We start from the raw sequence: 57,671 nt of genomic DNA on the forward strand, positions 1-57,671 counted from the left end.
CATCTTTCCTTCGTCTATTCCCTTCTGGCTGCAATCAATCGCTCCTTTTTCGAAGAGGTCCACAACACCGTCAGCGATCATTTCAGAATGAATACCGAGATGCTTCTTTTCTCCCAATTGAGCCAGCACTGCATCAGGTATAGCTCCAATACCAAGCTGCAGTGTATCTCCATCGTTTATCAATGAAGCACAATTTTTACCTATTGCCTCTTCTACAGGACCAATAACTGCAGGTTTGCTCTCAGGAAGCGGCCTGTTATATTCAACAAAAGCATCTATTTCATTTACATGTATGTAAGTATTGCCGAATACTGTAGGAACTTGATCGTTTACTTCAACAAGAACTACTCTTGCCGATTTCACAGCCTGCATAGTATAGTCTGATGATACACCTACATTACAGTATCCATGTTCATCTGGCGGAGTTACCGTAACCATAGCTACGTCAACGTGTAATCTATCATTTCTGATAAGGCTTGGAATCTCATGGAAGAATACAGGTACGAAATCACCATGTCCTTCTGAAATGGAGCCTCTTACAGAAGGAGATGTAAACCATCCTTCATATCTGAACGTATCGCTGTTTTCTTTTTTGGCATATTCACCTTTTCCCAGCGTTACCATGTGAGATACCGTTATATCCTTGTATAAGTTCTTATTGGCAACCATAGCATCAACAAGAGCAACAGGTTCTGCAACAGCATGCGCCAGAACTACAGTATCGCCTGACTTTATCAGCTTCACGGCTTCATCGGCACTCATTTTTTTGCTTTCATAAGTTTTTTTCCAATCCATACGTTATCACTCCTCCATTTTCGCGCTTAATCTTTGTTAAGCTCTTTTTTTAAATCGTCTATTTGACTGTAATCCCAAAGCTTATATATCTTACCCTTTACGTCAAAATGATCATATGAAGCGCAACAGTTGGCACATCCTCCGATCACCAACAGTCTATCATATGTTTCACCTTCAACAGCATGAGTAAAATCCATATTATTCACATCACGTTCTATTTCTCTTAATGCTTTGCCTCGATCAAATCGGGGGTTGCATCCCCCGCAAAATCTAACTCCGCATTTCATATTTGTCCTCATATCTATGGCCTTAAAGTCTTAATAAATTTTAAAAAGAGACCGCTCTGGGCTACAAAGCGGCCTCAAATTTTTTAGTACTTATTAACTGTTAAATGCGAGACTTAACTATTTAATTCCTACGATAGCCTTAGCTAATTCTTTCTTTCCTTCGAGGTTTCCCTGTCTTGAGATCATAATTCTCTGAGCCTGAGGTGAACCTGCTCCATGCAGTGATTCTGTTCTGTATCCTACAGCGGATGAGCCTAAACAGATATTTTCAATAAATCTCAATATTCTCATTCTTTCCTCTGTAGTGCATGAAGGTGCAGCCGCAAAGTACTTATTGCAGATATCTCCAATAGTTTCACCGTTTCTGCCTACCTTTAAATCAGACTTGAAGTCTTTTTCCGACGGCATTGTAACCATAAGTCCGCCTGCGATATCTTCAGCTAATCTTGTAATATCGTAAGGGAATCTCGTTACATTCTGCTTACAAACGTTAGCGAGAAGCAAGTCGATTTCATAGTTTCCTGCCAGTGTAGGATGACCTTCGGATGAACATGCAATTCCGCAGCAGTACAGTGTTTCATTCAGATGAATCATCTCAATGAGCTTATCTTTAATATGAGAAGCTTTCTGGGCACCGTTATATTCAGCAGCTAAAGCAGCAGCGCCGATAAGAACGTCACCAACACCTACTTTACATCCGCCATATGACTGTCTGTGATATCCTGCGAATCTTTCTACCATCATTCCTGCAAAGTCATATTCTCCTGCTAAGAATATGTATTCATTAGGAATAAATACATTATCAAATACTACTAATGCTTCCTGACCGCCAAACTGCTTATTACCAAGATCAACATCAGCACCTTCCTCTAATTTTCTTGTATCGCATGACTGTCTTCCGTAGATCATGTACATACCTTCAGCATCTGAAGGACATGCGAACGATACTGCGTAATCCTTGTCAGCTTCTTTCATTGCCTGTGTAGGCATAACTATATGCCAGTGTGAGTTAATAGTACCTGTCTGGTGAGCCTTAGCTCCTCTTACTACGATACCGTCTTCTCTTCTTTCAACGATATGCATAAACAGATCAGGATCTCTCTGAGCGCTTGGAGCGAGTCCTCTGTCACCCTTAGGGTCAGTCATGGCACCGTCAACTACATAGTCTTTCTCCTGAACCATCTTAAGAAAGTTCTTGAAGTTTTCATGATAGTTAGTACCATACTTCTTATCAGTTTCATATGTCGTGGAGAATACAGCATTAAAAGCATCCATACCTACGCATCTCTGGAAGCATGAAGCTGTCTTCTGTCCGCAAAGTCTCTGCATTTTTACTTTTTTCTTTAAGTCTTCAGTACTCTGGTGAAGGTGTGAAAATCTGTTTACTGTTTCACCAGTAAGATTTGACTTCGCAGTCATGAGGTCAGCATACTCAGGATCATGAGCAAGATCATAAGTAATTGCTACGCAGTTGATTGAAGGTCTAATAATAGGATGATCTACCCAATCTTTAACCTCTTCTCCAAACATGTAGACTCTCGTCTTCATTTTTCTCAAGCTTTCAATATACTGTGCTCCTGTCATTAACATATTAAAATCACTCCTTTATTATATTTATTTCTTATAACGCTTGATTGCGAAATAAGAAATTATAAACAAGTTTTAATGTAACAGAAATAACTAATTGTTTTCCTTTCTCAATATCTTTCTTGCCATATCGAGAAGATCTTCGCTTACAGAAGTATCCAAGACCACATCTTTGATCCCATCTATATTCTCCATCAATATGCTCTTGACCACATCCTCAATCGTTGACTGAGCCGATGGGCAGGAAGCACATGACCCGGTAAGTCTCACCACTGCCACACCATCTTCATATTTGGTGAGAACAGCCCCTCCGTAATGGGCAGCAAGTACAGGATCAACCTTATCTTTTAATACTTTCTTGATTTGCTCTTCCATAGCTTCACCTCATTATTTTCTGTACAACGTTATTATATATCTTGCTTTAAGGTTTTTCAAGAGGTTATAATTATCAATAATCATAAAAACAGGAGGTAATTTTTGAAAATGAGCAGAGCTGTTATTATCACTTCATATATAGAAAATGAAATAAATATAAAAGAATATCTTCACCCGGAAGATTACGTAATATGTACCGACGGAGGATATGATATCGCATCATCACAGAATATTTCACCGGATATTCTTCTTGGTGATTTTGATTCAATAAAATGTGAATTGCCTGAAAACATTGAAATTAAAAGCTTTCAGCCTGAAAAAGATTATACAGATCTTGATCTGGCAATGAGAACAGCTGTTGAATCAGGGTTTTCAGAATTGGAAATTTTTGGAGGAATTGGCGGCCGCTTAGATCATACTGTTGCAAATCTGCAACTGATTTATCACTACAATGATTTTTTTGAAAAGCTTATTATGCTTGATGGGATGAATAAATGTTTCATACTGGACTCAAAAAAACTCAGCAACTTTGTAATTCCCAGAGAAAAAAATAGTTACCTTTCTGTTTTCTCTCTTTCGGAAGAATCTGTAGGTGTATCAATAAGCGGAGCAAAATACCCGCTTCAGAATCATACTCTTACAAGAAACTTTCCTCTTGGTGTAAGCAATGAATTTAAGCAAAAAAATACTGTCATTTCTATAAAAGACGGTATACTGCTTATCGTTATATCTAAAATGTAGCCTTGAGTCTCTGAAACACATTTTTTACCTGAGGAATGCTCAGCAGTATTACAGATACTACCCCCTCCACCGCCAAATATGTAAAATTATACCAAACAGACCACGTTATGGCATTAAACCCTTCCGGTGCATATTCTCCAAAGAAAATCACTCCTGAAAGCACCGCGCAGATATATCTGCAGAAAACACCAAAAATGTAGCCTTTAACAAGGCCATTTTTCTTTTGTGTAAAAATACCTCCGAATGCAAGAGAACCAAATGCCAACGGATAATCAAGAAGTAACTGTACAGGATGTATTACATAGGGATTGAATATAAGTGATATTAGTCCTACACACATTCCAGCCAGGAGCCCTCTTCTGACACCGAAAAAATAAGCGCACAACACTATCGGCACCATGGAAAACGCCGTTATACTTCCGCCCTGTGGCATTCTGAAAATAACAATTTGATTGAGTATAATAGAAAGAGCTACAAATACTGCAGAAACTGCAAGTGCCTTCATATCTGTGGCTTTTCCTTTTCCAGAATACATTATAGCTGCAAACAGAAGCAGAATTACCACTACTACTGTCGCCTGACCTCCTGTAGAGTCAAAAAAATCCTGTAAATTCATAAAACTATTATTCCGCCCATTCCAATGTACGCTTTACAGCTTTGTGCCATCCTTCTATGAGCTCTTTTCTCCTTTCTTCATCCATACCAGGTTCAAATGCACGGTCTATCTGCCAATTGGAGATAATATCATCAGTATTCTCCCAATAACCTGTAGCAAGACCTGCAAGATACGCTGCTCCAAGAGATGTGGTTTCTATACATTTCGGTCTGCATAAGGACATACCAATTATATCTGACTGAAATTCAAGAAGAAAGTCATTTGCACATGCACCACCGTCAACTTTAAATGTTCTTATAGCATCTCCTATATCCTCTGCCATTGAATTCATCAAATCATAAGTCTGATATGCCATAGATTCAAGAGCAGCTCTCACTATATGATTTTTATTTACTCCCCGCGTAAGACCCATAATGGCTCCTCTGGCATAAGGATCCCAATAAGGCGCTCCAAGTCCTGCGAATGCGGGGACTATATAAGCTCCGGCTGTATCAGGAACAGCTCTTGCCATTTTCTCTGACTGCGCCGCATCATCAAGAAGTCGTAACTCATCCCGAAGCCATTGTATCGTTGCTCCTGAAACGAAGACAGAACCCTCAAGAGCATAATACACGTCTTCTCCTAATCCCCACGCTATTGTGGTAAGCAGTCCATGTTTTGACTCCACAAGCTTCTGACCTGTATTAACCAACATAAAACCACCTGTCCCGTAAGTGTTTTTAGCTTCACCTTCAGAAAAGCATGTTTGTCCAAATAAAGCTGCCTGCTGATCTCCTGCCGCACCTGAGATAACTATCGGTCCTCCGAATATTCTTGAATGACTCTCGCCAAAGATCATACTTGAGGGGCACGGCTTGGGAAGCATACATTTTGGTATATCCAAGATATCCAATATCTCACTGTCCCATTGAAGGTTTCTAATATTGAACATCATGGTCCTTGATGCATTGGAATAATCAGTAATATGCACCTTTCCATCTGTGAGTTTCCATATCAGCCATGTTTCTATAGTGCCAAAAAGAAGATCTCCTGCTGCAGCGCTTTCATATGCTCCTTCTACATTCTCCAATATCCATTTAAGCTTTGTAGCCGAAAAATAGGGATCTATCAAAAGCCCTGTCTTCTCCCGGAAAAGAGACTCCAACCCCTTTTCCTTAAGCTCGCCGCAGAAATCCGCAGTCCTTCTGCACTGCCACACTATAGCGTTATATACCGGTTCACCCGTATGCCTATTCCAAACAACAGTGGTTTCTCTCTGATTCGTTATTCCTATGGAATCAATATCATTATATGTAGCATTTATTTTCAGCATAGCTTCCTGAGCCACCCCGATCTGAGTAGACCATATATCCATGGGATCATGTTCTACCCAGCCTTCTTTGGGATATATCTGTCTAAACTCCTTCTGGGCTACACTGATCTGCCTTCCTCTCCTGTCGTATAATATACATCTGGCGCTACTGGTTCCCTGATCTAATGCCATTACGTATTTTCTTTTCATCAAATAAACTCCATCATTATCTTGTTTGAAATATCCATGCCTCTTTCCGAAAGATAAAGTCTGTCTCCGTCAAAAATAAGCATTCCTTTATATTTATTCAATATAGTATTATCATAAACAGAAAAAAAATCCTCTTTAAAGATCTTTCTGAAATCACTGAGATTTATTCCATCAGTCTTTCTGAGACCTGTGAAAACAAAAATTCCCATCTCCTCCCGCTCCGTATAGCTCTCGACACTGCCAGCATCTATAGGTGCGGTATTCTCCTTTATTGCACTGATATAGTCATACATTTTTTCACAATTTTTAAACCTGCTGCCATCTACAAAAGAACTGGCTCCAAGTCCCATTCCGATATATTCCTCATAAGACCAGTATTTTATATTATGCCGGCTCCTGTAACCGGGCAGAGCCCCGTTGGATATCTCATAATGTTCATATCCTGCATGTTTCATCATTTTAAGTGCCGCATGATACATCTCCCGGTCTGCTGCCTCCGGGATTGGTTCCAACTGTCCATCTTCATATATCATTTTATAAAATTCAGTTCCTTCTTCTATCTGCAAACTGTAAAGAGATATATGAGAAGGCCTCAAAAATATGCATTGCCTTACAGTGTCTTTCCACATCTTCATGGTCTGTCCGGGTATACCAAACATTATATCAAGATTTATATTTTCAAACCCTGCTTTCTTTGCTCTCTGAAGAGAGTAGAAAGCATCATTTTTATTATGTATTCGTCCCAAAATGCCAAGCATATTATTGTCAAAAGACTGTATCCCTATACTGAGTCTGTTAATACCCTTTCTGAGATACCGTTCCATTTTTTCATCACTCAATGTAGCCGGATTAGCTTCTATGGTTATCTCTGCATCTTCTGTAATATTAAAATTATCCTTAAGACAATCTACAATCTTTCCTATATCCCATTCCGATAGAAGCGACGGTGTTCCCCCTCCTATATACACACTGTCCACTTCACGATAATGCCAGTTTTCGGATTTTATCCTGATTTCCTGCATCAGTGCATTAGCATATTCCGAAAAAATCTTATTGTCATTACAACTAAAAGAGAGGAAATCACAGTATCTGCATTTCCTCGTACAAAACGGTATGTGAAGATATAACCCCAGTTTATTTGTTATCGTCATACTTGAGTACCGCAGTAAACGCTTCTTGCGGTACTTCTACAGTACCGAACTGCCGCATTCGCTTTTTTCCTTCCTTTTGCTTTTCCAACAGCTTTTTCTTTCTTGAAATATCACCGCCATAGCACTTGGCTATAACATCCTTCCTATATGCCCTCACAGTCTCTCTGGCAATGACCTTCTGACCTATCGATGCCTGAATCGGAACCTCAAACTGATGCATAGGAATGATTTCTTTAAGCTTGGAACAAACAAATCTGCCTCTTGAATAAGCTTTCGATTCATGCACTATCATTGAGAAAGCATCCACAAGATCTTTGTTGAGCAATATATCAAGTTTTACTACCTTCGAAGGCTCATATCTTGAGAATTCGTAATCCAGAGAACCATAGCCTCTTGTCTTTGACTTAAGCGCATCGAAAAAATCATATATGACTTCATTCAAAGGCATATCATAGTGAAGATTCACTCTATTTTCAGTGATATACTCCATATGGAGAAGCTTTCCTCTGCGATCTTGACATATCTCCATTATATTTCCCACATATTCTTTCGGAACCATAATGTCAGCTTTTACCATAGGCTCTTCTATATGATCTATCAGCGCGGGATCAGGAAGATTTGACGGATTCTGCACCATCTGCACACTGCCGTCAGTCATAACTACTTTATATATAACACTCGGAGATGTTGTCACCACTCCAAGATCAAATTCACGCTCAAGCCTTTCCACTATGATTTCCATATGAAGAAGTCCCAGAAATCCGCATCTGAATCCAAATCCCAGTGCCGTTGATGTTTCAGGTTCAAAATGAAATGCCGCATCGTTTACCTGCAACTTTTCAAGAGCGTCTTTCACGTTTTCATACTTTTCTCCTTCCGCAGGATAAATGCCACAGTAAACCATAGGCTGCACTTTTTTATATCCCGGAAGCGGCTGTTCAGTAGGCTCATCAGCCAGTGTTATAGTATCTCCCACTCTGGCATCTGCTACCTGCTTTATACTGGCACAAATATATCCTACCTCTCCGGCTTTGAGGGCCTTGCATTCCACAGGTCCCGGAGAATACACTCCCACCTCCGTAACCTCATATTCTTTGCCGGCATTCATCAAAAGTATAGTATCACCCTCTTTGACAGTACCGTCAAAGACCCTTGTATATATCACTACACCTTTATAATTGTCATAATATGAGTCAAATATCAGCGCTTTCAGCTTTCCGTGTTCATCTCCTTGAGGAGCCGGTATATCCGTAACTATCTTTTCAAGAAGTTCTTCTATTCCTATTCCTTCTTTGGCCGAAACAAGGGGAGCGTTTTCCGCATCAACGCCTATAACATCTTCTATTTCCTGTTTTATCTCATCAGGCCTTGCTGAAGGCAAGTCTATCTTGTTAAGGATCGGCATAATCTCCAGATCCTCATCCATTGCAAGATATACGTTTGCAAGAGTCTGAGCTTCTACACCCTGTGTGGCGTCAACTACAAGAACCGCGCCTTCACATGCTGCCAAGCTTCTTGAAACTTCATAAGTAAAATCCACATGTCCCGGAGTATCTATAAGATTAAACACATATTCATTGCCATCTTTTGAATTGAATATGAGACGTGTTGTCTGAAGCTTAATAGTAATCCCACGTTCTCGTTCAAGCTCCATATTATCAAGGAACTGTTCTCTCATTTCTCTCTCTGAAACCAGTCCGGTCTTCTCGATTATTCTGTCTGCCAATGTAGATTTGCCATGATCTATATGAGCTATTATGCTAAAGTTTCTGATATATTTTTGATAATCTTTCATTTCTGCCTCTCAAACTAAAATTCTATACTTCGTATTTTACTGGAAAAAGCTTTAATTATCAACATCCAAAACTAATTTTCCTCCCTGTCCTGTCGTTTCCAGGCAGATATTGTCAAGACTTATTATGCTGACGGTTCCGATGAAAAACACTATAGACACTATAATCATCTTTATGATTGTTTTTTTCATTTGTTTCTCCTCACATTATTGTTCCTCTTTTATAATCTCTGCTAAAACTTCTGCGAAATAGACGGCGCATAATCTCGTTTCTTCTATAGTATTCTTGTTGTTTCCTATTTCAAGAAGAAGAGCCCTGTCACTTACGAATTCATTATATTTATAATTCTGTTCTATAATAGCTCCTCCATACCCTTTATAAAGCTTCTCGGATTTTTCACTTATTTTCTTTGCGAAAGCATATAGCTCAGTATAGTTATCATTTTGCTTTCCTACCACCATACTGAATTTTGCTACACGTTTTCCGTCTATTTCTATGTATTTTCCTTCTGTCGCAGAGGCTGCCGCTGCATCCCTGTGAAGATCTATAACGTACTTGGCTGTAGGATATTTTTTGGTCAGTGTCTGAATAGTCTCTAATGATCTATTGTAAGATTCGTTATATGAAGGTCTATCATGAAGTGTCTTATCATGTATAACGTTTATCCCTTTTTTCTTAAGTTCTTTTTCAAGTACATTTCCTACATCTCTTACTGTCCCCTCTTCTTCTTCTCTATGATAGTTACTCTCATCATAAGGCATATATGATTCTGTACTGTGAGTATGATATATTATAACCTGAGGATCTCCTGTAACCGTAACTTCTTCCTCTTTGTTTTCCTCTTTTGATTCTTTCTTCTCCGCTTCTTCTTTCACCTTATTATCAGATGACTTTTCTTTATCCCCGTTTTCGTCTGTTTCAGCTGTTTCATTATCAGAGGCGATCTCGGTAATACGAGTCACCTGACCTATACATATCTCTCCCAAACCTTTCTCATCTATCCATGCAGATGAAAGGGCTGAAGCCGGGTTGGCTTTAAGAAAGAATAAGGTCGAACATATAAACATCAGAGCAGCGGCAATAAGAAGTACTTTACTTTTCTTTTCCATAGTTGTCCTCCAAAAGTTTCTTTTACGAATATATGCCGGGATGCAGAGTTTTATTTATACCATTTGCTATTATATCGGAAAAATCTTTTATAAGCATATCTATATCTGTTGAAGTCACTATCATTTGACGATCATATTCTTCTATATATTTTTCTACTTTTTCAATACTTTCTATATTTTCTATAAGTGCATCTCTTATTATGGTCGTAGCATCTATCACAGTAGGCACACCGATAGCTATAACCTTTATTCCCATAGTTTCCTCATTTATTCCGGTTCTGTTATTTCCCATTCCGGCACCTGGTGAAATTCCCGTATCAGTTATCTGTATAGTAGTGCTTACACGTTCAATATTTCTTGCAGCCAGAGAATCAATTACTATTATAACTTCAGGTTTTACAAGTTCTGAGGTTTTTTTTATTATTTCCGCAGTCTCCATGCCTGTCGTTGCGGTTACACCTGGCATTATACAGCTTACTCGCGACATTTCATCGTCTCCATCGGCTCTAAAAAGTTCAAACAAATGATTAGTAACTTTTATCTTGGAAGCTGTCGAAGGTCCCAGAGCATCAGGAGTAACCATAGGATTTCCAAGGCCTGCTACTAGGACATTAAGATAATAATGAAACTTTATTAATTCTTTCAATTCTTGAGCCACAACTTTTTCAACTTTATCTTTTATGCCATCTGCTTCTTCCAGTATTCCTTCTGCTTCTATAGTTATATAGTTACCCATAGGTTTTTCCATCTTGACTTCGCCTATGGGATCTGTTATTTCTATTCTGGTAACCGTTATATCATCTCCATAATCAATCTTCTTCATAATAATACCTTCTGTAAGATTCGGCATTTTGCCGTCTTCATCAAGCATTTCTTTTCTCTCTATGGCCAAATCAGTCCTATAATTCATTTTGCAGGCTCCTTTTATCATTTTCTATGATTTTTCCCTTGCAAATTGTGTTTTATTCATTTATACTTTTAATTGCGAATTTTTAGCTATATTTAATAAAGAAAGTGGGGTAATTTAAAATGGCAAATATTAAATCCGCAAAGAAAAGAATCCGTGTTATTGATAAAAAAACGGCAAGAAACAGACGTGTCAAAGGACATCTCAAAGCAGTTTTAAAAGCATTTGACGCAGCTATTGAAGCCGGAGATATGGAAACAGCTAAAGAAAAACTTGCTTTAGCAGAAAAAAAGCTCATGCAGGCTGCTGCTAAGCATACCATTCATAAAAATGCTGCTTCGAGAAAAGTATCAAGATTAACCAAAAGATTCAATAAGGCTAACGCCTAAGTCTCACCCGTCCCCACCAGTGCATAAGTTAAATGCACAGAAATGAGCAATTTAAAGAAAAAGATGGAATGTGTCTCCCATCTTTTTTTATATTCCTCCTAAAGCCAAAAAAGCAGCTCATATTCCCAGCTCTTCCATATATCCTTTATTATAAACACTATCAATATGAAAAGTGAGGTAGATATATGCAGAGAACTTTCAGCCCTGAGCCCTTAAGTCCCGGAGATAAAGTAGCTGTAATCGCTCCTTCCTCTCCTGTCAATGACGCTGATCTTCAAAAGATAACAGATTCCATAAAATTACTCGATCTTAAACCTGTAATAATGGACAGCTGTAAAATGAGACACGGGTATCTTTCGGGCAGTGATGTTCAGCGAGCAGAGGATTTTAACGAGGCTTTTGCTTCGAAGGAAATTAAAGGGGTTTTTTCCATGAGAGGCGGTTACGGCGCCATGAGGATTCTTCCCATGATAGATTTTGATACTATAAAAAAACATCCTAAGATTTTTGTCGGCTACAGTGATATAACAGTTCTTCACACAGCCTTGAACCAGCGGTGTGGATTTATAACTTTTCACGGTCCTATGGCGGCTGAAGATTACACAAGGCTTGACAGATTTACGTTATCATCTTTAAAGAAATGTATTTTCCATCAAAATATACCAAGACAACTAAATAATCCTAAAGGCGAAGTACTTAAAACTATTTATCCGGGCACAGCCACCGGCCCTCTTACAGGCGGCAACCTTACAGTTTTGGCCGCAACTTTGGGAACTCCTTATGAAATAGACACAGAAAACAAAATACTCTTTATTGAAGACGTCTGCGAGCCGATGTACAGACTGGACAGGGCCCTTACATCCCTGGCTCTTGCCGGTAAATTTAAAAACTGTAACGGCATAATACTCGGAACATTCAAAGACTGTAATGAGTCCTCTGATTCATTGACTCTCGAAACTATAATCAACGAAATCATATTACCCTATAAAAAGCCCTCCATTCTCAATTTGAGAGCTGGACACGTCTATCCTCAGATTACCCTTCCTATGGGATCTGACATCATAATAAAAGTCAGCAAAGAAATGTCTTCTAATATATTTGTTTTATAAAATCGATAAATATGGTATACTAATTTTAATAAACAAAACCGATAATTAAAGGAGAACATCCATATGAGCACACATATAAACGCTGCAAGTAAAAACGATATTGCTCCGTCAATACTTCTGCCGGGTGATCCTCTCAGAGCAAAATTCATAGCAGAGAATTTCCTTAATAATCCAAAATGCTATAATGAAATTCGAGGGATGTTAGGCTATACCGGAACGTATAAAGGCGTTCCGGTTTCAGTACAGGGGACAGGTATGGGAATGCCGTCTATGGGAATATATTCATGGGAGCTTATAACTGAATATCGTGTCGAGAATCTCATCAGAATAGGAACTGCCGGCTCTTTTCATGAAAATGTGAAAATAAAAGACATAGTTGTAGGTATGGCTGCATCTACTGATTCAAATTATATTCACGCTTTTGATGTACCGGGATCATATTCACCGTGCGCCAGTTTTGAACTTTTATCCAAACTCAGCCAATCATCAGAAAATCTGAAAATTCCTTTCAAAGCCGGTAATATCGTATCCTGTGACGTATTTTATGAATTAAAAGAAAACTGGTGGAAAAAATGGGCCTCAATGGGCATTATGGCAGTTGAAATGGAAGCTGCTGCATTATATATGAATGCAGCTTACAATAATGTAAATGCTCTGGCTATAATGACCATAAGCGATCATTTTGTTACAGGTGAAAAAGCAACAGCGAAAGAAAGAGAAACATCCTTTACCGATATGATGAAACTCGCTCTTGAAACCGCTATAAAATAGGAGGAAAAAGTGAAAATATTAGAATCCGCAGAAAATTATCTCGAATCTATACTTATTATAAAAAACGAAAAAGGAACCGTAAGAGCTATTGATATTGTCAATTACCTGGGGTTCTCAAAACCAAGTGTGAGCATAGCTCTCAAGCAGTTAGAGACTAATGGATTCATTACAAGAGATAAAGATAATCATATATTTCTTACTGAATCCGGTAAAGAAATCGCAGACTGTATATATGAACGTCACCAACTACTGAGCAAACTGTTCATAAAAATAGGAGTAAGCGAAAACACAGCAAGAGAAGACGCATGCAAAGTTGAACATCACATCAGTCAAGAAACCTTTGAATGCATAAAAAAATATTTTGAAGAAATGTAGCTCAATATTCAGTAAAAAAACAGCACGGTTGCCCCGTGCTGTTTTTATTCATCTCTTTTCAGTGCAAATATTAAAGACATCACCGCAACAAATATCAGCACCGAAACAAAAGTCAATACAGCTCTGCTTATCACACTGTCTATTCCCGCAGCTAATTCAGCAATAACTACCATTACAATATCCCCTTTTTCATAACAACATAATCACACTTTGATCTTATCTTTTATTTTTTCAAAACTCTTATCTCCTATCCCCGATACATCTTTCAGATCATCTATAGAAGCAAATCGGCCGTTTTCTTCTCTGTAATCTATTATCTTTTCCGCAGTAGCCGGCCCGACTCCATTCAGCTCCTGAAGTTCCTGGGAATCAGCTGTATTAATGTTTATCTTCCCATCCGAATATACAGGTGTTTCTCTGCTCTCGGAAATGCCATTTTCTTCTGTAGATATCAATGCAGGAACAAAAATCTTTTCTCCGTCTTCAACAAAAGCCGCTCGATTTATCTCACTTATATCCGCTTTTTCCGTCAGCCCTCCCGCAGCTTCTATAACATCACCCACTCTGCTCCCCGCTTTAAGCTCAGCAACCATAGGAGTATTCACCTCACCTCCTATATCCACAAAGATAATTTCACCGGCAGAATCATCAGCCTCAGCCGCAGTTACGCTGTCCTTTACCACTATCTGATCCTCCTTATCCGCCTTAGATGCAAAAACAAAAAAGGCAACGACAACTACAGCTGCAACTGCCGCGACCTTTATCAGCATATCTTTGTTATCTTCGATAAACTCAATAAGTTTTCGGTTATTTTTGATATACTCCATCAATTTCCTCATGACAAAAACCTCCTTTCTTTACATAATATTACATTTTATGGAAGTAATTGTCAATACAATATGTTAATTATTGGAAATAAATTTTTTCCCGTGTTATTTCTATCTCACCTCTGTCAATATCAAGACTCAAGTGTTTCTGTAATGTCTTTATCAAAAGCTCCGGACTCAGATTTGAAATGCTGCCAGAGTCTAAAACAGCTTCCACTATAAGTTCGTGGTCTTGATTAATTATCTCAAGCTCTCTTATCATCGGTTTTATATCTATTTCCACAGGCTCTTTTTTCTTTTTCTGACGTTTTAGTGCTGTTATATGATTCTGGTTCATATAAGAATTCTTTATTTCCTCCCCTGAAATGCCTATAGTATCGGAAATAGGTATATATATCTTATATGCAGCTGCAACAGTCTGTGCAGCAAGTGTTTTTTTACTTGCTCCGTTCTTTTTTTCACACTTCAATATATCAATTCCTTTGGGCATCAGCTCGGTCAGCTTGTCCTTAATATCTTCAGGTTCATATTCTTCTTCAGTCTCAAGCTCCATCAATTCATTAAGCCCACTGTAACCTAAGGATAAAGGCTGAGCAAATCCCATTTTAGGATGTGGATTAAACCCTTGTGAATAAGACAATCGTATTCCTGCTCTTTTTATAACTCTATTAAACATCCTCATAATATCCAAATGAGATGTATAACAAATTATCCCTGTCTTCGAAAAGGTAAGGACATATTTAAACATCAGACACCTCCTTGAATTCAGCATCCTTAAAACATTCGGCAACTCGATTAATACCGCAACCGACACATCCCAGTCTACAATCAGGAGTTACCTGAGCATTTTTAGCCTTTTCATTTTCTCTTATCAGAAATTCTTTTGTTATAAAAGAATCTATTATATCCCACGGAAGTATTTCATCATAATTTCTCTCACGATAACTGTAAAATGCCGGGTCTATACCTGTCTCCTCAAAAGCCTTGTCCCAAAGTTCAGGCTTAAAATGTTCTGTCCATCCGTCAAACTTACATCCGAGCCTATGAGCAGCTTCCAACACTGCGCCCACTCTTCTGTCCCCCCTTGCAAATACAGCTTCAAGATTGCTCGTACCGGTTTCATGATAATTAAATGTGACTCCTTTTATGCGAAGTCTTTTAGTAAGAAAATTATGTTTATCTATGAACATATCAGGAGTATCCTGAGCAGCCCACTGAAAAGGAGTATGAGGTTTTGGCACAAAGTTAGAAACACTGATAGTAACTCTGAACCTGCCTCCTTTTTTCCCTTTTATTCTAAAATTTATTTCCATTATTTTCTCAGCAATCTCTCTTATGCCATCAAGATCCTCATATGTTTCGCCCGGAAGCCCTGCCATAAAATACAGCTTTATATGTCCCCATCCTAATTCTATAGCTTTTTCAACAGCACCGAAAATATTATCCTCAGTAATATTTTTGTTTATGACATCTCTGAGACGCTGGCTCCCCGCTTCAGGCGCAAAAGTCAGTCCGGATTTCCTGTACTCTTGTATTTCCTGCAATACTTTAAAAGAAAATGAATCCAGCCTGAGAGACGGAAGAGACAGAGACACATTCTGTCCGGCACACATTTCCATAAGCTCTATGGCCAGCTCCTCAAATCTTGAATAATCACTTGTGGAAAGAGACAAAAGTGACAGCTCGTCGTGGCCTGTATTGGCCAGCTGTTTTTCTGCAAGATTTTTTATAGTATCTTTCTTTCTCTCTCTCACTGGCCTATATATCATACCAGCCTGGCAAAATCTGCATCCTCTTGTACAGCCTCTAAAAGTTTCAACCACAGAGCGATCATGGACAGTCTCTATAAACGGTACTATATTTTCTACAGGAAATTCCGCTTTGTCCAAATCTTGTATAAGTGCTCGTTTTACTCTGTCAGGAGCATCATCATACAATTTCGATACTCTTTTTATAGTCCCATCTTCATTATATTCCGGCTCATAAAAAGCCGGGACATATACGCCATCCAATTTACAGATTTTTTTAAGAAATTCCTCTTTTGAAGAACAGTCTTTTTTCATGATACAGACTTGCTCAAGAAGTTCCTCTCCATCACCTATCAAAAATGCATCTATAAAATATGCCAGCGGCTCAGGGTTATACGCACATGGCCCTCCCGCTATTATTATGGGATACTCTTCGCCCCGTTCAGTACGCCTTGCAGGTATCCCGCTAAGCTCCAAAATATTTAATATATTAGTATATGAAAGCTCATACTGAAGCGTAAAACCCAACATATCCAAATCTTTTACAGGAGTAAACGTTTCCAGTGTAAAAAGCTTTCTTCCACTTTTCCTCATAAGATTTTCCATATCTTCTGCCGGAGCAAATATTCTTTCACAGTAAATATCTGCGTTCTTATTCAGAATGTTATATAATATCTGCATTCCCATATATGACATCCCTATTTCATAAGTATCGGGAAATGCAAAACCAAACCTTATAGATACACTATCAGGAGCCTTACTTACAGAGTTTACCTCTCCTCCTATATACCTCGCAGGCTTTTCAACACGGTTCAGAAGCTTCTGCAGTTCTTTGTCTATATTCATATAATTATTTCTCCCACGCTTATTCTTCCTCACTATCTGCCATAAGGCGATCAATAGAAACTCCTATTACTTCTTCTATTTCATCCATAAACCGTTTTGTATCTTTTTTCTTTTCCAATATCACAGTTTTGGCTTCAGGATGTCCGTTCTTCGCCGCTTTATTTATGATATACTCTATTCTGGCATCAAGTCCCACATACTTGTCCTCTTTAACCAGACGATCTCCCAGACATACCATATCAGTTTCCGTCACCTCGTTTATATGGGAAAAAGGTGAATAATTCATATGCACCCTTATTATCCGGCTCTCTTGCTCATAACCCAGCTTCACCATTAAATCAGCGCCTACTTCCCAATGCCTGTCCTCTACTCTGGCTATATCATGAAGCAATCCTGCAGCCTGTATTAACCCGATATCAAGATTATAGCCCTTTTCATTTAAAGCTTTTGATATTGTAAGAGCTGTACGAGCTACTGCCCTGCAATGACCTCTTACATGCTCTGGAGTTTTATATTCACTTAAAAGTCGTTCACATTCTTCCCTTGTTGGATGTTTCATCTAAAATGCCCTCCTAACTTTTTAAGTATACCACATATCATTCAAATTCCCTAAACGAATAATAAAATTCCTTATCTTCTGATTTTTCATACACTCCTATGATATCTCCTTTTTTAACACGCCCCGGCACTGTTACATTTACAGATTTAAGATTGCCATATAAACTTTCCCCTGAATCTCCATGAGTTATCTTTATATACTTACCAATTTCTTCATTTTCTCCCACAGCAGTCACTTCCCCTCCGCCAACAGCATATACGGAAGTCTGCTTTCCTGTAAATTCCTCATCTATAGCCTGACCATATGAAGGCTTACCTGCTATTACTCCTACTGATTCATTTACTTTTGAAGTTACCGAAACAGCCATATCTTTACTTTTTTTTGCCATAGTCTTTACATCACTGGCTGTATAATTTACCTCCATATAATTCAAGACTGCAGCAGCTCCATTCTCCAGTATACCGATGTGCGAGTTTTTAGATATCAGCAGAGCCAATACGATAAGAGCCATAGCAGTAGATTGTTTTAACATTTTGTTTATCATCGACTTACCTCCTCTTATAATCTATATTGCGACAGTATAAAAAAAAGAAGGCGTTTTGATACTTTTACGCCTTCAAAAGAATTTTTTTATTTTCCAATGTTATCAAATATAATCCTCATCAAAATATTCAAATTCAAAATCCTGTATTTTTATAATATCACCGTCTTCAATACCCATTTCCTTCATTTTGTCTATAGCTCCACTCTTTTCTATATACTTATATAGATACCTCATGGATCCTGCATCGGTAAAATTAGTAGAATTAAATATTTTATTAAGCTGTTTTCCTCTGAGAACATAATCTCTTCCGTTAAATTCAACGGTAACCGTTCTGTAATCAGGATCATTATCCTCAGCCTCAAAATCAAACAACTGATATTCGTTCTCCTCCTGAGGCTCTAAAAGTAATTTCTGTAAACACTCTGCCGCCTCAGCCAAAACCTCTTTAACACCTATATTTATAGGCGCTGACATAGGAAATACTTTATATCCTTTCGATTCTACATATTTTTTAAAATCCAAAAATTTAGGATCATCCTCGCTTATAATATCTATTTTATTAGCCGCTACTATCTGAGGTTTTTTTATAAGCGCAGGGCTGTACTGCTCTAATTCCCTGTTTATTTTATCAAAATCCTCTATAGGGTCTCTTCCCTCACTTCCGGAAACGTCTACAACATGAATAAGCACCTTAGTTCTCTCTATATGTTTCAAGAACTTATGTCCCAAACCTGCACCCTCATGAGCCCCTTCTATAATGCCTGCTATATCAGCCATGACAAAACTGGTATCAAAAATCTTAACAACTCCTAAATTAGGAGCTATAGTAGTAAAATGGTAATTAGCTATCTTAGGCTTAGCACTGGTAGACATGGACAAAAGTGTTGATTTTCCTACATTAGGAAAACCTACAAGCCCCACATCAGCAATAAGCTTCATTTCAAGAATAACGTTTCTTTCCTTTGCAAATCCCCCTGCTTCTGCAAAATTAGGAGCCTGACGTGTTGACGTGGTGTACTTCACATTACCTTTTCCGCCTTTACCTCCTTTTGCAGCAACGAATGACTGGCCGTTTTCAGTAAGATCCTGCATTATAAGGCCTGATTCCTCATCTATTACAACAGTTCCTACAGGAACTTTTATTACTAAATCCTGTCCATTTTTGCCATATCGTTTTTTCTTCATCCCGTTCTGGCCGTTTTCAGCTTCATATTTCCTTTTATATCGAAAATCCATAAGAGTTCTCAGATTTTCGTCAGCCTGAAAAATAACATCTCCGCCCTTTCCGCCGTCTCCGCCATCAGGACCACCTTCCGGCACAAATGGTTCTCTCCTGAAAGAAACTGCACCATCTCCCCCTTTTCCTGATTTAATAAAAATTTTGGCTCGATCTACAAACATGAGTCCTCCTTAAATCAAATATACCAAAAAGTAAAGCCCCTATAAAATAGGGGCTCAAAAAACATTTCGCTTACGCTTCTTTCGGATATACGCTTACTTGCTTTCTCGTCTTGTCGTATCTCTCAAACTTAACAGCTCCGTCAATCTTTGCAAATAAAGTATCATCTCCGCCGATTCCCACATTGTTACCAGGATGGAACTTAGTTCCTCTCTGCCTAACTAAAATGCTTCCGGCACTTACAAACTGACCGTCTCCTGTCTTTACGCCTAAACGTTTCGACTCACTGTCACGACCGTTCTTTGAACTACCTACACCTTTTTTACTTGCCATCGACCAGACACCTCCTCGCTATATCAATTAAAATTACAGTTTCTTTTTACAAACAACAATTACTTTAATGCAGCTTCGATAGTTTCAATCATTACTGCATTTGTAGCTTTTTCATCAATTTCGATGTTATTTTCCTTCGCAAATTCTATAAGTTCTGCTTTTCTCATAGATTTTAAGGATGGCTTTTTAGCAGCCTTTGCTTCTTCCCCGGCAGATTCTTCTTTAACAGCTACTGTGCCGTCGCCGTCAATGGAAGTGATCTCTACCAAAGTATAAGGCTGTCTGTGTCCCTGCTTCTTTCTGTAGTCTTTCTTTGCTTTGTACTTGAAGATAATTACTTTCTTACCTTTGCCTGTCTCAACAGCTTTTCCTTCAACAACAGAACCTTCAACATAAGGAGCTCCCACTTTAGTATCGGCACCTTCACCTACAACTAAAACCTTGTCAAATACTACCTTTTCTCCATCTGCTACGTTAAGCTTCTCAACAGCAATCTGATCGCCGTTCTGAACTCTGTACTGCTTTCCGCCTGTTTCAATAATCGCATACATTTAAATCTTTACCTCCTCTATCCAGTCTCGCCTAACCAAGGTACCGGCTTGTTTTATCCAAAGATTGTTATCAACTCTGAAGCCGGATTTATGAACCCATTTCGAGCGGCTTACATTTATATATGGTACTACATTCAGGAGGTATTGTAAAGGAAAAACTTAATTAAAATTTAATCTATTACATTACAGCCCGCTTCAATCGCTTTCATACATGTCATTGACGCAACATCGCTTGTGCAATTAAATTGTATCCTCGGTTTTAATTTTGTTTGCCATCAGAAACTAACTAAGCATCCCTAAATACGGTTCCTGTAAACTTCACTTCGCCTTTATTTGAAAGAAGCATATAATTACTCCACTTTATTTCCCTGTCATTTCATTTATTTTCATCTGAGCATCTTTTACCGAAGATTCATCAGGGATAACCACATAGAGCTGTCTGCTTCCCATGCTGTACGTGGAAGCGTTGGTGCCGGTGCCTTTTATTGCCGTAGTTTCTATGCTCCAGCCACCTATATCCTCAAGCTGCATTTTAACCAGCGAACCTATGTCACTTTGGCTCATATTCGTCTGAATTTGATCTCCCACAGTATCAAGTATCTTTGTGTACCCTGTCAAAATTGCAGTACTTCCGGTAATTTTGTTAAGAATACCTTTTAAAACTCGTTGTTGATTCTTTATTCGTTCCTGATCTCCTTCCTCAAAAGATTTTCTTTCCCTTGCAAAGAACAGGGCCGCTTCTCCGTCAAGGTGATTTATACCTTCACTGTAGCTGTACTTGGATACCGATGATTTAAACGCATATGGCGACTCCACATCAACGCCGCCGATGGCATCAACAATATCCTCAAGAGATGTGAAATTCACTCGTATATAATAATTGATATCAATACCCAGCCAGTCCTCTACTGTCTCTACTGTTTCTCCCACACCATATATTCCCGAATGGGTAAGCTTATCCTTTGCTTTGTATGAATGCAAATCAACATACATATCTCTCGGGATAGATGTAAGCAAAATCTTCTTATCAACAGGATCAACAGTCATTATCATATTGACATCGCTTCTGGATACCTTGCTTATACCTCCAAAGGTATCGATGCCGCTTATATATATATTAAACGGCTCTTGAGTAATGCCTACACGCTTGGCTATATCCTTGTTTTCAATTTCCACTGAAACGGTATGAACAATTCTTGTTCTTTTTTCAAAATCTTCTACGTCTTCACATATCATCTCATAATTATTGCCGCTTATAAATATGAGTTCGTCGTGTTCTTTGTTTTTCTCGTCTATCAATACAGATTTAAGCTGCATATATCCGCCGGCTTCTTTATATTTTACATCAGCTTCTTCTTTCAACTTTTCCTGAGCTTTGTCATAAGTCGCTGAAGTGCTGACATTGGTAAATATAGTTTTGCCGTCTATGTCCTTTACATTTTTGTAACTGCCGTCTTTTAACGCCACCACATGAAAATCCTCGTACTGCTTGTCCTCATCACTCATTTTGCTAAAGGCCGAATATGTATTAAATAAATAGAAACAGCCTATACCAAGCAATACAATCATCAGTGCGGAAATAATAACGCCGACCTTTCGTTGTTTTGTCACTTCTTTTCTGCATGCCAGAAGCTTAAAAACAAGTACCGCCAGAGCTATTAAAACAATCAGAATTATGATGTTGTAAAGCGTTGGCAGGATATTTAGGATTGTGAGCATGGACATGAATGTCACTTCAATTAATAAAAATGCTACAAGCAATACAGTCAATCCCGGTGTGCCCGGGAGTATTTTTATTTTTGATTTCGTTTTACCGGCTTTCGCCGGAATATTATTTTTCTGGTAATTATCGCTTCTCATTGTATTTTCCTTTCACATATTATAAACTTAAAATTTATCTAAAAAGAATAACACCATTCTGCAAATCTTCTAATTATAGTAAATATTTTTTGTTATCAATTTGGTATGATAAATTATTTCATCTATAATTAAATTGATTCATCCATAACAGATGGCTCAGTTGACTCATCTGTAGCTGGTGGTTCTGTAGGATCATCTGTAGCTGGTGGCTCTGTAGGATCATTTGTCTCCGGTGGTTCCTGAGACGGGTTATCCTCCGATGAATTGGTACCTTCTGTTGTATCGTTTGAACTATTCTGAGATGAAGATCCTCCTGAAAATCCATTTCCGCTGACGCCGTTCCCTGTTGTACTATTGTTTGTTCTACTAATAGTACTCCCGTCATCTGCCACAACTGATACGGTTACTATACCTGTCTGTTCATCAACATTAATGAAATGACCGCTCATGTTGCTAGGCTTCTCGTTTACAATTACCTTTATATCCTTTTTCTGCTCATTACCATTCTCATCTTTTGCCGTTGCTTTTAATGTATATTCCCCCTCTGTATTTATATTTACGGACGAAGCATCAATATCTATTTCAACTTTTGCCAAATCCTCAGCCTTAATATAATCACCCCATGTAATTTCTACACCTTCAATTGAATGAAATTCATTTATGTTATTAAACTTTGGTTTAGTTGTGTCCTTTACAGTAACTTTAACTTTAGCAACTTCATCCTTATAAGACAACTTGACCGTATATTTCCCTACCTTATCGTATTTCTTACCTTTTACGGGATTTCTTGTATATGTAACCTTTGTTTTATTTATTATTTTTTTATCCACGCTTTTTTTCAAATAATCAGATGCATCCTTTGATATAAGTTCGCCGTATTCCACATCCAGTTTCTTTGTTTTCAGTTCAAGCTGCTTGTTATGGTTTGTCCAGAATACAGCTGCGATACCGCATACTACCAGTATGTCTAGCAGCGCTACAAATATAATTATTTTTTTTGCCTTGCTCATATTACTTCTCCCCTGCTTGAAAATAACTATAAAATCGTTCTCCTCCATCCCTTATATCGTAAATGAGTATTGCCTCAAAAACTACTGGATTATGACGTTCTTCTATAATTTCTATATTGCCATTTGTTCTAATGTTTTTGTCTAATCTTACTATTTTAGAATTTTAAATTCACATATTGACTCGTTTTCTTACAACTTAACATAAATTACAAAATACTTTCCACTGATTCTATATCTAAAGTCTTCCTCCTTTTAGCCCTTTCATAAGCCAAATCAATAAGTTTATTAATAAGCATTGTTGATTCAATACCTTTTTTCTGAAATGACAGTGGAACTATACTATGGCTTGTAAATGCTGGTATTGTATTTATTTCATTGAAATATACCTCATTATTATTATCTAAAAATAAATCTATCCTGGCCCAAATCTCACAACCTATTGATTTATATATTGTTTTTGCCATTTCTTTTATATTTTTCAACGTGATCTCATCTATATCTGCAGGAATTTTCATTTGAGCGATAGGATTTATATATTTTGTTTCGTAACTAAATGGTTTTTTTTCAGGAGTAATTATCTCACAAATTTCCCCGAACTCCAGTTCATCATTACCTACTATAGCAATACTCAATTCTCTTCCTTGTACTCCTTCTTCAATAATAATTTTATTGTCAAAATCAAATGCAGTCATAATAGCTTCATGCAGTGTTGCCTCATTCTCCACTTTTGTAATTCCTACAGAACTTCCTCCATTTGCTGGTTTCACAAAAATAGGATAACTAAATTCAATATTTAATTTCTTTCCATACTTATAATCTTCTTTTAATAAATCTATACTTTTAGGTCGCTTTACATTTGTACTATCAACAAAAACTTTAGTTATTTGCTTATCCATACCCGACGCTGAAGCTAATACCCCGCATCCAACATAAGGAATATTTGCAACTTCTAAAACACCTTGTATGCTACCATCTTCTCCTCTATATCCATGAGTAATTAAAAAAACACAATCTATTTTTATTTTATCAAAACTACTTTCATTAAAAATTATAATCTCCCCTGAATTTCTTGTTAAATCCACCACACATGCCTTGTTGTTACATTCAACCCATTTTTTTCCGTCTTCAATTTCATGACTTTTGGCTTCTGTCAAAAACCATTCTCCCTTAAGTGTAATTCCAATTTTTATTATATTAAACATATCTTCATCGAAATTTTTTAAAATATTCGCCGCTGAAACACAAGAAGCATAATATTCTGTACTATATCCACCGAAAATTAATGCAATGTTTTTCTTTTTCATTATTATAGAACTCCTTCTTTTTTCAATTTATAATTTAATATTATTTTCCTTGGCATAAAGTTTTGCATATTTATTGTTTTTAACGCTCAACACTAATTTAGGACAATTTAAAAAAGCATTCTTTCCTATCCTTCCAACTTTTTCTAAAATCGTAAGATATTCTAATTCCTTACAATTTTCAAAAGCTTTTTCACCTATTTCAATCATATTCATAGGCAATTCTATATTTTTTAATAAAGAACAGTTTTTAAATGAAGATTGCCCAATTAGCTTTAAACTGTTTGGCAAAACCACTTCTTTTAAAGCAGTACAATTCATAAAAGCTATATTATCTATATTAGAAATACCATTTCCAATTTTAACTCTTATTATTTTACTATTATTTGCAAAACATTTGCTTCCAACTGAAAATACTTTCATTCCTTCAATTTCAGACGGAATTTCTACTTCCTCTTCGTTTCCTGTATATTGTATAAGTGAAACTAGCTTTTCATTGTCATGGATAGTCTCATCAATTATCCTATATTTATAATTGTCAGTAAAAAAATCATTTGTAGATGCAGCAGTTGAAAAACAAGTGCCATATACTTGATCAACCGTTCTTTGCAACCGCCGTCTAAATGCACCTTTATATAAAGTTACATCATTGCTAGTTACATTTTCTTTTATCCAATTATTTAACTCTTCTCTGGAATTAGAATAGTAAACATTTTTCCTTTTTGAAGCTATTTCATTATACAGAGTCTCTGCACATTCATCCCCAAAACAAAAAATCAAATCTATATTACTAACAGTATTCGCTATTAATTCACCCGCTCTTTTGTTTATATTAATCAGCTTATCTTTATCTGCATCGCCTATATTAACATCACTTATAACCGCTACCCTTTTGCCTCCTTTTTTTACTTCCAATTTTTCTAACACCTCAATGGCGCCAACAAGTGCCTCCGCATCAGTATTGTTATAGCAATCTAAATAAATTTTATATCCTCCTATATTAACTAAATTTTGCCTAATGCCTGTAGATTGATATGACTCAAAACTCTTTTCTATCTTTTCTTTTGAAATTCCTAACAAATCACCTACTGCAACAGCCATTAAAGCATTGCTTACATTATGTTTTCCTAGAATTGGAATGTCTATTTTAAATTTGGTTTTAGCACTAAATACTTCAAAAATAAGATGTCCATCTTTTTCAACAATATTATCTGCATAATAATCAGAATTTTTATTTTTTAAAGAAACCCATATAGTCTTATATTTATTCCAATCCCAGTTCCTTAAAGTATCATCATCATAATTTAAAACCACAATACTTCCAACAGACATTTTTTTTACCATTTTTTCTTTTTCTTTAAGTATATTCTCAGCCGTTCCATAATCATGGATATGAGCTTCTTTTATATTGGTTATTACTCCTATGTCTGGATTGCAAGCATCTAAAGCATATGATATAGTGCCTGGAGACCCCATACCGAATTCCTGAACAAAAACTTCTGTATTTTTTGACATTCTTTGCATATTATGGAAAATTGGATATTGTGTATTTTCATTGCCAATACTTTTAGATGAATTAAACGATCCTTTTACAACAGTATAAATAAAATCCTTAGTAGTAGTTTTTCCAATACTTCCAGTTATGCCAATCACCTTTAAATTAAGATCTCTTCTAATTTTATTGGAGATTTTTCTAGCAATTTCCCCAGGCAAAGCACAAGGAATTAAATCAGGCTTATTTTCACATTCTCTGTATTGTTGATAAGTTACAAATATAGCCACAACTCCTGCCTTTCTAGCTGAATTTAAAATATTTTTTAGTTCTTTACCCTTATATGCAGCGGTTAAAAACAAGGCGCCACCTTTTCTCATAAAAATTCTGTGTAGAGCCATATTAGTAAGTTCCATATTTTGCATATAAACTAAATATGGAGGTACTTCTATATTTGCAAAATTACATATTTCCTTTAATGTCATTTTTGTAACAAATTTATTCAATAACATCTTTTTTCTATGTGATTACACTTATAAACAATCACATTTATCCTTTCTTTACAATTAATATACTTTCTTACTACAACATTTATTTTCACCGCTTTGGTAAATGAATCAACTTCCTGCATGTTTTTTTATCGTAACCATATCTTTTCTTTTTTATCTCTAATTTTTTAAGCAAATACTGCATAGTTACCGGACTCAATTTTTCTATTTTAGGATAGTCCGGAAATCTATTTATTTCTGGTAACTTGATTCCACTTTCAGTTATTGCTACATCAAACCCAAAATATTCAAGTTGAGGTATACTATCAGCAATCTTTATTATAGTTGCCTTTACCTCTCCCCAATGAGGTATATAGCCCTCAATTTTTATGCCTGAATCAGGATGATATGGACAATCTTTTATGGAGTTTTTCAATATTATCTTAGCGTTTTCATATCTTCCTGTTTCCAAATCTACTTCAGCAAACATTCCTCCTGCTCCCATATTATCAACAGCACCTGTCTTCTTAGAACCAAATCTCATATACGTATTTCCTATTTGAGCTCTTTTTCCATCCTTTTTAAAAACTATTATTCTTATTGTATTTACGGCACCTGCATATATCGCCTTAAATTGAGGATGATTTTCTATATATTCTGTTACTAAATAGCTATTTGATGGGTCTTTTAAAATGCGAATTATATCTTCTTCTCCAACCTTGTCGAAATTTAAATAGTATTGATTATCTACGTATGATAGTTTATAAAAACCATCTCCATGTGAACCTTCATCTGGCTTTAATGCTAAGATTTTCTTTTCTCTAGCCAATTTCAATATGTCAGAGTAGGTATTTTCATACCCTTGAGGACAATCCATCATATTTATAACTTGATTAATTCCATCTTTTAGTTTTATATGATAATAGTAATTCGGAAAACATTCTTTGAATTCAGGTAAAATGTATTTGAATGTAATTTTGTCCTCAAACCAACTCTTATAATTCCCATTAATATGTCTTAACCATTTATACTCAAAATCTGATATGAATTCCTTTTTATTCTCTTTTGTTATACCATATTGATTTATTCTATATGAAATGAATCCATTTTTATATGCCCACAGCTTCTCAACTAATCCAACATCTGTATTAGTGAAAAAATCCACAATAACTTCCTTTATCCACCTTACACTTAAATACGGAAGTAATCCTTTTGGAAAAAATGCTACAGCAAATCCTCTTCTGATTTTTAACTTAGTTTGATTAATCCCTCTTTTTATAATATTGCTTAAATTTCCTGCCTTAATATTTTTTTCATTAACTTTACTTTTTAAAAACTCAACAGTTTCTTTCCCATATGTGTGTATTGAAGGATATTTAGGGATATTTACAAATCTTACAAATTTAAATGTTTTGCTAGTAATTAAGACATCTATAGCAAAAAACTGTAACTGTGGAGCATACTCGCACAATTCTTCCACTTTTTTCTTTATATCAAACCAGTATGGTATCTGCCCTGATATCGGTTTTTCTGTAATAAAATGATTTTTAGCGTCAATATTAATACCATCCAAAATAAGCTCACCCTTATCATATTTTCCTGTGTTTTTATCAATATAAGCTATTATTCCTCTAAAATATTTACGCTTTTTTTTATCTGAATTTTTCCTGTGTCTATTTGTCATTGCAAAGCTCTCACCGTAATAGGCTCTTAACTGTTCTTTTACTCCCTCCATATCTTTTGTATAATGAGCATCAATTCTAAGAAACGCTTCCCCAATCTTTGGCCATGTACTATTATCATTAAAAACCACTAGTCTCAATTGATTTCCAAATCTATGATAATGATTATTAAACCCTACTCCGGGTCTTATATATTCAGCTATTACAGACTCTTTTCCGAATGCTCTTATCTTTCTTATTAATTGCTTTCTACTTCGTATCCTTTTTGTACCGAAATAAAAATATTTACCCCTATATTTTATTAAGATGCTTCTATTACGTTTAGGATCTGTTATTACGATACTTCTTTTTTTCTTAATTAGCCGAATTAGATTTTTTATATTAGCTTCCTTATATGGACAATCTTCCAATTTCGATAAATTAATTCTGCCACTTTTAATTGTTATTTGATAATATAACTTTTGCAAATGTTCCTTAAACGGCTTGAAGACTTTTCTTGTAGTAACTTTATTTGCAAGCCATTTTCTGTAAATTCCATTTATTGGTTGAATATAATAATAATCCTTTTCCGAGATATATTCGTCCACATTCTTTTTGTTTATATTAAATCGCTTTATATGTCTTGGCATATAACCATGCCTATATGCCCATATTTTTTCTTTTATTGTATAGTTTTTATCTTTAATTAGATTCCGATATGTTTTTTTAACCCATTTTTTTGCACGTTTTCCAGAAAAACCTTTTGCTACCAATGGGAAACTTAATATATAAACCACTATTTTTTTTAGAGTTCTCATTCCTCGTTACATCCAATCTTACTAACCTACTTATTTATCACACCATAATTCCTAAAAAACTCTCCGAGTTCCCCTTTTTTCTGACCACCCCACAACTGTAATATGTTTACACCCGAAGAAGTATTTGCTTCTATTACACAGACTTCTTTATCTGTGATCAAAAGATCCCATGCTATAAAATCCATATAAGGTACCTTTTTGCAGACTTCGAGAATCTGTTTTTTTATTCCTTCCCAATATGGTATTTTTATTCCTTTTATCTGTTTTCCAGAATCGGGATGAAAATCATATTGTTTCAAATCATGAAGACTTCTTCCTTCACTGAGAACACCTGTCTTCAAATCTATTTTAGATACAAGTCCTCCCTTACTGCCGTTGTCTACCGGTATCGTATTGCTTCTTCCCATACGCTGCACAGCAAAAAATATCTTGAATTCATGACTTTCTATATCTCGCATGGTTATCAGTCTAATCGTATTTACCGTCTTATCATATAATTCATCAGCATAATGATGTTGCTCCATGCATTCACAAATAATATACTCATCACTTCTATCAAGAAAAGCATAAAACTCATTCAAAGTTTTTCGACGACTGTTTATAAAAATCTTATTATCCTTATAATCTATACGATATACCCCATTACCCTTTCCCAGTGCAAAGGGTTTTACAAAAAGTTTACTTTCTTTTATAAGACATTCATATATAGCTTCTTTATTTCGAACGCCATTCTCAAAATCAAGTATTACGTTTTTATTCTTAATAAAATAATTTATAGGCATTCGAATATATTGCTTCAAAATTTCACTGCATATCACTTTATTGTTAAAAGCAAAATCAAAAGGCTCATTTATATATCTTGATCTATACCAATCAAATTCAGAAAGAAATTCTTTTCTGTCGTTATGTTTTAAATCGTATAATATGTATTGGTCTGCCAGATATCCTCCGAACAAATTGCATTTCAGTTTTATATGTAACGGAACTTTGAAAGTATTCTTCACGAAAACAATTCTCGTCAGATAAAGAACTATAAGCTTTATTTTTTTTAATACCTTCTTGCAAAATTTCATCATATTTTTATCGTTTCATAATCACACGGAGAATTTATATCCGTTGTCATATCATCTACCAATATAAATTTTTCTTTTATTTCTATAGGATTTTCAAAACTCTGACCTGTAAATGACTGATATACCTGCCACCCTGCACATTTTCTCAATTTGCCTTGCAGATACAAATCTTTTACCTGCTTTACGTGTGTACGAAATAACATTTCGTCTTTTATCTTTACAGCAACTATCGTTTTCTGATTTCCAAAAAAAAGAATGTCTTCTGCCTCTTCTTCAATAATCTTTTTTATTGAAGATTCCGTATAAAACGTGTCACCATACAGGAAGCACATATCCGAAACTATAAGTTCCTCTGTAAATCTATCTATCTCATATATGTTGTTTAACGGTTCATATCTTCTGCTTCCGGAAATTTCATATCTTTTGTCATGAGATGTGACTATAATTTCAAATTCTTTTGATGCTTTAGCCAATAATCTCACAGATCTTGATATCAATTTTTCACCGTTAACAGCAGCAAAATGTTTGGGAATTCCCATATAATTGTTCCAGCGCATGCCTTTGCCATCGGCCATTATAACGACTCTTTTCATTTGAAATTTACACACCTATTCATTCATTAATTTCTTTATCAAATCCACTATATTGTCAGTAGCATGTCCTAAATTTTCAGGTAAATATTTCCTTCTGTATCTTTCTATAAAATTCATATCATAATTTTCGCAACAAATGCTTTCCATTAACTTTCCAATGTCTTTAAAAGCATATAGTTCAGCTTCACTTTTCAAATTTATATTGAGACCGTTATTTTCTATATATTCCTTATAATCATAAAGCCAGTAATATGTTTTTTTCTTCAATACTGCTGCTTCCAATGCTGCCGCGGAATAATCTGTTATAAAATAATCACATACGGCTATAAGATCTATAGTCTTCCAGTTTTCCAGATAGTACACGTTATCTGCAGTCTTTTTTGTATGTAGGTATTCTCCCGGATGCTTTTTTATAATAAGTACATAATCTTTATTAACTGAATCTATTATCTTTTCCCATCCCGATTTCATATTTCGCCTGAATGTCGGAGCATAAAGAATTATTTTTTTGTCTCTAAATTCTGGAAATTGGCAAAAAAAATTTTTTCTATTGTATTCTTCTGTATTCAACAAATAGTCAATCCTCGGAAGACCATAATTGAGAATTTTGTCTTCCGAAATATTGAATGATTCGCAATAGTACTTATTCCAAACTGAAGCTCCTGCTATAACATAGTCATAATTTTTATGCATATTAAGCGCATATGCGTATTCACTCTTTCTTCCTGATTTTTTCCCAAGGGTTTGATATCCTGATTTTTTTATTTTACCTATTGCATGCCATATTTGAATTATCTTCAATTTTTTCTTATGCTTTAACAAGCTTACAGCAGGCCAATATGAATCAATTATGCATAGTTTACTGGTTGCAAGATGATACATGCTTGTAAACATGCACTTTATAAACTTAATGTAATCATTTCTTCGGCTACCCATATGACAGCAGATGTTTACACAATGAATACCAGTCAGATCAAGATGATTCTGTATTAAAGAAAAATCTAATGGGAGTTCATTACTTTGCCGACTGCAAAACAATATTTTTTTCTCATCACAGGGAAATAGTTTTAGAAAAAAATATATTATATTCAAAATAAATTTTGATACATGTATTATTCCTTTTGTAATGATTGTTTTCATTGTTTACTCTCTTTTAGTAATTACATCCTCATAAAACTTAATACAATCCCTAGTCCTACAACAAGAACTGTCAGTAGCAATATCAAAATTATCATCTGCTTATGCGACATTTCCACAGGATGCTTAATACGGTTCTCACTCTCACTTGTCACTCTTGTAAGATCTGTGGTTTCTTTTCGTTTGAGACTTTCATTATACATACTCACAGCTTTTTTTATATTCCCATCGTAGAGAACTCTCCCTGACCTGAGTACAATACCCCTGTCACAGAACTGCTTTGCTGTAGCTGTAGAATGCGTAACAAGAAGCAGTGTCGTTCCATAATCTTTTATCATTTTCTTGATTCTATCGACACATTTCTTCTGAAATTTTAAATCTCCTACACTCAATGCTTCATCTACTATCAAAATATCAGGCCTTATACAGACATTTATTGCAAATCCCAGCCTTGCTTTCATCCCGCTGGAATATGTTCGAAGCGGCTGATCTATATATTCACCTATTTCGGCAAACTCTACAATATCCTCTTCAACTTCTTCTATTTCTTTATTGGTCATGCCGGTAAGCTGCCCTTTGAGATAGATGTTCTCTCTTCCTGAAAACTCAGGGTCAAATCCTGCTGTCAGCTCTAAAAGTGCTCCTACCCTTCCTTTCACATGTATCTTTCCGTGAGTTGGAAAAGAGACTCCTGTTATCATTTTAAGTATTGTGGATTTTCCTGCGCCGTTTCGGCCAAACAAAGCAACAGACTCACCTTTTTTTACAGAAAAAGATACATCATTTATTGCTCGTTTTTCTCTATATGTCACAGATTTTATAAATGTAGCCAAGAATCTTTTCTTGTCATTTTTGAATAATTTATATATTTTTGTAACATGATCCAATGCTATAACATTATTTTTATCAGTCATCTTATTTTTCTGCCTCACAAAATATCTGGTATCTCTTTTACGGTTCTGTTGTACGCCCATGTAGCTGCGACGATCATGACGAGCAGCATTATCATAAAACATATGAACGGTATCCTTTCTTGCCATATCCAAGTCTCATATATGAATGTGTTTCTGTATCCAGATGCAAAATAGCTCACAGGATTAAACAGCATTAAAATTTTTATCCAGCCCACTTCTATACTGTTGACATCATACATTACTCCCGAAAGCCAAAATATAGGGGTTACAAAAGAACGAACCAGATTTTTAAAGTCCTTACTCATAGCAGAAAGCATAGAAGCAAACAGACTCCAAAATGTAAAAAATATTACCATAAGCAACAAATATATGGGCAATTGCAATATGTATTTGCCCGGGAAATGTCCCAGAATTATGAAAATAATAAGCATAATACCGATAATGAAAAAATGTATCATCAGCTTAGATAAGCCTACGAATGTAGGTATCGTAGATATGGGAAATTTCATCTTTGTAACAAGATATCTGTATTTTAATATCGCCCCCGTACCCTGACTTATCATAGCACTCATATAAAACCACGGTACCATTCCTGCCAATATCCAAAGGATATACGGGCATCCGTTTATATCTCTGTTTGCCCTAAGCCCTATTGAAAACGCGAACCACAATACTAAAACCATGACTGTCGGCTTTATAATAGCCCATGCCCATCCCAGTGCAGCACCGGAATAGGTTTTTACTATATCAGCCTTAGCCAATTTCAATATCTGCTCGCGCCACATAATATGTTCTTTTATTATTTCAAATAATGTTTTCACTTTTTTTTCCTATCAAAACGCCTATTATTTTCTAAATACAAGAATATCTTCAACATTACAATCTAAAATTTCACATAATAAATCAATCGTTACTGTACTCAAGGGTTCGTTATGACGAATCCTGTGTATAGTTGAACTTCTTACGCTGTATTTTTTTATAAGTTTATATGTACTTATATTCTTCTTTTTTATGGTCTCCCAAAAGGGCGTATATTCAATCATTTCCCACTCTCATTTTAACCTGTTTCAGGTTAACAATTGATAAAAATTTTAACCTGAAACAGGTTAATTCATTTATTACTATACAGTATTTTGACCCAATAGTCAATCACCCCCCCCCCCTCAAAAAATAGCAAAAAATTCAAATAAATTTTTTAAAGAAGAAACATATTCTGCATCGTTTTTAATCTGTTTCAGGTTAAAAACGCTATAGAAACAATCATATGTTCTATAATCAAAATCATAAAGTAAAATTTTGGATAAAAATGTCGACTTTATGGAGGTGATATACAACGTAATGTACAGAAGGATCCGTGATTTAAGAACTGATCATGATATGACACAAAAGGAATTATCTAAAATCTTAGGCATGTCACAGACAGGATATTCTAAATACGAGACAGGAGAAAATGACATTCCAACGGAAATACTGATACGTTTGTCGAAGATTTATAATGTCAGCATAGACTATCTGTTAGATCAGACTGACTGTAAAAAACCATATAAATAAAGGAGCTGTTTGGAAAATTCATTCAACAGCTCCTTTATTGTAATTACTATTCTATGATAACTCCATCTTCATCGATTATTATATCATCTGTATCGATTCCCGGGATATCCTGTTCAACATTATCTGTGTCTTTATCCCTATCATTTCTGAGATTATCAAGAAGAATTCCTTCAACTTTATCCATAATATCGGGATTATCTTCAAGATATTTTTTCACATTTTCTCTTCCCTGTCCGATCCGATTTCCTTCGAAACTATACCATGAACCGGCTTTTTCTATGATCTTCGCATCTACGGCACAATCCAAAACATCTCCGGATTTTGAAATGCCCTGACCGTACATGATATCGAATTCTGCCTGTTTAAAAGGCGGGGCAACTTTATTCTTGACGATCTTAACTCTCGTCTTGTTTCCCAATATCTGATCTCCAGACTTTATACTTTCTACTTTTCTCACATCTATTCGCATAGAAGAAAAGAATTTGAGAGCTCTACCGCCTGTAGTTGTCTCCGGATTTCCAAACATCACTCCTATTTTCTCCCTAAGCTGGTTTATAAATATAATAGTAGTATTAGTTTTATTTATAACTCCTGCCAACTTTCTCAGGGCCTGTGACATAAGACGCGCCTGCATACCCACTGTAGCATCTCCCATAGCTCCGTCTATCTCATGTTTTGGAACAAGCGCTGCAACGGAGTCAACCACTACTATTTCAACAGCTCCGCTCCTGACAAGCATTTCAGCTATCTCCAAAGCTTGTTCTCCGTAATCAGGTTGAGAGACGAGAAGTTCATCAACATCCACCCCAAGATTTTTCGCATACTCAGGATCAAGCGCGTGCTCAGCATCTATAAAAGCCGCTCTTCCGCCCTGTTTCTGCGCCTCGGCAATTATATGAAGCGTAAGAGTAGTTTTACCTGATGATTCAGGACCAAATACTTCAATGATCCTTCCCTTCGGAACTCCACCTATTCCCGTTGCCAAATCAAGACTCATTGAGCCTGTGGATATAGCCTCTATATTCATTCTGGCACCGTCATCACCGAGTTTCATTACAGCACCTTTGCCAAATTGTTTCTGTATCTGTGCAAGAGCTTCATTCAACGCTTTATCTCTGTCTTCCTTACTGGCCGACTTCATATTTTTAGTTTCATTTTTAGCTGCCATATAATTACCTCCAAATCAAGAACGTTTGTTCTTTAATTATAATACCCTATTTTTACCATGAGGTCAAGAAAATTATCTCGAATTTTTATGGAATAATTTTACATTTTATTATGCGTTTTGTCAATATATTAAGTATATTTACTATAGACATGGCTGCGAAAAAAATCGCAGCCATACCCTATTATATATTCTTATTTATCATGTCTAACATACTGAGCAGTGTATAATGCCTGTTCCATTTCCTATTGACATCTCTCATAAGAACTTTTTTACAAAGCTTCTTATCTCCATAAATAAAACCTATATACACAAGTCCTACCGGTTTTTCCCTGCTTCCTCCGTCAGGGCCTGCTATTCCGGTAACAGATATGCAGATGTCACTACCGCTTACCCTCTTCAGTCCTTCTGCCATTTCAACAGCAGTTTCTTCACTTACAGCACCAAATTCATCTAAAGTCTCAGCTCTGACTCCAAGTTCATCCATTTTAGCTTCATTGCTGTAAGTTACAAGGCCCCGCTGAAATACCCTGGAAATCCCCGGTATATCTGTGACTGCCGCAGCAAACATGCCGCCTGTACATGATTCAGCCGATGACAATGTAAGTCCTTTTTTCATAAGTTTTTGACATACTACCTCAACCAGCTCTTCATCATCACAGCTGTAAATATAATCTCCGATCCTTTCTATCACTGTTTCAAGCATACGATCAACAGCTTCTTTTGCTTCATGACGTGATTTCTTCTTTGACGCTATCCTAAGAGAGCATTCTCCCTCTTTTGCATATGTTGCAAGTGTCGGATCAGTCTGATCGTCTATAAGATCCATAAGTTCTGTTTCCAGCTGAGACTCTCCTATACCAAATGCTCTTATCATCCTATAATAAATGACATCATCAGACATCGATTCTAAAAACGGCATAACACTTTTTTCAAACATCCTTGTCATCTCTCTCGGAGGCCCGGGCATACATATTATATACTTGCCGTCTTTTTCTAAAGCGAAACCGGGAGCCGTTCCTGCATCATTATAAAACACTTTAGCTCTGGACGGCAGTATCGCCTGTTTCTTGTTGTTCTCCGTCATTTCTCTTCCAAGATTCTTAAAGTATGAGACAAGCTCTTCCATTGCATCATCGTCAAGGACCAGTTCATCACCCATTACTTCACAGGCCACCTCTTTAGTCAAATCATCCTGTGTAGGCCCCAGACCTCCCGTGGTCAATACCAAATCACAATCCTCAAAAGCTAAGTTTATCATATCAAACACTCTTTCCGGATTATCACCTACAGTATAATGATACATGACATCATATCCCAGCATATTAAGTTTATTTGAAAGATATACTGTATTAGTATTGGTTATCTGGCCGAAAAGTAGCTCTGTTCCTACACTTAAAATAGCTGTTTTCATCTTTACTACCTCTTTTCTGCTAAAAAATTTTCCTAATTTCTACATAGAAAATAATTTTTTATTTTTAGCTATGTATTCAATACCTGAAACAATAGTCATTATCAAAGCTATCCAAAGAAATATAGTATCCATAGGTAAATTAAAGTTCAAAAGGCTAAAAGGCCAGTTTTCCAATATAAGAAGAGGTATTGCTATCATCTGAGTTATAGTTTTGATCTTTCCTGTAGTACCTGCCGCTATTACTATTCCCTGAGCCGCTGCTACTTGTCTCATACCTGTTATTATAAATTCTCTTCCCAGTATTACAATCACCATCCACCCAGGAACATATTCAACCTGTACAAGACATATGAGAGCTGACATAACCAGAAGCTTATCGGCAAGAGGGTCCATCAGTTTTCCGAAATTAGTCACCAAATTATGTTTTCTTGCTATATGCCCGTCAAGCATATCCGTCAAAGCTGCCAATATAAAAATTATAGCTGCAGCATATTTATATCCCATGAGAAAAACTACAATGAATACAGGTATGGCAAATATCCTCCCCATAGTAAGTTTATTAGGCAAATTCATATTATTCCTCCTTTTCTCCTATCAAATCATAATCAAAAGCATCCGTTATATGTATCCGAACCATATCTCCGGGACTAAGCTTATCATTTGATTTAAAAATAACGGTATTGTCTATTTCAGGCGCATCATATACAGTTCTTCCAATATAAGCCCCTTCATTATCTATTTCGTCAACCATGACCTCTATAGTATTTCCCACCTTTGCTTGGTTTATTTCTCGGGAAATATCAAGCTGCCTTCTCATTACAGTATCGGCTCGAACAGACTTCACATCCTCTTCTATCTGATTATCCATATTTCCTGCAACCGTACCTTCCTCACGTGAATAAGCAAATACACCCAGACGCTCAAATTTTGTTTCTTCAACAAAATTTACAAGTTCCTCGAAGTCTTTCTCACTTTCTCCGGGAAATCCGACGATGAAAGTAGTCCTTATATGTATATCAGGAATAGCTGACCTTAATCTTCCTATTGTATCCTTAATACTTTCTGTTGTGGAATATCGATTCATCGCATTAAGTACATCATTTGAGATATGCTGCAGCGGAATATCTATATAATTACAAATTCTTTCTTCTGAAGCCATTACATCAATAAGTTCATCGGTTATCTTGTCCTCATAACAGTACATAAGCCTTATCCATCTTATGCCTTCTACCCGGCACAGCTTTCTTAAAAGCTTTGGCAGCATCAATTTTCCGTAAATATCACGTCCGTACTCTGTCACGTCCTGAGCTATCAGAATTAACTCTTTACACCCCTTTGAGGCCAGAATCTCCGCCTCATCCACTATATTCTCCATAGGTCTGCTTCTGTATTTTCCCCTTATCTGAGGTATAACACAGTATGTACAGCAATTATTGCAACCTTCTGCAATCCTCAAAGTCATGGAATACGGATTTTCCTTTATCTTTCTGGCAGAAAATTCTTCAAAGCCATCGGACTGGCAACTGAATATCTGCTGCCTTTCGCCCCTTTTAAATCCCTTCACAATCTGTGGAAGGCGCTCATAATCATTGACTCCCAGGAAAATATCTACCTCCGGAAGTTCATCGGCAAGTTCCTTTCCGTAACGCTGGGAAAGACAGCCTGAAACAATCAGGATTTTTTTGCCTCTTTCATCCCCTTCATCTATAAACCGTGCCATATCAAATATACAGTCTATAGATTCCTGTTTAGCATCATTTATAAAACCACAAGTATTTACCAGTATTGCATCGGCTTCCTTTAAGGAATCTGCCAGCTCCATGCCTGCAGCCTCCCATATACCTTCTATCCCTTCAGAGTCATTAAAATTCTTAGGGCATCCCATCGTTGCTATATATAACTTCATTCTTGTTCCAAATCCTTTGTATTATCTCGCATATTCATCAGATCTTCTTCCGAAATCAATACCTGTCTCGGTCTGCTTCCGTCTGACGGACCTACTATCTGACGGTCTTCCATCATATCTATTATTCTGGCTGCTCTGTTATATCCTATCCTAAACCTTCTTTGCAGCATGGATACAGATGCCTGCTGTGCCTGCACCACCAATTCTATGGCTTCCGGCAAAAGTTCATCCTCAAGATCCCGCTCACTCTTTTCGGCAGCAGGTGTATTGGCTCGCTCTATAGAATCCATTACATTAGATGAATACTCAGCTTTCTCCACCTGTCCTTTTACAAATTCGATCACATCATGAACTTCTTCGTCAGAAATAAAAGTTCCCTGTACCCTTGTCGGCTTACCGCTGCCAAGAGGATTGAATAGCATATCTCCTTTTCCAACTAATTTTTCAGCCCCTGACATATCCAATATAGTTCTGGAATCAAACTGAGAAGACACTGCAAAAGCTATACGTGAAGGTATGTTGGCTTTTATCACACCTGTAATGACATCTACAGAAGGTCGCTGAGTAGCAACGATCAAATGCATTCCGGCAGCTCTTGCTTTTTGCGCCAATCTGCAAATCGACTCTTCTACCTGCGAAGGCGCTGCCATCATAAGATCTGCCAGCTCATCTATGATAATAACAACCTGCGCCATCACTTTTTCTTCCTCGCCTTTATTTCTCATGGTGTTATTATAACTTGCCAATTCTCTTACGCCTTCTTCGGCAAACTTCTTATATCTGTCATCCATTTCAGCTACAGCCCAATTAAGAGCAGCGGCGGCTTTCGACGGTTCTGTCACTACAGGAATTAACAGATGAGGTATTCCGTTGTAATTGGCCAGCTCCACGACCTTAGGATCGATAAGAACAAGTTTAACCTCTTCAGGTTTCGCCTTATACAAAATACTTGTTATTATACTATTTATACAGACACTTTTTCCCGACCCTGTAGATCCTGCGATCAGAAGATGCGGCATAGATTTCAAATCAGCAACAATAGCCTTGCCTGCTATATCCTTTCCTACAGCAAAAGTTATTTTTGATTCGGATTTTTTAAAAACTGCGGAATCTATGATCTCTCTTATGGTAACCATATTGATCCTGTCATTTTCTATTTCAATCCCAACTGCAGGTTTTCCCGGTATAGGGGCTTCTATCCTTATACTTTTGGCCTCCATATTGAGAGCTATATCATCAGCCAGATTTTTAATCCCCTTAACCTTGACTCCACTGTTGGGATGTACTTCATATCTTGTAACTGCCGGTCCTTGAGTAACATTTGTCACCTGAGCATCTATATTAAAACTATGAAGAGTATTTTCCAGTTTTACAGCCTTAGCTCTTAGAATATTCTCTTCCTCAGCCGGATTAGTTCCCTTTTTCTTAGCCTTTGTCAGAAGATCTATCGAAGGAAATTTATAACTTTCAGATGAAGATGTTGTTATATTGAAATCATCCTCACGCAACATACTCTTCTCTGCTTCCGCCTTTGTCAATTTTTCTTCCATCATCTTTGGAGAAAATCCTCCCACTATAATAGGGCTTCCGAAACCTTCGGATTTTACGTCATCATCTTCACATTGATAAGATGACTCCTGATCCGTGATATCAAAAGTATCCACAGGCGTAGTTTTCATCTTTTTCTTATCTTTCTTACCGCTTTTTTGTCTGTCCTCTCCCAGTGAAAAATCAAGACCGTCCGTTACTTTTCCTGAAGCAATATCTTCATCCTGTACATACCCGAGAATTTTCTTCTGCCGTGCAGTAATCCCCGTATCACCATATCCTTTAGATTCCGCTGCCGCATAAACCTCAGCAGTACTGTGAGCAGGAGTCCGTTCTTTCATATCATCAGAATGTATTGATCTCTGCCGCTGTTTTCCCGCAGCACGTTCTTCTCTGAATTCATCACGCTTTACTTTTCTTTCTTTTGCTTTTTCCAGAAAACGTGATACCGGAGTATTCATCAGCATAAGAAGACATATCACCACCGCTACTACAGAAAATATATAAAGTCCCGGAACACCAATCAGTTTAACGATTAATTTCCCAGTCATCATTCCGAAGGCCCCTCCGTCATCAAGAGCCATGCCATTGTTATAATATACCGGAATATTCCAAAACCTCTGATTTAAAACTGTATCATTAATAAATCTTCCTGAATTCATCAGAGAAATCATCAAAAATATTATAAGCAGCAATACTGCTGATTTTATTCCCACATGTATAGTTTTTCTCATAAACAACAAAACGCCGTATATTATAAAATAATACGGCAGTATATATGCAGCAAATCCAAACATTCCTTTAAAAAAATGTGATAAAGATAAACCTATTGTTCCGGCAGCCTCAGTTTGAAACGCTATTATAAAAAAAACACCTATGGCAATTAAAATTATAGCTACAATCTCATCCCTTACACTGCTGTCGAGTTTCTTTGCTTCAGGTTTTACAGACTGAGCTTTCACTCTGGATGATGAGGATGATGCTATTTTTCTTCCTGAATTTTTACTGCTGTTTCTATTCCTGCTGCCAGAAGGCTTTTCCGACTTTTTTCTCTTCTCCTTCATTGTTTACCTCTAATAAATAAACTTCTATCATCTACACAAAAATCAAAGCGTAAACTATCACCACTATACCAAGCGCCCATGTGTAAACAGAAAAACCCATAAGATTTTTATTGGAAACAAGCTTTATCATAGCTTTAATGGCAAACAGCCCTGATAATGCCGAAACCAGCACACCAACCACAACAGGCCCAATAAGCGACATATCCATTCCTGCTTTAAAAGCATCCGGCGCTTCTACTATTACAGATCCAAGTATAGACGGAATAGAAATAAGAAAAGCAAATTTGACAGCAAATTCCCTGTTAAGACCTGAAATTAAACCTCCGAAAAGAGTCGATCCTGATCTTGAAATCCCCGGACATATAGCTACACCCTGCATAAGACCTACAAAAAAGGCATTCCTGAATTTCATCTCTTTAATACCTTTACTGTTCCTTCCCATTCTCTCCGCTATGACAAGTATCGTACCGGTTATAAGAAGTCCTATACCTATGGCAATAAGTGACAGATACATGGCATTAAACAGATCATTGAAAAGCAGCCCGATGATAGCTGTAGGTATCGTTGCTACAATTATCATGAAACCAAGTCTTCTCGTAGGATTAGCATTTATTCTCAAGCCTTTTCCTGTAAATATATCCTTAATCACCGCACCAAGTTCTTTTACAAGAGCTACAATATCCTTCCAATACACGATGAAAACCGATATAAGCGTCCCTAAATGAAGCAATACTGCAAATGGAAGCACATTTTCAGAGCTTATTCCAAAGAAATACTGTAAAAGTGCTAAATGTCCTGAGCTGCTTATAGGCAAAAACTCAGAAAGTCCTTGTGCCAGTCCCAAAATTATCCCTTGAATGTACGTCATGATTTAATCCTCCCTGCCTTTTCTCATGTATATTCAATTATGCCGTAAGGCATTTTAGTCAACTTGTTAATTATACCACAACAGTATATCAAATAATATGTATTTTTATTTAATCAGCACAGAAATTGCGACAAAATCTTGTCTTAACCCTTTACATCTGCACACTTTCGGTAGTATAATTAATGGCAAAGCGTTTTTAAAATTAACCGCTGAAATGTTTGTGAATATAATAAAATTAACAATAAATTTAGGAGGTCATTATTTATGAACAGAAAACCAAATATTGCAGTCGTGGGTGCTACAGGAGTAGTCGGTTCCACATTTTTAAAAGTTTTGGAGGAAAGAGATTTTCCTTTCGAAAACATTTACATGATGGCATCGGCCAAATCTGCAGGCAAAAAATTGACCTTCAAAGGTAAAGAATACATAATCGAAGAACTCACAGAACATTCCTTTGATAAGCCTATAGATATTGCTCTCTTTTCAGCAGGCGGTTCCACAAGCGAGAAATTTGCTCCCATAGCAGCTTCCAAAGGTGTTATCGTTGTTGACAACAGCAGTCAGTGGAGAATGGATAAAGAAGTTCCTCTTGTCGTTCCGGAAGTAAATCCAGAAGATATAAAATGGAATAAAGGCATCATAGCTAATCCTAACTGCTCCACTATACAGGCTATGGTTGCACTCAAACCTCTTCAGGAAAAATACGGAATTAAAAGAGTTGTTTATTCAACCTATCAAGCTGTTTCAGGCTCAGGGGTGAAAGGGATCAACGATCTTAAAAACGGCTTGGCAGGAAAAGATGATGAACTTCAGGCTTACGCTCATCCTATTGCCGGAAATTGTCTTCCTCATATAGATGTGTTTACCGATAACGGCTACACTAAAGAAGAAATGAAAATGATAAATGAAACCCATAAGATCCTTGATGAAAATATCAAAGTAACAGCCACAACAGTAAGAGTGCCTGTTTTTGATTCTCACAGTGAATCTATCAATGTCGAACTTGAAAAACCTTTTGAACTGAAAGACGTCGTTGAACTGTTCAAAAATTCACCCGGAATCATCGTTCAGGATGATGTTGCCAACAATGTATACCCTCTTGCGAGAGATGCTGCAGGTACTGATGAAGTATACATCGGCCGTATCAGAAGAGACTTCTCACTTGATAATGGCCTTAATATCTGGGTCGTTGCCGATAATATCAGAAAAGGTGCTGCAACAAATGCAATACAGATAGCTGAGCAGCTCATAAAAGATATGGACGATTAAATAACTGTTTTTACGAATTAAAAAACTGCCAAATCAGAAAAAATGATAAGGCAGTTTTTTTTATATTATATATCGAAATAATTTATATACCCCAAATTATATTTAAAAAAAGTGACTCTGTTTATCAAACATTGTTTTTTCTCTCTTTTACTTTTTTCTGTATAAGCTTGATAAACTGTATAACGGGAATATTCAAAAACGCCAAACCATACACCGTCAGAAGCTGAGGGATTCCCAAAGCATGGACTTTAAATACATGATCAAAGGCAGGTACAGCAAGAGCCATTGTTATCAAAATCATTCCAAGAAGAAAGGCGCCTATAAGATACTTATTGTTCCAGAACCTTTTGGTGAATATCACAGGTCTGTCAGATTTACAGTTAAACCCATGGAAAAGCCTGCTGCTGCAAAGTGTTCCGAAAGCCATAGTACTTCCCAAAAGGGCGCTTCCGCCAAACTCGCCGGCAGTAAACCACCCGTTTAAACCAATCAAAAACGCCACAACGGTCATTATACATATAGAAAGGCCACCAATACCTATTTTGGACAGAAAATCCTTTGTCAATATAGATTCATTGGCAGGTCTCGGTTTTTCCTTCATAAGGTCTGCATTATGAGGCTCAAGTCCCAGAGCTATCGCCGGAAGACTATCTGTAAGCAAATTGATAAACAACAGGTGAACAGGTGCAAAAGGAACAGGAAGAGCAAACACAGATGCATAAAGAACCACCAATATCGCTCCAAAATTTCCCGAAAGCAGAAACTGTATGGCATTTTTTATGTTCTTATATATATTTCTTCCGTTTTCCACAGCCTTCACTATAGTGGCGAAATTATCATCTGTAAGAACCATAGCGGCCGCATCTTTCGAAACTTCACTTCCCGTGATACCCATAGCTACACCTATATCAGCCTGTTTAAGCGCAGGCGCATCATTTACACCGTCCCCTGTCATGGCCACGATGTTGCCTTTATCCTGCCAAGCCCTTACGATCCTGATCTTGTGTTCCGGAGAAACCCTTGCATAAACAGAAATTCCCTCCACATATGACTTAAGTTGTTCATCATCCATATCATCTATTGAAGAACCCTCACAGGCTTCCGATTCGTCCTTCAATATCCCGATCTTCTTAGCTATAGCAGCCGCAGTGACTTTATGATCTCCTGTTATCATCACAGGTTTTATGCCGGCATCTATACATTCGGCAACAGCCGCCATAGATTCTTCCCTCGGCGGGTCCATCATAGAGATAAGGCCTAAGAACACCATTTCATTTTCATCATCAATCCCTGGAACAAAACCATGTTTTATTTCTTTATAAGCGAAGGCCAGCACCCTCAGCCCATTTTGGGAAAAATCACTATTACATGTCTCTATATCAGTTATATCCTGCTGCGTAAGAGCTCTTACCCCCTGTGCTGTTTGTATTGCCGTAACCCTATTAAGCAATACATCTACAGCCCCCTTTGTTATCATCACATTTTCGGCTCCGTTGAATAAATCCGGCCGATCACCTGTAAGCCTGTGACATGTAGACATCAGTTTTCTGTCACTGTCAAAAGGTATTTCTTCTGTCCTTATGCTTACACTCCTCTCCATATCATATGAAATGCCGAGCTTTATGCCGATATTTATAAGAGCAGTCTCTGTAGGATCTCCGATTTCTTTGCCGTCTGCTATTGTAGAATCATTACACAAGATACTCGATAACAACAGTTGTCTTTCTCCGTTATTTCCAATATCAATATCCGAAGATGATATCTTTTTTCCATGAACATAATAGTCTTCTACAGTCATCTTATTTTGAGTAAGAGTTCCTGTTTTATCTGAACAGATAACAGAAACACTTCCAAGTCCCTCTACAGCCTGAAGTTTTCTGATTATAGCATGTTCCTGGGCCATTTTCTGCGTTCCAAAAGAAAGTACAATAGTCACTATAGAACTTAATGCCTCCGGTATAGCCGCTACTGCAAGAGCCACAGCGAAAAGAAAAGCATCGCCTATAGGCTGGCCTCTAAAAACACTTATACCGAACAATATTCCGCAGAAAACGAGTATAAGGATTGATAACTTCTTTCCGAAATTATCAAGATTGACTTGAAGCGGGGTTTTCTTTTCAGATGTAGTTTTCAAAAGCGTGGCTATTTTTCCTACTTCTGTTTCCATTCCTATGGCAGTTACAAGGAATTCCCCTCTGCCATAAGTAACAAAACTTCCTGAATACACCATATTGAGCCTATCGCCAAGAGGGACAGTCTCTTCTATCACTGAAACATCTTTCTCAACACCAAGGCTCTCTCCGGTAAGCGCACTTTCATCAATTTTCATACCTGCATTTGAAATTATTCTGCCGTCAGCAGGTACAAAATCACCCGCCTCTAAACTCACTCTATCACCTACGGTAATTTCGGAAGCTGGAATTTTTATAAATTGCCCTCCTCTGAATACCTTTGCTTCAGGCGCTGACATTTTCTTAAGACTGTCTAAAGACTGTTCAGCTTTAACAGTCTGCACAGTTCCCAATATAGCATTTATTGTTATTACTACCAATATAACAATAGCACTTTCTACATCACCCAATATTCCTGATATTATTGCTGCAAATATCAATATAATAACAAGAAAATCTTTAAACTGTTCAAAAAAAAGCCTGATAATGGATTTTTGCTTTCCTTCCACAAGTTCATTAGGCCCGTATTTTTCTCTATTAGACGCCACCTGCTGATCACTGAGAGGTTCTGTGCTTCCATTAACTGTAACCATGGCGTCTTTCTCAGTCATTTTATAAAACTCGTTCATTCCATGCTCCTTTTAAATTATTATACCCATATCTCACATTTTACTTTCAGGCGATGTGTGCCAAATTTAGCAGTAAAATTTCTTCCAAACCATAGATTTAGGCGGCTCATAAAAAAAGAGACTTTTACTGCATATTAAATGCAATAAAAGTCTCGCAATTTAATTACGCTCCGGATGAAAATCATCGCGTTGACGATAGCGTAAACACTGATGTGTCTGCTACTCCCTTTTATTAAGAGTATAATATATTCATTTCATATATATGTCAATACATTCTTTATCTGCATTTTCTTTTTTTCTCAGTTTTTTTCTGATAAAAAGATCATCAGGAAGCTGTGAGACTATTATAGCTAAAAACATCATCCCACACCCTATATATTCATGTATCGAAAGAATCTCTCCGAAGAATATCCAACCTGAAAATAATGTGAAAACAGTTTCAAGCGCCATTATAAGGCATGCCAGATTAGGATTTGTAGCCTTCTGCCCCATAGTCTGAAAAGTATATCCTACCGCACAAGCTATTACACCGGAATATATTATAGGTATCCATGCATCTTTTATAGCCGTCCACGTGATACCACCGAAGAAAACAGCCGGAATCACACATATCAGTCCAGCCACAATAAACTGACTGCACGTCAAAACAGCAGGCTTTATTCTTCTGACAAAGTGATCTATGGCATGTATATGCACAGAACATAAAAAAGCCGCGCAGAACATCATAATATCTCCAAAGGTTACAGCTTCGATACCATTGAAAAGGCAAAGAAAATATAGGCCAACAAGTCCGATAGCTACCCCTATCCACAAATTTCTACCGGTCTTTTTACCCAGATAAATCCCTATCATGGGAGTTATAAAAATATAAAGAGCTGTTATGAAACCTGCTTTACCTACAGATGTATATGGAAGTCCAATCTGTTGAAGCAATATAACAGCGGCTATAAGGCTTCCACAGCATAACGCGCACTTCAAAATTTCTTTGAACGTTGTTATTTTTTCCTCATCGTCAGAAGATTGTTTTTTTTGCAAAACCAATACAAAAGGAAGCATGACAATGCCTCCTAATATACATCTTACTGAAGTAAAAATAAAAGGATCTATATATTTAAGACCTTCCTTCTGCGCTGCTAAAGAAAATCCCCAAACCAGTGCCGCCACAAATAAAAACAAATTCCCTTTTGCACTGTGTCTCATGTTTTAAAATATCCATTCTTTCTCTTTAAATCCCACGAGAATGCGCTCTCCATCTATAAGAAGAGGTCTTTTTACCAGCATGCCATCTGATGCAAGAAGCGATATTTTCTCAGAATCACTCATTTCCGCCAACTTATCCTTAAGGCCAAGTTCTCGATATTTCATACCGCTGGTATTAAAAAATTTCTTTATAGGATATCCGCTTTTTGCAATCCATTCTTCCAATTCTTTCTCATTGGGATTATTTTCTACTATATGTCTGTCATCAAATTCAACCCCCAGACTTTCCAGATGCTTTTTAGCTTTCTTACATGTAGAACATTTAGGGTATTCTATAAATAACATATTTACAACCTCCTTATTATATCAGTGTCATTTTAACATAAGACTTCATCATTTTGAAAGCTACCAAAAAATAAAATTCATTATCATAAAGTTATTATTAATATTTACAATTTTAATGCAGTATATTATATTTTTTATATTAAGATAAATTCAGAATCTATATTATTCATATTATTAAAAACGGTACCGCAAATCACGGCACCGTTTTAATTTTAAAGCTATATTATCCTGTTTATGCTTCTGCAGATTCCACAACATCCTTACCGTTGTAATAATTACAGTTAGGGCAAACTCTATGCGGAAGCTTTGGCTCGTGGCACTGCGGACAAATAGAAAGCCCCGGTGCTTTCATCTTCATGTTCGCAGATTTTCTCTTATCTCTTCTTGCTTTCGAAGTTTTCCTCTTAGGTACTGCCATATTTTACACCTCCTTTTGCTCCGTTATATGTATGATATATTCGTTAAATTAAATATCTGTCGAATAATTCGCAACTTCTAAAGTATACCTTCCATCGGTATCTCTTGTCAACAATTATTTTCATACGATGATAAAAAGCTGTATACTATAGATTCCCTTATTATTTACCGGTAACGATCTTATAAGTATCTCTGGCAATCATTAACTCCTCATTAGTAGGAATCAAAATAATTTTTACTCTTGAATCATCTCTGGAAATAATCATCTCTTTACCTCTTACCTTGTTCTTTACAAGGTCAAGTTTTATTCCCAGATTGCCTAAATCATTACAGATGATATCTCTCATGCCTATGTCGTTTTCCCCTACACCGGCAGTAAACACTATAGCATCTACACCGTTCATTTCGGCGATATAAGCACCGATGTAAAATCTAACCTTATGAGCAAAAACCTTGAGAGCCAGAAGAGCCCTTTCATTTCCTTCTTCAGCAGCAGCCTCAAGATCTCTGAAATCACTGGACACCCCTGATATACCCAGTACACCCGATTTTTTGTTAAGTATTTCATTGGCAACGCCCTGATCAAGCTTTTCTTTCTCTCTGATGTATGTAACGATGGCTGGGTCAATATCACCACTTCTTGTTCCCATTACCAATCCCTCCAACGGAGTAAATCCCATGGAAGTATCTATACATTTACCTCTCTTTATAGCTGATACGGAAGCTCCATTTCCTAAGTGACATGTTATCAACTTCAAATCATCGATATTTACATTCAGTATGTCAGAAGCCCTTTCAGCTACATACTTATGGCTTGTTCCATGGAAACCATATCTTCTGATTCCGTATTTTTCATAATATTCATAAGGAATAGCGTAAATATATGATTCAGGAGGCATAGTCTGATGAAAAGCTGTGTCGAATACACCTACCATCGGTGTGTTTGGCATCAGTTCCTGACAAGCCGCAATACCGAGAAGGTTAGGCGGATTGTGGAGAGGAGCCAAATCGATACATTCTTCAAGGGCTTCAATTACAAGATCATCTATCAGTACAGAATGAGCAAATTTCTCTCCGGCGTGAACTACACGGTGTCCTACTGCGCCTATCTCGCTCATATCTTTAACGACGCCGTGATTTTCATCCTGTATCGCCATAAGAACGTGTGAAATAGCATCTTTATGATTTTCCATAGGAACGATAAGCTGGAACTTGTCCATGCCTGTCTTCGTATGAGTTATCACAGATCCTTCCATCCCTATTCTTTCAACCAAGCCTTTACAGAGAAGTGCTTCGTTAGTCATATCCAGAACCTGATACTTCAGTGAAGAACTACCACAGTTAATTACTAAAACTTTCATTTACAATTCCTCCATCTTTGTATTATTAAAACAACTATATTATTATACCCTTTAAAGCAAAGTGATTCAATACCTTTGGCTATTTTCAGAATTTTCCGCCTCAACATATCACTGATTTTTCAGACTATATAAGGCTTCATAACTTTATCTGAAAAAATGTACAAATCACGCGCATTAATAACATTATAAACATCAGAAGATATTATATCATATTTTAAAGTTTCTTCTACATCCCTGTATAAATCCTTCTCTTTATTTATATTGGTAATTATTGGAATATGAGGATTCTCCTGTTTCTTTATTAATTTAATAAGCCTGCGTCCCTTTTCTCCTGCTGCCAGGACTCTTGCATAAATATTCTTTTGCGGATTATATTCTTTCAATCCTATGAGAATATATATAATAAGTCTCCTCACAGTAGATTCTGTATAACGTTTGGACACCATTGCAGAAACAAGATGATCCATAGATGATGCTTTTACTATCTCTTTTCTGAATTTATTTTCAAGGCCTTCTCCCATGCAGTGTATACGCGCCATTTCCTCGTTCCCACTTTTCATCAGCTCACCCTTTAACAACAAGAATGCACGTTCTTCAACTTGTCTGGGATTCTGTACTCTCACAAGCTCTGCCGCAGAATTATCAGGCATATATTCTCTCAAAACAGTTTCTCTCACAGCACCTTCACGTATCATCTCCCTTAAAACAGAAGCTCCTGCAAATCCAGCCAACTCATTGTATTCTCGATATCCCGAACCAAAACGTTTTACTACATGAGCCGTCACGGCATGTCCTTTTTCTCTCCAATATGATATCCTTTTCAAATATTCAATAGCCAATATATTATTGGGTTCAGTCATAAGCGAGGCTTCATCCCTGCTCAGAATCCTCTCCACTCCCTTTTGGAAAGCTTTTACTGACGAATACCCCTTTTTCATTTCCAGCTGTCTGATCTCATTTATATTATCCTTATATTTTGAAAGTTTCTGTACAACAGCTTCCAGCCGGTGCAGATCTCCGCTTTCACTTCCAAAAGATATATGAGTAGCTCCTATACCAGTCAAAATATCTATTGCACCCGATGCAAAAACTTCTGCTCTTGAACATGCAAAAATAAATGGAAGTTCAAGAACAAGATCCACACCATTTTCCACAGCTATTCTGCTCCTGCTCCATTTATCTAATACGGCAGCTTCCCCTCTCTGTGTAAAACTGCCGCTCATTACAGCAACAGAATATTCTGCCCCTGTATTTTCCATGGATTTTTCAAGATGATATCTATGCCCGTTATGAAACGGATTGTATTCTGCTGTAATTCCTAAAATTCTCATAAATTAATCATAACACAAAGAGAGAAATAATAAAAGCCGCCGCTGCTGCAAATATACTATGTGTCAACTTACTTACAAACAAATACTTTATCGGAATTCCTGTTCCAGAAAGCATACTCATAGACTGCCCCAAAACAGAAAGTCCTCCCCATGACATTATCGCTGCAGAAAGTATACACTTCATCGACTCTGTCATAGACCCGCATTCCGCGACAGCTCCGCAGCCCACCGTCATTTCAAAAAATCCTTTTACAAGAGCTCTGACAGACTGACTCTCTACAAGAGAAAAACCACCGCACATATGAAGTAGATCTGTGATAAACATAAACATCACTATGTAAGCCAGCACTATTCCCAAAGATCTAAAAGACATGATTATAGCCTCTGTGAAAGATTCTTGTATTCCTCTTCCAGAAGAACCATTTCTTAAGGACGAAATCTCAATTGCAGGGTCTCTTCCCAAAATTCTGGTATAAAGAACACCATTAGCAAAAGCGCCTATATAATGCGCCACAGCTATTATTCCCCCCAACATACCTGAACCCAGCATACCTGCTCCTACAGCTCCTACCATGAAAGCCGGCCCGGAAGTGCTGCAGAAACTCATGAGGCGTTTAGCTTCCCTCATGGAAATTTCACCATCGCGTTTCAGATCACCTACTATTTTTGCTCCCATTGGATATCCTGAAAGTACACTCATAGCAAAAGGAAAAACACCTGATTTGAATAACCTTATAACACCTATATTCTGTAGAAAATTTGCACAGATAAAAAAAGGCAAAAGCGCAGGCAAAACATTACTTATCCACAGAGATATCCCTTTTCTCGCAGAATAAAGAGCTATCGTAGGAAATATTACCATCAGAATGCAGCATGCAGAAGTTATAAATCCTGCAACAAATATTCTTTTTTTGTTAAATTTAAAAATACTCATGATCTATTTATATTAATAAACCATGAGTATTATGTATCTATTATTGTTTACTGATCCTCTTCTTCGCTTTCAGCTGAAGGAGCCGGTATATCATCGGCATCCATCTGTGTCCTGTACGCCATATCTTTGAGTTCATCTCTATTGGCTGCCAAAGCAGAATTAATATCATCAAAAGCTTTCTCTATACTTGTAAACATCTCTCCGAAATATATGGAGCTGAGATGTTCCATCTTCCCCTGAAAACTGTACAATATACTGTCAAGATAATCATATGTACCTATCTTAAGCTGTTTAGCAGTATTCTCGGTAACTCTCATCAGCTCATCAGCACGAAGCTTCGCTTTTACTGTTATATCGTTATTTTCCACCAAAGCATCCGCCTGTTTCTGAGCATCTTCTATTACCGCCTCATATTGAGTTCTGGCCTCGGCGATTATTCTCTCTCTTTCGTTTTTTATCCACTGAGCCTGCTGGATCTCATCCGGTAATTCGGCTCTTATTTCTCTGACTATTTCCAATAATTCCTGAGAGTCCACCATTATTTTTCCCGTAAGAGGAAATCCTGCGGCAGTGTCAACAATTTCTTCAATTTCTTCTAAAAGTTCTAAAACCCTCATATTATCCTCCTATTTATCGTCAGTTAGTTCTTTCATTCTTTCCAGTATCGCATCAGGAACCAGTCCGTCTATGGATCCTCCCAGTGAATATACTTCTTTTATCATACTTGAGCTTATAAAAGAATACTGCGGATCAGTCATAAGAAACACAGTTTCAACAGTTTCATGAAAAAGTCTTGCATTCATCTGAGCCATCTGAATCTCATATTCAAAATCCATAGTGGCTCTCAAGCCTCTGACAACTACATTAAAGCTGTTATCATTGACATAGTTGGCAAGCAGCCCGGAAAAACAATCAACCTTTACATTTCTAAGATGTTTAAGCGCATCTTCTATCATAAATTTTCTCTCTTCCAAAGAAAACACGCACTTTTTGGAAGGATTAACTATTATTCCGATGGTAAGCTCATCGTAAAGTTTAGCAGATCTCTCTATTATGTTCAAATGTCCGTTTGTAAGAGGATCAAAAGATCCAGTATACAAAGCCTTCGTTTTCATCTGTACTCCTCCCAGAAATTCCAATTAATTATATCACGAATCCAGCCTTCATTCAACAATATATTGACAACATAATAATACCGTATTTACGCTGTTTTAATTTTTTGAACCCAAAAAATTCGTCTGGAAGCGACTCTTCTTTTCTATGTTCGGCTACAATAACGCCTCCCTCTCTGAGAAGTTTCCTTTCAGCAATCATTTCAAAACAAACTCCCAAAAGATCCTCATCATAAGGAGGATCCAAAAGTATTATATCAAAAGGTTCAGATGCGTTCATAAGCAGTTTTTTGAAATCTCCTGCAGCAACTATCGCTCTATCCTGAGCTTTGCAATGAGCTATATTTTCTTTTATAAGTTTTATACTTTCCTTTGAATTATCTCCAAATATACAAATATCTGCTCCCCTGCTCAGCGCTTCTATGCCCAGATTCCCCGTTCCAGAAAACAAGTCAAGCACTCGGCTTGCATAAATCTTTTCCGTCAATATACTGAAAAGAGCCTCCTTCACTTTGTCTGTAGTAGGCCTTATAGAATAATCAGAAGGTGTTTTGAGCCTTCTTCCTTTATAATCTCCTGCAATTACACGCATATTAATCCTCCTGTAAGCTATTTTTTTAATTTTAGCATTAAAGTACCGATATATCTACAAAAATTGAAAAAGAGATATTTACTTTTAAGGCAAATATCTCCCTTTCCCATTAGTTTGCTTTTTAAATCTGCATTAACTTACTTATTTTCCTGCAAGCTGCTGTTCAGCCATTTCGACTAACTTCTTAGTCATATAGCCGCCAACGTAACCGTTCTGTCTAGCAGTTAAGTTTCCCTTATCTGCCTGGTCATAATTTGCAAGACCCAGCTCGTTAGCCACTTCAGTCTTTAAGTTCTTTAATGCTGGCTTTGCGCTAACATTCATTTTATCCTGTAATGACATTTAACCTCACCTCCTGTAGTAATAATTTAACCCGAGATGAAAAAAGTATTACATGCAATTATTTCATATATTTCCGTGATTTACCAAGCTACAAATCAAGTGTCAAATTTTCTCCGAAAAGCTTTGTTATCTTTCGTTTCAGGCCTTTATTTTCATCAGATTCCAATACAGGATCTTTTTCAAGAATAACTTTAGCCTCTTTTTTAGCATGCTCCATAATTTTTAAATGTCTGGAAAGGTCGGAAATATTCAGATCCGGAAGACCGTGCTGCCTCGTTCCGAATATTTCTCCCGGACCTCTGAGTTTAAGATCCTCTTCAGCAATGAAAAAACCATCTGAGGAAGCTTCCATGATCTCTCCTCTTTTTCTGGCAATTTCCGAATCTCCTTCAAAAATCAGAAAGCAGTAAGATTTATGCGGTCCTCTCCCGACTCTGCCCCGAAGCTGATGAAGCTGAGCCAGCCCAAATCTTTCTGCATTTTCCACCACGATAACAGTAGAATTAGGTACATTTATTCCAACCTCTATAACTACCGTAGCCACCAAAACATCTATGAGTCCATGATAAAACTCCTCCATAATGCGGTCTTTATCCTCTTGTCTCATAGCCCCGTGTATTAATGCAACATTATATTCTTTAAAACGTTTCGAAAGCTCTTCTGCCACTTTGTGAGCAGATCTCAGATCCATGACATCCGATTCCTCTATCAATGGCGTAACTACATATGCCTGTCTTCCGTCCGCTAACTGCTTTTCCACAAAATCGTAACAGTTATCACGTTTTTCATATCCTATGCTTCTGGTACTTATTTTCTGCCTTCCGGGAGGAAGTTCATCTATTACTGAAACATCAAGATCTCCGTAAAGAACTACTGAAAGCGTCCTTGGTATAGGAGTAGCGGTCATAACAAGAACATTAGGATTCCTGCCTTTTTCTTTCAGCTTTACTCTCTGCCTCACTCCGAATCTATGCTGTTCATCAGTTATTACAAGGCCGAGTCTTTTAAATTCCACATCAGGCTGTATAACAGCATGAGTTCCTATTATAATTTGAAAAGAGCCTTCTTTTATTTTCTCCAAAGTTGCTCTTTTATCTGCAGCTTTCATAGAACCTGTGAGAAATCCCACTTCTATTCCATGATATTTAAATGCCCTGCTTATACTTTCAAAATGCTGTCTTGCAAGTATTTCAGTAGGAGCCATCAAAACAGCCTGATATCCGCTTTTTACAGCCTTATACATAGCTATCTCAGCTACAGCTGTTTTTCCCGACCCTACGTCTCCTTGAACAAGACGGTTCATAACTTTCCCGCATTCAAGATCCTTTTCTATTTCTTTTATACATCTTTTCTGAGCTCCTGTAAGCGTATACGGCATAGAATTTATGTATTTTGAAATATCAGCCTTACATGAAAACGCTATACCGTTTTCCTCCTCTTTTATATTTTTTCTCGCCGCAAACAAACCGACCTGCAAAACCAATAACTCATCAAAAATAAGCCTGTATTTAGCCTCAAGAAGTTTCTGTTTTTCCTGAGGAAAATGTATATTGTTTAAAGCATATTCAAGGCTGCACAATCTATTGCTTTTTATAAAATCTTCTCCTAAAAAATCCTCAACTTTACTATAAAGATTTCTCACTTTATCCTGCCAGCTCCGCATTTCTCTTTGAGTAATCCCCTTAGTGAGAGGATATACAGGAAGTATCCCGCCATTCTCTTCAGATCCCTTTGAAAAATCAGGATGAATAAGCTGTATTTTTCCGAAATTTTCTTTAGCTTTACCATAAAAAATATAACTTTCTCCTATTTTAAAAGTATTTTGCAGATACCGGGCGTTAAAAAAAACAACTTCAATCATTCCTGTATCATCTGATACCAAAAGTTTTAGCAGTTGTTTTCTTCCGTACTTATATCTGTCATTTACTATCAGCTTCACTTCAGCTTTCACCACAACTGCTGCATCATCTTTTATATCGTGTATTTTGATTTGATTTCTGCGGTCTTCATAATCCCTTGGAAGAAAAAAAATAAGGTCCTCAAGGGTATTTATATTAAGTTTTTCCAGAGCTTCTGATTTTTTAGGACCTATTCCTTTAAGAAGAGTCACTTTATCATTCAACTGCATTTATCTGCTCACCTCTATATGTCTTTTGGCAATATTTTTTGAAAAGGTGCCTGTAACCGTAACAGTGACTCTTGCAGGCTTTTCGCCCATAAATTTTTCAAAATTTTCGTATATGCTATTTATTATTTCCCTCGTCACTTTTTTGATACTGACGCCGAAACGCACTGCTATATATACATTTATCCTGATTCCTTGATCGGTTTCATCTGCATGGATACATCCTGCTTCCTCATCATAAAGGTTCATCTTTGAGGCTAATCCCGGAACCACATTCATATATTTGCCTTTATAATTAAGAAGAATCACTCTGTCTCCCACATTCTTAACGCACTCCGTAACTATTTTGTTTATTATATTCTGTGAAAAATTAATATTACCTAATTGAGTTTTTATATTAAGCATGATGATCTCCTTTTATTATTTTTATTTTATCATAAACGATTATGTATGCACAATCTCAATCACGTTTTCATACAATGATCTAAGGTGAATCATTATGAATAAACAAAGTTATAAGTGCTGTCCGCCAAAAAAGAAAAGAAAAAAGAAAAACTGCAACGGAAAAAACAAAAAAATAGGTCTTATGATGCTTCTCTTAGGTGTTTTTACGGTGTTTCTTCTTGTGCTTCCGTTAAAATACTGGGTACTTCTGCTCAGTGCAGCTCTGATAGTGTTCGGTATAATGCTTCTAAAAAAAGAATAACGATTTTTCATTAACAATATCCGCATAAAAATAGCGCCCACTTAATGAGCGCTGATTTTCCAATTAGATGGCACGGTTTACTTTGCCTGATCTTAAACATCTTGTACATACTTTAGCTTTTCTGACTGTTCCGTCTTCTTCAACTCTTACAGTCTGAATATTTGCATTCCATTTTCTTCTCGTATGTCTGTTGGAATGGGATACATTGTTTCCTGAAACCTGTCCTTTTCCGCAAATTTCACACTTTCTTGACATCTGCCGCACCTCCTTATACATTTGGTATCTAAAAGCTTACGCAACTTTTTCACTCAATCTCGTTCAAATCCAAAAGTTTACTGACAGACTCGAACATATGACATTATAGCATAGCAAAAACCCAAACACAAGAACTTTTTATGACCTACCCAAAACTTGTTTTTGGCACGTAGGTCAAACGCCAGAATTGCACAGCTTTAGCTGTAATGCAATTCTTCTGCGAATATGTCTCGCCCGTATCTTTGATACGGCGCGCGGGACAAACACAGAAAGCGCAGCACTTTAGTGCGTGGCGTTTTTTCAGTGAGAATACCTACCCAAAACTTGAAGCCCTAGCCCGAAATCTGTGATTTCGCGGCAGGTCTCATGCAAGGATTCCCTAAATCTTTGATTTAGAGGAATCTACTGCGAGATTTGGCACGTAGGTCAAACGCCAAAATTGCATCGCTTTAGCCGTGATACAATTCTTCTGCGAATATAATTTCCCAAAACAGAAATTAATTCTATAAATCATAATACATATCAAACTCCATAGGCGTCGGCATCTGTGTATGCTTCTTCGTATCAGCTCGTTTATTTTCAAGCCAAAGCTCAATAAGTCTTTCAGGAAATACTCCGCTTTCTGTCAGGAATTCATTATCCTTTTCCAGCTCATCAAGTGCTTCGTCAAGAGTCTTTGGAAGGCTCTTAATCTTAACTTTATCCT

The 57,671-nt window shown here is 36.8% G+C and carries 59 protein-coding genes and 1 pseudogene (2 of these 60 cut by a window edge); 8 read left to right on the plus strand and 52 right to left on the minus strand.

Features of this window, described 5'->3' with window-relative positions:
- From H8692_RS09690 to H8692_RS09705, 4 genes are all read right to left on the minus strand, one after another.
- Window positions 1-795 carry the 5' portion of an acetyl-CoA hydrolase/transferase family protein gene (locus H8692_RS09690; RefSeq protein ID WP_177269014.1) on the minus strand. The gene continues 522 nt to the left of window position 1, outside the view, so only the first 795 of its 1,317 coding nucleotides appear in the window; its start codon is at window positions 793-795; its stop codon lies off the left edge, out of view.
- A 26-nt stretch (window positions 796-821) separates the two neighbouring features.
- Window positions 822-1,082, minus strand: a complete 261-nt coding sequence (locus H8692_RS09695; RefSeq protein ID WP_177269016.1) for a hypothetical protein — start codon at window positions 1,080-1,082, stop codon at window positions 822-824.
- Between the two features lie 117 nt (window positions 1,083-1,199).
- Window positions 1,200-2,672: a 4-hydroxyphenylacetate 3-hydroxylase family protein gene (locus H8692_RS09700; RefSeq protein WP_177269018.1), complete on the minus strand. Its 1,473-nt coding sequence runs from the start codon at window positions 2,670-2,672 to the stop codon at window positions 1,200-1,202.
- Between the two features lie 90 nt (window positions 2,673-2,762).
- The gene (locus H8692_RS09705; protein WP_177269020.1) at window positions 2,763-3,044 is read right to left on the minus strand and encodes a NifU family protein; all 282 of its coding nucleotides are present in this window, start codon (window positions 3,042-3,044) and stop codon (window positions 2,763-2,765) included.
- 108 nt (window positions 3,045-3,152) lie between these two features.
- Between H8692_RS09705 and H8692_RS09710 the strand changes: the two genes are divergently transcribed.
- Window positions 3,153-3,785: a thiamine diphosphokinase gene (locus H8692_RS09710; RefSeq protein WP_243206982.1), complete on the plus strand. Its 633-nt coding sequence runs from the start codon at window positions 3,153-3,155 to the stop codon at window positions 3,783-3,785.
- Here the strand turns inward: H8692_RS09710 and thiT are convergent.
- From thiT to gpr, 7 genes are read right to left on the minus strand one after another with little or no spacing between them, the layout of a single operon-like run.
- Complete coding sequence (thiT, locus tag H8692_RS09715; protein WP_187525596.1) at window positions 3,775-4,401, minus strand: energy-coupled thiamine transporter ThiT; 627 nt, start codon at window positions 4,399-4,401, stop codon at window positions 3,775-3,777. The genes H8692_RS09710 and thiT overlap by 11 nt on opposite strands.
- A 7-nt stretch (window positions 4,402-4,408) precedes the next feature.
- Complete coding sequence (glpK, locus tag H8692_RS09720) at window positions 4,409-5,902, minus strand: glycerol kinase GlpK (RefSeq protein WP_177269026.1); 1,494 nt, start codon at window positions 5,900-5,902, stop codon at window positions 4,409-4,411.
- Window positions 5,902-7,053: a radical SAM family heme chaperone HemW gene (gene hemW, locus H8692_RS09725; RefSeq protein WP_187525597.1), complete on the minus strand. Its 1,152-nt coding sequence runs from the start codon at window positions 7,051-7,053 to the stop codon at window positions 5,902-5,904. The genes glpK and hemW overlap by 1 nt, the downstream gene beginning before the upstream one ends.
- On the minus strand, window positions 7,037-8,848 hold the full coding sequence (lepA, locus tag H8692_RS09730; RefSeq protein ID WP_177269030.1) for a translation elongation factor 4: 1,812 nt from the start codon (window positions 8,846-8,848) through the stop codon (window positions 7,037-7,039). Before lepA ends, hemW begins: the two co-directional genes overlap by 17 nt.
- A 51-nt stretch (window positions 8,849-8,899) precedes the next feature.
- Window positions 8,900-9,037 carry a hypothetical protein gene (locus tag H8692_RS09735; RefSeq protein ID WP_177269032.1) on the minus strand — a complete coding sequence of 46 codons (138 nt, stop codon included), beginning with the start codon at window positions 9,035-9,037 and terminating at the stop codon, window positions 8,900-8,902.
- 15 nt (window positions 9,038-9,052) lie between these two features.
- On the minus strand, window positions 9,053-9,955 hold the full coding sequence (spoIIP, locus tag H8692_RS09740) for a stage II sporulation protein P (RefSeq protein WP_187525598.1): 903 nt from the start codon (window positions 9,953-9,955) through the stop codon (window positions 9,053-9,055).
- 22 nt (window positions 9,956-9,977) lie between these two features.
- Window positions 9,978-10,865, minus strand: a complete 888-nt coding sequence (gene gpr / locus H8692_RS09745; RefSeq protein ID WP_187525599.1) for a GPR endopeptidase — start codon at window positions 10,863-10,865, stop codon at window positions 9,978-9,980.
- A 119-nt stretch (window positions 10,866-10,984) separates the two neighbouring features.
- On the opposite strand from gpr, the gene rpsT reads away from it, so the two are divergent.
- The 4 genes from rpsT to H8692_RS09765 all read left to right on the plus strand — a co-directional run bounded on the left by rpsT (window position 10,985) and on the right by H8692_RS09765 (window position 13,506).
- A complete protein-coding gene (rpsT, locus tag H8692_RS09750) occupies window positions 10,985-11,251 on the plus strand; it encodes a 30S ribosomal protein S20 (RefSeq protein ID WP_177269038.1) in 267 nt (88 codons plus the stop codon).
- Window positions 11,252-11,436: 185 nt separating this feature from the next.
- Window positions 11,437-12,360 (plus strand): S66 peptidase family protein, encoded by a 924-nt coding sequence (locus H8692_RS09755; RefSeq protein ID WP_177269040.1) that lies wholly within the window; start codon window positions 11,437-11,439, stop codon window positions 12,358-12,360.
- Between the two features lie 63 nt (window positions 12,361-12,423).
- Complete coding sequence (gene deoD, locus H8692_RS09760) at window positions 12,424-13,131, plus strand: purine-nucleoside phosphorylase (RefSeq protein WP_177269042.1); 708 nt, start codon at window positions 12,424-12,426, stop codon at window positions 13,129-13,131.
- 9 nt (window positions 13,132-13,140) lie between these two features.
- Window positions 13,141-13,506, plus strand: a complete 366-nt coding sequence (locus H8692_RS09765; RefSeq protein ID WP_177269044.1) for an iron dependent repressor, metal binding and dimerization domain protein — start codon at window positions 13,141-13,143, stop codon at window positions 13,504-13,506.
- 44 nt (window positions 13,507-13,550) lie between these two features.
- Here H8692_RS09765 and H8692_RS10895 read toward each other — a convergent pair whose 3' ends face one another.
- The 20 genes and pseudogenes from H8692_RS10895 to H8692_RS09860 all read right to left on the minus strand — a co-directional run bounded on the left by H8692_RS10895 (window position 13,551) and on the right by H8692_RS09860 (window position 33,703).
- Entirely contained in the window at window positions 13,551-13,679 is a 129-nt protein-coding gene (locus H8692_RS10895) for a hypothetical protein (RefSeq protein ID WP_283242306.1), read from the minus strand.
- A 30-nt stretch (window positions 13,680-13,709) separates the two neighbouring features.
- A complete protein-coding gene (locus H8692_RS09770; protein WP_187525600.1) occupies window positions 13,710-14,345 on the minus strand; it encodes a helix-hairpin-helix domain-containing protein in 636 nt (211 codons plus the stop codon).
- A gap of 67 nt (window positions 14,346-14,412) precedes the next feature.
- Entirely contained in the window at window positions 14,413-15,081 is a 669-nt protein-coding gene (locus H8692_RS09775) for a TIGR03936 family radical SAM-associated protein (protein WP_187525601.1), read from the minus strand.
- Window positions 15,074-16,927 (minus strand): TIGR03960 family B12-binding radical SAM protein, encoded by a 1,854-nt coding sequence (locus H8692_RS09780; protein WP_187525602.1) that lies wholly within the window; start codon window positions 16,925-16,927, stop codon window positions 15,074-15,076. The genes H8692_RS09775 and H8692_RS09780 overlap by 8 nt, the downstream gene beginning before the upstream one ends.
- Before the next feature lie 19 nt (window positions 16,928-16,946).
- Window positions 16,947-17,486, minus strand: coding sequence for an HD domain-containing protein (locus H8692_RS09785; protein WP_177269052.1), 540 nt, complete (start codon window positions 17,484-17,486; stop codon window positions 16,947-16,949).
- Between the two features lie 37 nt (window positions 17,487-17,523).
- Window positions 17,524-18,030 carry a M23 family metallopeptidase gene (locus H8692_RS09790; protein WP_187525603.1) on the minus strand — a complete coding sequence of 169 codons (507 nt, stop codon included), beginning with the start codon at window positions 18,028-18,030 and terminating at the stop codon, window positions 17,524-17,526.
- A 102-nt stretch (window positions 18,031-18,132) separates the two neighbouring features.
- Complete coding sequence (obgE, locus tag H8692_RS09795) at window positions 18,133-19,431, minus strand: GTPase ObgE (RefSeq protein ID WP_177269056.1); 1,299 nt, start codon at window positions 19,429-19,431, stop codon at window positions 18,133-18,135.
- A gap of 70 nt (window positions 19,432-19,501) precedes the next feature.
- The gene (rpmA, locus tag H8692_RS09800; protein WP_177269058.1) at window positions 19,502-19,762 is read right to left on the minus strand and encodes a 50S ribosomal protein L27; all 261 of its coding nucleotides are present in this window, start codon (window positions 19,760-19,762) and stop codon (window positions 19,502-19,504) included.
- 245 nt (window positions 19,763-20,007) lie between these two features.
- A pseudogene (gene rplU, locus H8692_RS11055) lies at window positions 20,008-20,313 on the minus strand (50S ribosomal protein L21); the annotation flags it as partial.
- A gap of 360 nt (window positions 20,314-20,673) precedes the next feature.
- Entirely contained in the window at window positions 20,674-22,173 is a 1,500-nt protein-coding gene (locus tag H8692_RS09810; protein WP_187525605.1) for an LCP family protein, read from the minus strand.
- A 128-nt stretch (window positions 22,174-22,301) separates the two neighbouring features.
- Window positions 22,302-23,183: a hypothetical protein gene (locus H8692_RS09815; RefSeq protein ID WP_187525606.1), complete on the minus strand. Its 882-nt coding sequence runs from the start codon at window positions 23,181-23,183 to the stop codon at window positions 22,302-22,304.
- 206 nt (window positions 23,184-23,389) lie between these two features.
- Window positions 23,390-24,487: a D-alanine--D-alanine ligase family protein gene (locus tag H8692_RS09820; protein WP_187525607.1), complete on the minus strand. Its 1,098-nt coding sequence runs from the start codon at window positions 24,485-24,487 to the stop codon at window positions 23,390-23,392.
- 27 nt (window positions 24,488-24,514) lie between these two features.
- The gene (locus H8692_RS09825) at window positions 24,515-26,488 is read right to left on the minus strand and encodes a Mur ligase family protein (protein WP_187525608.1); all 1,974 of its coding nucleotides are present in this window, start codon (window positions 26,486-26,488) and stop codon (window positions 24,515-24,517) included.
- Window positions 26,489-26,573: 85 nt separating this feature from the next.
- A complete protein-coding gene (locus H8692_RS09830) occupies window positions 26,574-28,943 on the minus strand; it encodes a sugar-transfer associated ATP-grasp domain-containing protein (protein WP_187525609.1) in 2,370 nt (789 codons plus the stop codon).
- Window positions 28,944-28,969: 26 nt separating this feature from the next.
- Window positions 28,970-30,019, minus strand: a complete 1,050-nt coding sequence (locus tag H8692_RS09835) for a sugar-transfer associated ATP-grasp domain-containing protein (RefSeq protein ID WP_187525610.1) — start codon at window positions 30,017-30,019, stop codon at window positions 28,970-28,972.
- Window positions 30,016-30,609, minus strand: coding sequence for a hypothetical protein (locus H8692_RS09840; protein ID WP_187525611.1), 594 nt, complete (start codon window positions 30,607-30,609; stop codon window positions 30,016-30,018). The genes H8692_RS09835 and H8692_RS09840 overlap by 4 nt, the downstream gene beginning before the upstream one ends.
- 15 nt (window positions 30,610-30,624) lie before the next feature.
- Entirely contained in the window at window positions 30,625-31,749 is a 1,125-nt protein-coding gene (locus H8692_RS09845; RefSeq protein WP_187525612.1) for a CDP-glycerol glycerophosphotransferase family protein, read from the minus strand.
- 20 nt (window positions 31,750-31,769) lie between these two features.
- Window positions 31,770-32,786 (minus strand): ABC transporter ATP-binding protein, encoded by a 1,017-nt coding sequence (locus tag H8692_RS09850; protein WP_243206963.1) that lies wholly within the window; start codon window positions 32,784-32,786, stop codon window positions 31,770-31,772.
- Window positions 32,675-33,481, minus strand: coding sequence for an ABC transporter permease (locus tag H8692_RS09855; RefSeq protein ID WP_187525613.1), 807 nt, complete (start codon window positions 33,479-33,481; stop codon window positions 32,675-32,677). Before H8692_RS09855 ends, H8692_RS09850 begins: the two co-directional genes overlap by 112 nt.
- Window positions 33,482-33,505: 24 nt before the next feature.
- Complete coding sequence (locus H8692_RS09860) at window positions 33,506-33,703, minus strand: helix-turn-helix domain-containing protein (RefSeq protein ID WP_177270743.1); 198 nt, start codon at window positions 33,701-33,703, stop codon at window positions 33,506-33,508.
- Window positions 33,704-33,998: 295 nt separating this feature from the next.
- Between H8692_RS09860 and H8692_RS09865 the strand changes: the two genes are divergently transcribed.
- On the plus strand, window positions 33,999-34,211 hold the full coding sequence (locus H8692_RS09865) for a helix-turn-helix domain-containing protein (RefSeq protein ID WP_177270742.1): 213 nt from the start codon (window positions 33,999-34,001) through the stop codon (window positions 34,209-34,211).
- 46 nt (window positions 34,212-34,257) lie between these two features.
- On the opposite strand, the gene recA is transcribed toward H8692_RS09865, so the two are convergent.
- From recA to H8692_RS09895, 6 genes are all read right to left on the minus strand, one after another.
- A complete protein-coding gene (recA, locus tag H8692_RS09870; RefSeq protein WP_177270741.1) occupies window positions 34,258-35,379 on the minus strand; it encodes a recombinase RecA in 1,122 nt (373 codons plus the stop codon).
- Window positions 35,380-35,560: 181 nt separating this feature from the next.
- Window positions 35,561-36,790 (minus strand): competence/damage-inducible protein A, encoded by a 1,230-nt coding sequence (locus H8692_RS09875; protein WP_187525614.1) that lies wholly within the window; start codon window positions 36,788-36,790, stop codon window positions 35,561-35,563.
- Window positions 36,791-36,829: 39 nt separating this feature from the next.
- Window positions 36,830-37,363, minus strand: a complete 534-nt coding sequence (gene pgsA, locus H8692_RS09880) for a CDP-diacylglycerol--glycerol-3-phosphate 3-phosphatidyltransferase (RefSeq protein ID WP_187525615.1) — start codon at window positions 37,361-37,363, stop codon at window positions 36,830-36,832.
- Between the two features lies 1 nt (window position 37,364).
- Window positions 37,365-38,696, minus strand: a complete 1,332-nt coding sequence (rimO, locus tag H8692_RS09885) for a 30S ribosomal protein S12 methylthiotransferase RimO (protein ID WP_187525616.1) — start codon at window positions 38,694-38,696, stop codon at window positions 37,365-37,367.
- The gene (locus H8692_RS09890) at window positions 38,693-41,308 is read right to left on the minus strand and encodes an FtsK/SpoIIIE family DNA translocase (RefSeq protein ID WP_187525617.1); all 2,616 of its coding nucleotides are present in this window, start codon (window positions 41,306-41,308) and stop codon (window positions 38,693-38,695) included. Before H8692_RS09890 ends, rimO begins: the two co-directional genes overlap by 4 nt.
- A gap of 31 nt (window positions 41,309-41,339) precedes the next feature.
- Window positions 41,340-42,176, minus strand: coding sequence for an undecaprenyl-diphosphate phosphatase (locus tag H8692_RS09895; RefSeq protein ID WP_187525618.1), 837 nt, complete (start codon window positions 42,174-42,176; stop codon window positions 41,340-41,342).
- A 264-nt stretch (window positions 42,177-42,440) separates the two neighbouring features.
- On the opposite strand from H8692_RS09895, the gene H8692_RS09900 reads away from it, so the two are divergent.
- Window positions 42,441-43,445, plus strand: coding sequence for an aspartate-semialdehyde dehydrogenase (locus H8692_RS09900; protein WP_177270736.1), 1,005 nt, complete (start codon window positions 42,441-42,443; stop codon window positions 43,443-43,445).
- Window positions 43,446-43,569: 124 nt separating this feature from the next.
- Here the strand turns inward: H8692_RS09900 and H8692_RS09905 are convergent, their stop codons facing one another.
- The 13 genes from H8692_RS09905 to H8692_RS09965 all read right to left on the minus strand — a co-directional run bounded on the left by H8692_RS09905 (window position 43,570) and on the right by H8692_RS09965 (window position 56,409).
- The gene (locus H8692_RS09905; RefSeq protein ID WP_187525619.1) at window positions 43,570-46,245 is read right to left on the minus strand and encodes a cation-translocating P-type ATPase; all 2,676 of its coding nucleotides are present in this window, start codon (window positions 46,243-46,245) and stop codon (window positions 43,570-43,572) included.
- Window positions 46,246-46,494: 249 nt separating this feature from the next.
- Window positions 46,495-47,445: a DMT family transporter gene (locus tag H8692_RS09910; protein ID WP_187525620.1), complete on the minus strand. Its 951-nt coding sequence runs from the start codon at window positions 47,443-47,445 to the stop codon at window positions 46,495-46,497.
- Window positions 47,446-47,448: 3 nt separating this feature from the next.
- Window positions 47,449-47,790 carry an arsenate reductase family protein gene (locus H8692_RS09915; protein ID WP_177270733.1) on the minus strand — a complete coding sequence of 114 codons (342 nt, stop codon included), beginning with the start codon at window positions 47,788-47,790 and terminating at the stop codon, window positions 47,449-47,451.
- Between the two features lie 232 nt (window positions 47,791-48,022).
- Window positions 48,023-48,208 (minus strand): 50S ribosomal protein L32, encoded by a 186-nt coding sequence (gene rpmF / locus H8692_RS09920; protein ID WP_177270732.1) that lies wholly within the window; start codon window positions 48,206-48,208, stop codon window positions 48,023-48,025.
- A 160-nt stretch (window positions 48,209-48,368) separates the two neighbouring features.
- The gene (locus H8692_RS09925) at window positions 48,369-49,568 is read right to left on the minus strand and encodes an acetate/propionate family kinase (RefSeq protein ID WP_177270731.1); all 1,200 of its coding nucleotides are present in this window, start codon (window positions 49,566-49,568) and stop codon (window positions 48,369-48,371) included.
- Window positions 49,569-49,687: 119 nt separating this feature from the next.
- A complete protein-coding gene (locus H8692_RS09930; protein WP_187525621.1) occupies window positions 49,688-50,899 on the minus strand; it encodes a tRNA(Met) cytidine acetate ligase in 1,212 nt (403 codons plus the stop codon).
- 7 nt (window positions 50,900-50,906) lie between these two features.
- Window positions 50,907-51,833 (minus strand): hypothetical protein, encoded by a 927-nt coding sequence (locus tag H8692_RS09935; protein ID WP_187525622.1) that lies wholly within the window; start codon window positions 51,831-51,833, stop codon window positions 50,907-50,909.
- A 47-nt stretch (window positions 51,834-51,880) separates the two neighbouring features.
- Complete coding sequence (locus H8692_RS09940; RefSeq protein WP_177270728.1) at window positions 51,881-52,450, minus strand: ATPase; 570 nt, start codon at window positions 52,448-52,450, stop codon at window positions 51,881-51,883.
- A gap of 9 nt (window positions 52,451-52,459) precedes the next feature.
- Window positions 52,460-52,948 (minus strand): pantetheine-phosphate adenylyltransferase, encoded by a 489-nt coding sequence (coaD, locus tag H8692_RS09945; RefSeq protein ID WP_177270727.1) that lies wholly within the window; start codon window positions 52,946-52,948, stop codon window positions 52,460-52,462.
- Between the two features lie 52 nt (window positions 52,949-53,000).
- Window positions 53,001-53,537, minus strand: coding sequence for a 16S rRNA (guanine(966)-N(2))-methyltransferase RsmD (gene rsmD, locus H8692_RS09950; RefSeq protein WP_177270726.1), 537 nt, complete (start codon window positions 53,535-53,537; stop codon window positions 53,001-53,003).
- A gap of 141 nt (window positions 53,538-53,678) precedes the next feature.
- Complete coding sequence (locus H8692_RS09955; protein ID WP_177270725.1) at window positions 53,679-53,879, minus strand: alpha/beta-type small acid-soluble spore protein; 201 nt, start codon at window positions 53,877-53,879, stop codon at window positions 53,679-53,681.
- Between the two features lie 88 nt (window positions 53,880-53,967).
- Window positions 53,968-56,007, minus strand: coding sequence for an ATP-dependent DNA helicase RecG (gene recG / locus H8692_RS09960; RefSeq protein WP_177270724.1), 2,040 nt, complete (start codon window positions 56,005-56,007; stop codon window positions 53,968-53,970).
- Window positions 56,008-56,409, minus strand: coding sequence for an Asp23/Gls24 family envelope stress response protein (locus tag H8692_RS09965; RefSeq protein WP_177270723.1), 402 nt, complete (start codon window positions 56,407-56,409; stop codon window positions 56,008-56,010).
- Window positions 56,410-56,503: 94 nt separating this feature from the next.
- Here H8692_RS09965 and H8692_RS09970 point away from each other — a divergent pair, with 94 nt between their 5' ends.
- On the plus strand, window positions 56,504-56,710 hold the full coding sequence (locus H8692_RS09970; protein ID WP_177270722.1) for a hypothetical protein: 207 nt from the start codon (window positions 56,504-56,506) through the stop codon (window positions 56,708-56,710).
- Window positions 56,711-56,773: 63 nt separating this feature from the next.
- Here H8692_RS09970 and rpmB read toward each other — a convergent pair whose 3' ends face one another.
- Both rpmB and glnA read right to left on the minus strand, forming a co-directional pair.
- Window positions 56,774-56,965, minus strand: a complete 192-nt coding sequence (gene rpmB, locus H8692_RS09975) for a 50S ribosomal protein L28 (protein WP_177270721.1) — start codon at window positions 56,963-56,965, stop codon at window positions 56,774-56,776.
- A gap of 503 nt (window positions 56,966-57,468) precedes the next feature.
- Window positions 57,469-57,671: the final stretch of a type I glutamate--ammonia ligase gene (gene glnA, locus H8692_RS09980; protein ID WP_177270720.1), read on the minus strand. It continues 1,228 nt past the right edge of the window; the window shows 203 of its 1,431 coding nt (coding positions 1,229-1,431); its start codon lies beyond the right edge, outside the window; it ends in the stop codon at window positions 57,469-57,471.

Origin of the sequence: Lentihominibacter hominis (assembly GCF_014385065.1) — a bacterium.
In the GTDB taxonomy this organism is placed as follows: Bacteria; Bacillota; Clostridia; order Peptostreptococcales; family Anaerovoracaceae; genus Lentihominibacter; species Lentihominibacter hominis.

Excerpts from the sequence above, each read along its gene's own strand:
- H8692_RS09780 (WP_187525602.1), bottom strand. The coding sequence starts at position 16,927 with ATGAATATAGACAAAGAACTGCAGAAGCTTCTGAACCGTGTTGAAAAG.
- H8692_RS09930 (WP_187525621.1), bottom strand. The coding sequence starts at position 50,899 with ATGAGAATTTTAGGAATTACAGCAGAATACAATCCGTTTCATAACGGG.
- H8692_RS09755 (WP_177269040.1), top strand. The coding sequence starts at position 11,437 with ATGCAGAGAACTTTCAGCCCTGAGCCCTTAAGTCCCGGAGATAAAGTA.
- H8692_RS09770 (WP_187525600.1), bottom strand. The coding sequence starts at position 14,345 with ATGAGGAAATTGATGGAGTATATCAAAAATAACCGAAAACTTATTGAG.
- H8692_RS09775 (WP_187525601.1), bottom strand. The coding sequence starts at position 15,081 with ATGTTTAAATATGTCCTTACCTTTTCGAAGACAGGGATAATTTGTTAT.
- rpsT (WP_177269038.1), top strand. The coding sequence starts at position 10,985 with ATGGCAAATATTAAATCCGCAAAGAAAAGAATCCGTGTTATTGATAAA.
- H8692_RS09935 (WP_187525622.1), bottom strand. The coding sequence starts at position 51,833 with ATGAGTATTTTTAAATTTAACAAAAAAAGAATATTTGTTGCAGGATTT.
- H8692_RS09890 (WP_187525617.1), bottom strand. The coding sequence starts at position 41,308 with ATGAAGGAGAAGAGAAAAAAGTCGGAAAAGCCTTCTGGCAGCAGGAAT.
- H8692_RS09705 (WP_177269020.1), bottom strand. The coding sequence starts at position 3,044 with ATGGAAGAGCAAATCAAGAAAGTATTAAAAGATAAGGTTGATCCTGTA.
- H8692_RS09835 (WP_187525610.1), bottom strand. The coding sequence starts at position 30,019 with ATGATGAAATTTTGCAAGAAGGTATTAAAAAAAATAAAGCTTATAGTT.
- recG (WP_177270724.1), bottom strand. The coding sequence starts at position 56,007 with ATGCAGTTGAATGATAAAGTGACTCTTCTTAAAGGAATAGGTCCTAAA.
- H8692_RS09815 (WP_187525606.1), bottom strand. The coding sequence starts at position 23,183 with ATGAGCAAGGCAAAAAAAATAATTATATTTGTAGCGCTGCTAGACATA.
- H8692_RS09955 (WP_177270725.1), bottom strand. The coding sequence starts at position 53,879 with ATGTCATTACAGGATAAAATGAATGTTAGCGCAAAGCCAGCATTAAAG.
- spoIIP (WP_187525598.1), bottom strand. The coding sequence starts at position 9,955 with ATGGAAAAGAAAAGTAAAGTACTTCTTATTGCCGCTGCTCTGATGTTT.
- H8692_RS09785 (WP_177269052.1), bottom strand. The coding sequence starts at position 17,486 with ATGAAACATCCAACAAGGGAAGAATGTGAACGACTTTTAAGTGAATAT.
- H8692_RS09925 (WP_177270731.1), bottom strand. The coding sequence starts at position 49,568 with ATGAAAGTTTTAGTAATTAACTGTGGTAGTTCTTCACTGAAGTATCAG.
- H8692_RS09810 (WP_187525605.1), bottom strand. The coding sequence starts at position 22,173 with ATGAGAAGCGATAATTACCAGAAAAATAATATTCCGGCGAAAGCCGGT.
- H8692_RS10895 (WP_283242306.1), bottom strand. The coding sequence starts at position 13,679 with ATGGTAGTTATTGCTGAATTAGCTGCGGGAATAGACAGTGTGATAAGC.
- H8692_RS09860 (WP_177270743.1), bottom strand. The coding sequence starts at position 33,703 with ATGATTGAATATACGCCCTTTTGGGAGACCATAAAAAAGAAGAATATA.
- rpmF (WP_177270732.1), bottom strand. The coding sequence starts at position 48,208 with ATGGCAGTACCTAAGAGGAAAACTTCGAAAGCAAGAAGAGATAAGAGA.
- rpmB (WP_177270721.1), bottom strand. The coding sequence starts at position 56,965 with ATGTCAAGAAAGTGTGAAATTTGCGGAAAAGGACAGGTTTCAGGAAAC.
- H8692_RS09850 (WP_243206963.1), bottom strand. The coding sequence starts at position 32,786 with ATGGCAAGAAAGGATACCGTTCATATGTTTTATGATAATGCTGCTCGT.
- glpK (WP_177269026.1), bottom strand. The coding sequence starts at position 5,902 with ATGAAAAGAAAATACGTAATGGCATTAGATCAGGGAACCAGTAGCGCC.
- H8692_RS09895 (WP_187525618.1), bottom strand. The coding sequence starts at position 42,176 with ATGACGTACATTCAAGGGATAATTTTGGGACTGGCACAAGGACTTTCT.
- rpmA (WP_177269058.1), bottom strand. The coding sequence starts at position 19,762 with ATGGCAAGTAAAAAAGGTGTAGGTAGTTCAAAGAACGGTCGTGACAGT.
- H8692_RS09830 (WP_187525609.1), bottom strand. The coding sequence starts at position 28,943 with ATGAGAACTCTAAAAAAAATAGTGGTTTATATATTAAGTTTCCCATTG.
- H8692_RS09700 (WP_177269018.1), bottom strand. The coding sequence starts at position 2,672 with ATGTTAATGACAGGAGCACAGTATATTGAAAGCTTGAGAAAAATGAAG.
- H8692_RS09900 (WP_177270736.1), top strand. The coding sequence starts at position 42,441 with ATGAACAGAAAACCAAATATTGCAGTCGTGGGTGCTACAGGAGTAGTC.
- recA (WP_177270741.1), bottom strand. The coding sequence starts at position 35,379 with ATGGCAGCTAAAAATGAAACTAAAAATATGAAGTCGGCCAGTAAGGAA.
- rsmD (WP_177270726.1), bottom strand. The coding sequence starts at position 53,537 with ATGCGTGTAATTGCAGGAGATTATAAAGGAAGAAGGCTCAAAACACCT.
- lepA (WP_177269030.1), bottom strand. The coding sequence starts at position 8,848 with ATGAAAGATTATCAAAAATATATCAGAAACTTTAGCATAATAGCTCAT.
- thiT (WP_187525596.1), bottom strand. The coding sequence starts at position 4,401 with ATGAATTTACAGGATTTTTTTGACTCTACAGGAGGTCAGGCGACAGTA.
- H8692_RS09905 (WP_187525619.1), bottom strand. The coding sequence starts at position 46,245 with ATGAACGAGTTTTATAAAATGACTGAGAAAGACGCCATGGTTACAGTT.
- deoD (WP_177269042.1), top strand. The coding sequence starts at position 12,424 with ATGAGCACACATATAAACGCTGCAAGTAAAAACGATATTGCTCCGTCA.
- H8692_RS09865 (WP_177270742.1), top strand. The coding sequence starts at position 33,999 with ATGTACAGAAGGATCCGTGATTTAAGAACTGATCATGATATGACACAA.
- pgsA (WP_187525615.1), bottom strand. The coding sequence starts at position 37,363 with ATGAATTTGCCTAATAAACTTACTATGGGGAGGATATTTGCCATACCT.
- H8692_RS09735 (WP_177269032.1), bottom strand. The coding sequence starts at position 9,037 with ATGAAAAAAACAATCATAAAGATGATTATAGTGTCTATAGTGTTTTTC.
- H8692_RS09710 (WP_243206982.1), top strand. The coding sequence starts at position 3,153 with ATGAGCAGAGCTGTTATTATCACTTCATATATAGAAAATGAAATAAAT.
- H8692_RS09970 (WP_177270722.1), top strand. The coding sequence starts at position 56,504 with ATGAATAAACAAAGTTATAAGTGCTGTCCGCCAAAAAAGAAAAGAAAA.
- hemW (WP_187525597.1), bottom strand. The coding sequence starts at position 7,053 with ATGACGATAACAAATAAACTGGGGTTATATCTTCACATACCGTTTTGT.
- H8692_RS09790 (WP_187525603.1), bottom strand. The coding sequence starts at position 18,030 with ATGATAAACAAAATGTTAAAACAATCTACTGCTATGGCTCTTATCGTA.
- H8692_RS09915 (WP_177270733.1), bottom strand. The coding sequence starts at position 47,790 with ATGTTATTTATAGAATACCCTAAATGTTCTACATGTAAGAAAGCTAAA.
- H8692_RS09965 (WP_177270723.1), bottom strand. The coding sequence starts at position 56,409 with ATGCTTAATATAAAAACTCAATTAGGTAATATTAATTTTTCACAGAAT.
- H8692_RS09845 (WP_187525612.1), bottom strand. The coding sequence starts at position 31,749 with ATGAAAACAATCATTACAAAAGGAATAATACATGTATCAAAATTTATT.
- H8692_RS09840 (WP_187525611.1), bottom strand. The coding sequence starts at position 30,609 with ATGAAAAGAGTCGTTATAATGGCCGATGGCAAAGGCATGCGCTGGAAC.
- coaD (WP_177270727.1), bottom strand. The coding sequence starts at position 52,948 with ATGAAAACGAAGGCTTTGTATACTGGATCTTTTGATCCTCTTACAAAC.
- H8692_RS09825 (WP_187525608.1), bottom strand. The coding sequence starts at position 26,488 with ATGTTATTGAATAAATTTGTTACAAAAATGACATTAAAGGAAATATGT.
- H8692_RS09875 (WP_187525614.1), bottom strand. The coding sequence starts at position 36,790 with ATGAAAACAGCTATTTTAAGTGTAGGAACAGAGCTACTTTTCGGCCAG.
- rimO (WP_187525616.1), bottom strand. The coding sequence starts at position 38,696 with ATGAAGTTATATATAGCAACGATGGGATGCCCTAAGAATTTTAATGAC.
- obgE (WP_177269056.1), bottom strand. The coding sequence starts at position 19,431 with ATGTTTGTAGATCGAGCCAAAATTTTTATTAAATCAGGAAAAGGGGGA.
- H8692_RS09910 (WP_187525620.1), bottom strand. The coding sequence starts at position 47,445 with ATGAGACACAGTGCAAAAGGGAATTTGTTTTTATTTGTGGCGGCACTG.
- H8692_RS09940 (WP_177270728.1), bottom strand. The coding sequence starts at position 52,450 with ATGAGGGTTTTAGAACTTTTAGAAGAAATTGAAGAAATTGTTGACACT.
- H8692_RS09820 (WP_187525607.1), bottom strand. The coding sequence starts at position 24,487 with ATGAAAAAGAAAAACATTGCATTAATTTTCGGTGGATATAGTACAGAA.
- H8692_RS09695 (WP_177269016.1), bottom strand. The coding sequence starts at position 1,082 with ATGAAATGCGGAGTTAGATTTTGCGGGGGATGCAACCCCCGATTTGAT.
- gpr (WP_187525599.1), bottom strand. The coding sequence starts at position 10,865 with ATGAATTATAGGACTGATTTGGCCATAGAGAGAAAAGAAATGCTTGAT.